The sequence below is a fragment of the Kitasatospora sp. NPDC059648 genome, assembly GCF_042734825.1.
In the GTDB taxonomy this organism is placed as follows: Bacteria; Actinomycetota; Actinomycetes; order Streptomycetales; family Streptomycetaceae; genus Kitasatospora.
This window is the reverse complement of record NZ_JBHWDU010000070.1, coordinates 1-43168: the sequence shown is the minus strand read 5'-3', so window position 1 is coordinate 43168 and position 43168 is coordinate 1. Positions and strand designations below refer to the sequence as shown.

The window sequence follows — 43168 nt, the reverse complement described above, 5'->3', positions numbered from 1 at the left end:
ACATTCCGAACCCGGAAGCTAAGCCTCACAGCGCCGATGGTACTGCAGGGGGGACCCTGTGGGAGAGTAGGACGCCGCCGAACAATCATTCAGAAGAACCCCCATCCGGATCCCGGATGGGGGTTCTTCGCATTTCCGGGACAGGAGTTGGCCGAAAGATCACGCTACGTTCGCCGACGGACTGTGTACGTCCCGCCTGCGGCCCCTATGGTCGAGCCCCAGCGGAACCCGTGCACTCACCGACCTGGAAGGACCCCACGTGGCCTCCATCGACAGGCGCCGATTTCTCCAGCTGGGCGGTGCGTCCGTGGCCGCCGCTGGCCTCGGCGCGTTCCCGCCCGCGGTCAGCAAGGCGCTCGCCCTGCCCGCGATCAGCAGGACGCGCTCGGTCAAGGACGTCGAACACGTCGTCATCCTGATGCAGGAGAATCGTTCCTTCGACCACTACTTCGGCACCCTCCGGGGCGTCCGCGGTTTCGCGGATCCGCGCCCCACCCTGCTGCCGGACGGCCGTCCCAACTGGCACCAGCCCGCCGCCGCCGTGAAGACCGGCCGCTACCACGACCGCGGCCTGCCGGCCTCCGAGCAGGAGGTGCTGCCCTGGTACATCGATCCCCGGAACACCACCGAGCACCAGGCCGGTACGGACCACGGCTGGAGCAGCGGCCACCTCGCCTGGAACGAAGGGCGCCACGACCAGTGGGTGAACCAGAAGCAGGACGTCATGACGATGGGTCACCTCAAGCGTCAGGACCTGCAGTACCACTTCGCCCTGGCCGACGCCTTCACGGTCTGCGACTCGTACTTCTGCTCCGTCCACGCCGACACCGCTCCCAACCGCATCTACCTGTGGACCGGTACCAGCGACCCGCGCAACGTCCACGGCCGCAAGCCCAACGGGCCCGGCCTGGAGGAGCGCAACGACAGGAACGGCTACACGTGGACCACGTACCCGGAGCGGCTGGAGGACGCCGGGGTCAGCTGGAAGCTGTACCAGGGCGGTTCCGGTGAGCCGGGCACCCCAACCGACAACTACACCGACAACTCGCTGATGTTCTTCGAGCGGTACCAGGTCGCCGAGGGCGCGTCCGGTCCGCTGGTGGAGAAGGGGGCGACGGACCACACGCTCAAGGAGTTCCGCGCCGACGTCGAGCAGGGCCGGTTGCCCCAGGTCTCCTGGATCGTCCCGCCGTACAAGTACAGCGAGCACCCCTCCGCCACGCCCACCGACGGTGCCTACTACATCAACCTGGTGCTGGACGCGCTGACCTCCAACCCCGAGGTGTGGGGCCGGACCGTCTTCCTCATCAACTACGACGAGAACGACGGCCTGTTCGACCACGTCGTCCCGCCGATGCCGCCGGTGGTCAGCCGCCCGGGCGGTCAGGGCATGGTCTCCTCCGACCTGGAGGCGAGCCTCGGCGACGAGCTGCTCGACCTCGCCAGGTACCCGGGCGAGATGAGCCCGCTGGTCCCGGGTGCGGACCGCGGCGGAGTGCAGCCGATCGGACTGGGCCCGCGCGTGCCGCTGCTGGTCATCTCCCCGTGGTCGCGCGGCGGTTGGGTCTGTTCGGAGACCTTCGACCACACCTCCGTGCTCCGCTTCCTGGAGGCACGGTTCGGCATCGAGGAGCCCAACATCAGCGCCTGGCGCCGTGCGGTCTGCGGTGACCTCACCTCGGCGCTCGACTTCTCCGGCGCCGACCCCGGGCGGGTCTCGATCCCGGTGCCGGCGCCGATCGCCTCGCGTGGAAAGCCGTACCAGGTGCCGCTGCCGCAGCAGATGCCCACCCAGGAGCCGGGCACCCGTCCGGCCCGCGCGCTCCCGTACGACCTGCGGGTCAACGAGGACGAGACCCACGACCAGACGGTGTTCCAGCTCAACCTGGACAACAGGGGCAGCGCCGGTGCCTGGCTCTACGTCTACGACCGGACGGCGCCGGCCGCGGCGCCGCGCCGCTACACCGTCTCGGCCGGCGACAGCTTCGAGGACCACTGGCCGCTGGTCGACGGCGGTTACCACCTCGTCGCCCACGGGCCGAACGGCTCGGTGCAGGAGTTCGAGGGCAAGACGGTGGGCGGCCTGGTCGCCCGCTTCGAGCCGGCCAAGAACAAGGTCCGGGTCACGGTGTCCAACCACGGGGAGACGGCCCGGACCGTCACCGCCGAGGAGGCGTACACCAAGGGCGCGAAGCAGGGCCGTGCCCTGCGCCCCGGCGACGACGCCCGGTTCACCTTCGACCTGCCCGCCGACAGCCGCTGGTACGACGTCACCGTCACGGCGGCGGACGGCCCGGCGTTCCGCCGCCGCTGGGCCGGACACGTGGAGAACGGTCGCCCCGGTACCAGCGACCCCGGCCCGCGTCGACCGGCCGGCTGACCCCGCGGGGCCGCGGGCCCGGCAACTCCGCTGACCCCGCGGCCCCGCCGTCAGTCGACCGGGTGCCCGGGCCGCCCCGGCACCCACAGCGGGACGGGCCCGCCGCGCGGCATGGCACGTGCCGCGTCCTGCTCCAGCCACCCGTCAACCCGCTCCGGATCGCCCTCGCTGAGCTCCACCAGAGCGGCCGCGGCGATCCGGGCGCAGCCGAGCAGGAGCGCGAGGGTGTCCTGGCGGCGGTGCCGCTCGCGCACGTAGGCCTCACCGCGTTCCTCGATGCGCCGGCGGTCGTCGCTGCTGCGGCGGCCCGGCCCCGCGTCCCCGGCGGTCAGCGCCTGGACGCCGTGCCACACCAGGGTGAGGGCGCAGGGCTCGGCCGGGTGTGCCAGCCCCTCCCGGTCCGCCCGCTCGCGGGCCTCGGCCGAGCGCAGTCCGAGCCGTTCCAGGGCCGTCGGGGCGTCCTCCCCGCAGGAGCGCAGGAGCAGCTCGGCGGCCAGTTCCGCCACGGCCGGCAGCACCGTCGACGCCGGCAACCGCAGCCCGGGCGCGGGTGCGTCGCCGAACGACAGCCACGCGTCCGCGAAGGACGCCGCGTGCAGCCCGTCCACCCAGCCCGGCGTCCATCCCGCTGCCCCGTCCGGAGCCCGGCCCGTGGCCCCGAGCCACTCCCGGGCCCCCAGCCGGATCACTCCCACCGCGACCAGACGCGCCGCGTCCTCGTCCAGTGCCAGCAGCCGTCCACTCCGCACCACGTACCCCCACCCGCGCTCGTGACCCCGTTGTCCACATCCCATCACGGAGGGACGCGGACGAACTAGACAGGGGCACGTCACAAATCGGAACCGATGGCGGACGCGGCCGGCCCCGTCCCGCCCGGCGAGGACGATCCGGGCGGGACGGGGCCGCGTGGGGGCGGGTGGAGGTCAGTGGCCGCCGTGGATCAGGTGGAGGGAGAAGTCGTCGTCGGTGGAGAAGGGCGCGGTCTTGACGTGGGTCACGCCCGCGGCCTGGTCGAAGTACCAGCCCGAGGCGGCGGAGTCGAGCGCGGCGGCCGAGTCCAGCCGGGGCAGCGGGCCGCCCTGGGTGACCACCGTCCGCGGAGCGGACTGGCCGTGCACCGTGAAGCGGTACGACCGGGCGTCCGGCTTTCCGCTGTAGTTCCCCTCACTGGCGCCGACCTGGATGGTGGTGACCGGGCCGTGCGCGTGGACGTCCACCTGCTGGGTGGCCGAGGAGCCCGCCGCGTACTGCCGGGTGACGCCGTCGTCCTCGTAGAGGGTGTAGGAGGAGTCGCCCCGGGGGTAGACGTCGTAGTCGAGTTCGCCGCGGTCGCGGTTCTCCCAGGACAGCGTGCCCTGGGGCCACATCGGCACGATCGAGCCGCCCTTGACGAACAGCGGCAGGGTGTCGAGCGGGGCGGAGTAGCCGTTGATCGTGGTGGGGCCCTGGTAGGTGCGTCCGGTCCAGTAGTCGGTCCAGGTGCCCTCGGGCAGGTAGATGCCGTCGCGCACCGAGGTGGCGGAGTAGACCGGGGCGACCAGGAAGTCCGGCCCCGCCAGGAACTCGTACTTGGCGTTCGGCCCGAGGGCCGCCGGGTCGTCCGGATACTCCAGGGCGAGCGGGCGCACCGCGCCGATGCCGGTGCGGGTGGCCTCGGCGGACAGGGTGTACATGTACGGCAGCAGCCGCTCCTTGAGCTGCAGGTACTTGCGGTTGATCGAGGTGTAGGGCTCGCCGTCCAGCCAGGGCTGCTGGTCGCGCTGCTGCTTGCCGGACATGTCCCTGGCCCAGCCGTCCATGGTCATGATGGTCGGCAGGAAGGCCTTCCACTGGAGGTCGCGGGTGTACATCTCGGGGTCGCGGCGGAAGATCGAGCCGACGTCGCCGGTGTCGTAGGCGATGCCGGACATGGTGGCGCCGGCGTAGGTGGGGATCTGCCAGCGGATGTAGTCCCAGGACAGGCTCTGGTCGCCGCTCCAGAGCACGCCGCAGCGCTGGGCGCCGGCCCAGGAGACGGGCAGCCAGACGAAGCCGCGGGCGTCGCTGTTGTCCTCGATGCCGGCCTTCGCCCGGTCGCAGGCGTCGAGCGCGAAGCCGTAGCCGTTGCCGACCCAGGCGACGTCGAGCTTGCGCACCCGGACTCCGGCCTTGACCTCCTCGGCCTGGTCGGGCAGGCCGTTCTGGGTCCACAGGCCGAGCTGGGCGTGGTCCTTGCGCAGGCCGTCGCCGGTCCGGGGGAGGTTCTCGTAGCCGCAGCCGTAGCCGTCGTTGACCAGCATCCAGCCGAGCGGCATCCGGTTCTGCACGTAGCCGTCGGCGACCTTGAGGGCGTCGGTGGTGTGGCGCTCGCCGCGGTTGGCGTTGTGCAGGTAGCAGTCGGAGTCGCCGGGCTCCAGGCCGTAGACCGGCGGCATGAAGGGCCTGCCGACCAGCGAGGTGTACTCGCCGATGACGGACTTGACGTCGCCGGTGAAGTAGTAGGCGTCCAGGCGGCGTTCCTGCTGGCCGGTGCGGACCGGGGAGCCGAAGTCGTAGATGCCGGGGGCGAAGGTGTTGCGGAAGACGCCGTAGCCGGCGGTGGAGACGTAGAACGGCTGGGAGTTGTTGTAGCCGCCCTCGTTCCAGTCGGTGCTGTTGGAGACGTGGACGGTCCGGTCGCGGTGGGAGAAGCTGCCGTTCTGCTCGCCGCCGCCGAAGAACTGCTCGTCGGGGCCGCGGGTCAGGCTCTGCCGCAGGCCGTTGGTGGACCAGCGCAGCGGGGCGTCCTCCTGCCAGATGGCCGTCCGGTCGTCCGCCTGGTAGAGGCCGAAGCGCAGGGGGTGCTTGTAGACCCGCAGGACCAGGTGGCCGGAGCGGATGCCGTAGTGGTCGCCGGCGTCGAACGTGGAGGTGCGGGTCTGGAGTTCGGGCTGCTTGCGGATGATGGCGCTGCCCACCGGGTCGCCGGTGTCGCCGTCCGGGGCGGCGCGCAGGCGCAGCTGGTCGTCGGCGAGGAAGTCGACCTTGGCCTTGAGGGTGCCAGCGGCGATGTCGTAGCTCCCCCCGCCGCCGCTGAAGGAGGTGAGGTCGCCCGCGTCGGTGGTCCGGGGGAGGTAGGCGCGGCCGGTGAAGGAGCCGCCCTTCACGTCGTACGGGACGACCAGGACGTGGTAGGTGCCGGAGGCCTTGGGGATCACGGTGGCCTCGGGGTCGGCCGTGCCGGCGCTCTCGGCGACCTTGTTGCCGTCGGCGTCGTAGACGTAGAGGTCGAAGTCGTCGGTGGGGTTCTGCCACTGGACCGAGATCGGGACGCCGCCCTCGGGGTTGTCGTCCCAGTAGCCCGACGGGACCTTGACCGTGAGGTCGAAGCGGCCGCAGACCGTGCCGTCCGGGTCCTGGGCGGCGGTGGGGCAGGAGGTGGCGCCGCCGAGGGTGCCCTTGGCGTAGGCGGGGCTCTGCCAGCTGACGTCCTGGTGGCCGCCGTCCAGGACGGCGGCGGGCGGGCCGGAGGCGTGGGCCGGTACGACCGGGCCGGCCATGGCGGCGATGCTGGTGAGGGCCGCCGCGAGGGCGGCCCGTCGGAGGTGGGGTCGGAGCAGGCGCACGGGGTTCTCCTGTCGACTCTTCGGGTCAATCCGGCGGTTCTGAGCGCTACTTGACCGATCCGGCGGTCAGTCCGGAGACGACGTGCCGTTCGATCAGGGCGAACAGCACCACCACCGGCACGATCGCGACGACCGAGCCGGCGAACAGGTAGTTCCACTGGACGGTGTAGTTGCCGATGAAACTGTTGATGCCGACGGTGAGCGGCTGGCTGCCCGGGTCGGTGGACAGGGTCAGGCCCATCACGAACTCGTTCCAGGCGGAGATGAAGGTGAAGATCACCGCGGTGACCACGCCCGGCAGGGCCAGCGGCAGCACCACCCGGCGCAGCGTCCCCAGCCGGCCGAGGCCGTCCAGCATCGCGGCCTCCTCCAGCTCCACCGGGATCGAGGAGATGTACGCCGTGAGGATCCAGACGGTGAAGGCCAGGTTGAAGGCGGCGTTGCAGAGGATCAGCGTCCAGACCGAGTTGAGCATGTCCAGCTGGTAGAACTCGCGGTAGAGGCCCACCAGCAGGGAGGTCGGCTGGAACATCTGGGTGACCAGGACCAGCAGCAGGAACAGCCGGCGGCCCCGGTAGCGGACCCGGGCGGTGTAGTACGCGGCGGGCAGCGCGACCAGCAGCGCCAGCAGGGTGGAGCCGCCGGCGACCAGCAGGGTGACCCGCAGGTTGCCGCCGAGGGTCGAGTCGCGCCAGACGCCGGTGAAGCCGGACCAGACGAAGTGCCGCGGCAGGTAGGTCGCGTCGCGCAGTTCGTCGGCCGGGCGCAGGGCGGTGACGACCATCTCCAGGTACGGGAGCAGGAAGACCGCCGCCAGCAGCCAGGCCGCCCCCGCGAGGGCCAGGGTGCGCGGTGGGATCCTCCGGGGCCGGCGCGTCGTCAACTCTCCTCCTGGTTCCAGCGGCTGACCTTGAGGAAGGCCAGCACCATCAGCACCACGAGGGCGAAGTTGACCACCGACATCGCCGCCGACTCCCCGATGTCGGTGTCCTTCAGCTGGTACATGAACACCGTGCTGGTCGCGGTGTCGCTGCTCGGGCCGCCCTGGGTCATCCCCCAGATGACGGGGAAGGAGTTGAAGACGTTGATCAGGTTGATCACCAGGCCGACCAGGAAGGCCGGGCGCAGCAGCGGCAGGGTGATCCGCCGGTAGGACTGCCAGGGCGAGGCGCCGTCCACCCTGGCCGCCTCGTACACCTCGGCGGGAACGGTCTGGAGGCCGGCCAGCAGGGTGTAGGTGGTGAAGGGCAGGGAGACGAAGACCGCGACGAACACCATCCAGGGCCAGGCCGTCGAGGGGTCGCCGAGCCAGTCCCGGGGGCCGTCGACCAGGCCGAGGTCGGTCAGCGCGGTGTTGAGCACGCCCGCCGTCCGGTCGAGCATCCAGCGGAAGCCGATCGCCGTCATCAGGACCGAGGCCGCCCACGGGGCGATCAGTGCCCAGCGGGCGTAACGGCGGCCGGGGAAGCGCTGGTTGAACAGCTGGGCCAGGCCGAGCGAGAGCAGCATCGTCAGGGCCACGACGGCGGCGGTCCAGGCGACGGTGGCGAGCAGCACGTGGCCGAGGTCGGCCTCGCCGAAGAGCTTGCGGTACTTGTCCAGCCCGGCGGAGCCGCGGACGAAGCCGCTGGTGCTCACCCGCAGGAACGAGGTGCGGACCATCTCGTACACCGGCCACAGCACGACGGCGAGGATCAGCAGCACGGCCGGGGCGATCCACGGCAGCGGGCCGAGCCGGCCCGGCCGACGGTCCTTGCGCACGGGGGAGTGGGAGGTCACCATCGGTTCGGCCGTCACCTGTTCGCGACGGCGTCCTGGGCCTTCTTCTGCAGGTCGCCCAGCACCTTGGCCGGGTCACCCGAGACGGCGCTGCCGACGGCCTTCTTGAGCTCGGCGGAGACCGCGTCCCAGGTGGTGTCGCCGAGCGGGTAGAACACGGCGTTCGGCAGCAGGGCGAAGAACGGTTCGAGGTCCTTGTGCTTTCCGCTGCCGGTCATCTCGTGCAGCACACTCTGGGTGACCGGCATCAGGTTGTAGGTCTCGTCGAAGGCGAGCTGGTTGTCCTTGGTGTAGGCGAAGTCGAGGAACTTCCTGATCTGGTCGCGGTGACCGTTCTTCTTGAAGGCCATCATCCAGTCGGCGACGCCGAGGGTGGAGCTGAGCGGGCCGGCCTTGCCGGGGATCGGCGCCACGCCGTAGTCGACCTTGCCGTCCCGGGCCGTCTGGATCAGCGAGGGGTGGCCGTCGAGCATGGCCGCCTTGCCGGCCGCGAAGTCGGCGAAAGCGGTCTTGCGGTCGGTGGTGGCGGGGTTGGCGTAGGTCAGCCCCGGGTCCACCAGGTCGGCCTTGAGCCAGCGGAAGGTGTCGATGTTGGCCTGGCTGTTCAGGGTGTACGCGCCGTCCTTGCCGGTGGGGCCGCCGCCGTTGCCGAGCTCCCAGATCATGCTCTCGCCCTGGGCCTCCTCCGGCCCGAGCGGCAGTGCGTACGGGGTGACGCCCGGCACCCTGGCCTTGAGCTGTTCGGCGTCCTTGCGCAACTCCTCCCAGTCGGCGGGGGGTCGGGCGATGCCGGCCTGCTGGAACAGCGCCTTGTTGTAGAACAGGGCGCGGGCCGAGGAGACGAACGGTATGCCGTACTGCACGCCCTTGACCTGTCCGGCCCTGGCGAAGCCGTCGATCAGGTCGGCCCGGGTGCCGGGCGACAGCACGTCCTGCGCCGGGTACAGCAGGTCGTCGGCGACCTTGTCGGCGTAGCCGCCGGTCTGCAGGACGTCCGGCACGTTGCCGCTCTGGATCATCGTCTTGACCTGCTTGTCGATGTCGTTCCAGTTCACCACCTGGACGTCGACCTTGATGTCCGGGTTGGCCGCGGTGAAGGCGGTGGCGACCTTGTTCCAGTAGGCCTTGGAGCTGTTGGACTCCTTGTCGCCGTAGTCCGCGGCGACCAGTTTCAGGGTCACCTTGCCGTCCGCGCCGGTCCCGCCGCCACCGCTGCCGCCGCTGCCGCAGGAGGTGAGGGCGAGCGCGCCGAGGGCGCACGCCGAGACGAGGGCCAGCACACGTTTGTCCACCGCAGTTACCGCCTTCGTGCGTGCTTGATCGGATGATCCAAGATGCTTGAAGAATGCTGGTTTTGAGCAGTTTCGAAAGAGCAGCTTGGCGCTTCGGGCGGTTCATGTCAATCGTGAGTGCAGTACTGAGCAGGAATGCGTCCGGTCCGAGGCCCGCCGGGGCGTGCTCTGCGCAGAAACGCTCAAAGCCTCCGGGGTTCCGGCCGTACGGAGGCGGCCGGCTGAGGGGCACTCAGGAGCCCTCGGGGGTGCTGCGGGTGTCCGACCCCGTAACGGTGGGTGTCGTGGGCGTCGCGGTATTGTGGCGCGCGCAGCAGGGGCGGACGTACGGGAGGGAACGGCGTGGCCGGGGACGTGACGGTGCAGACGATCGACCTGGGGGACGGCACCACGGTGCGGGCCGAGGTCATCGGCGAGGTCGGCTTCGAGACGGCCGGGGACGAGGACGACTTCGGGGACGTGGCGCTGCGGGACCGGGCCGCCCGGGTCGGCTCCGCGGTGGCGCTGTCACTGGACCAGGTGCGCGGCACGGTCCAGGGCATCGGACGCTGGGCGGCGGAGACGATCGCCCAGGGCGGGGCCGGGGCGCCGGACTCGTTCGAGGTCGAGTTCGGCCTCAAACTGGCCGTGAAGTCCGGACAGTTGCTCGGCATCATCGCGGAGGCCGGGAGCGAGGCGGGCCTGACCGTCAAGCTCTCCTGGGACCTCGCGGCCCGGCGCGAGCGTGCGAACGGTACGCACGGCGGTACTGCGACGGGCGCGGACGGCGGTGCGGCGGCCGGAGGCGGTGCCGGGGGCGGCCCGGCCATCGAGCCCGCCGCCGCGGAGTGACCGGCCCGCACCTCGGTCGGGCCAGCGCCGAGGCGCTGCACCGCTGCGCCGTGCGGATCGAGGTGGCGAGCGGCTTCCGGGGCAGCGGCTTCCTGGTCGCGCCGGGGCTGGTGGTCACCTGTGCGCACGTCGTGCTCGACCGGAGCGGCGTGGCCGAGGGACTGGTCGTCCGGCACGAGTCGAACAGCTACCCCGTGCGGCCCGGCGCGGTCCGGGCCGAGCCCGACACCGTGGGCAACGGCTCGTTCGAGGCGTTCCCCGACCTCGCGCTGCTCGACGTCCCGGCGGCGGCCGCCACCGGCCACCCCGTCGCCCCGTTCGCCGGCGGCGAGGCCGAGCCGGGCAGCTGGCTGACCGCCCTCGGCCACTCCGAGGCGACCCCTACCCCGGGCGCCAACGCCGACACGGCCGCACTCCAGGTCGTCGGCTGGTCAGGGGGGTTCGTCCGGGTGAGCGGCTTCGTGCAGCCCGGTTTCAGCGGCAGCATGCTGGTCGGCCCGGACGGGCTGGTGCGCGGCGTGCTCAAGGGCAGCCGCTCGTACAAGCAGGACCTGGGCGGCTGGTACGTCCCGCTCGCGGCCCTGCGAGCCTTCCTCGGGCCGTCGGCCCCGGCCTCCGGGTCCGACCCGGCGCCCGAACCGCCGCCCGGCGACGCCGAGTTCGTCGCCGCGCTGATGGCCGTCCGGTACACCGCGCGGGCCGACGGGCGCTTCGACCTGCTGGAGCGGATGGGCGAGCAGCTCGGCCTGCCGCACTCCTTCGAGGTCGAGGAGCGCTCCGACCGCCGCGACCACCTGTTCCGCATCGTGCGCCGCTGCCGCGACCACCGCGACGCGTCGGCGGCCCTGCGCGCGCTGTACACGGCGCTGGAGGAACTCGCCCCGGACGATGGCGCCTTGGAGCGGCTCCGGTCCCTGGTGGAATGGGCGACGGGCGGTGCGGTGGCGGGCGGAGCGGTGGCGAACGGTGCGGTGGCCGAGGGGCGGGGGAGCGGGCAGGGGTGATGAGCGCAGGGGCGTACGGCGGCTGGTCGCCGCGGGCCGCCGTCGAGCCGGGGAGCGCCGCCGCGACCCCGATCGAGGCGGCCGAGGGCCTGCTGGCCGAGATCCTCTTCGACTTCCGGGGGATCTCCCGGCGGGAGTTCCGCCAGGGCGTCCTGGAGACGATGGGCCGCAGCCCGTCCTCCCGGCTGTTCCACCTGGACGTCAAGGAGGCCGACACCGCGCGCGAGCACGTCCGGGAGATCCTGCGGAGCATCCGCTGCGCCCGCGACCCCCGGGCCGTGCTCGGCGCGCTCGGCGAGGCGCTCAGGGCCCACGACCCGTACGACGGCGCGCTGCCCTGGCTGGAGTTGGCCGTACTGGCCCTGACCACCGAGACCGGCCTGCCCGCCGCCGTCCTGCTGCGCGTCATCGGCCTGCTGCGCGCGCTGACGCCCCCGCCGGGCCCCGAGCGGCTCCTCGTCCACGTGCCGCCGCGGGCCCCCGGCCGGCACCGGATCGACGGGCGGACGACCCTGCCGGAGATCCTCGGCCGGCTGCTGGACCACTTCGGCGGCCCCGACGCCGGCTACGCGCTGACCTTCCTGGACGGCCTGGTACGGGACCCTGAGCTCGCCCTCCAGTACCCCCGACTCGCGGAGCTGGCCGCGGTGTTGAACGGCGTCGCGGTCGCCCGGCCGGCACCCGGGGAGGCGGCGGCCGGCCGCCTCATCGTGCAGATCCGGCTGGACCCGGAGACCCCGGAGCACATCGAGGCGAGCCGCTACCACCTGCGGGCCTCCTACTACCGCCAGCCGCTGGCCGGCGGCCCGATCGAACGCCTCAACGACCTGGTCGCCGGCGACTCCCTCGCCAAGGAGGACCTCGTCGCCGAAGGCAGCGCCCGACTGGCCCGCTGGCAGGCGCTGTTCACCGAGATGGCCAGGAGCAGGCGCAGCCCCGTGCGGATCGAGTTCCTGCTGCCCAAGGCACTGCTCGGCCACAGCGCCGAACTCTGGTCCCCGACCCCCGGCGGGTACCGGCTCGGACTGCTGCACCCCGTCGTGGTCCGCTCCCTGGACCGCTACATCAACCCGTGGCTGCAGACGCCCGACTGGTACGAACGGTGGGAGCACCTGTTCGCCGAGACGATGGAGTGCGAGGCCGTCGACCGGATCGGCTGGCCGCCCCTGCACCCCGAACGTGCCGCCGACCTGCCCGGCTGGCTCGACGGCCGGCCCACCCTGGCCTGCCTCGGCCTCGACACCCCGTACGACGAACTCGACCCCCGGGTGCGAACGGCCGTGCTCGACGCCATGGTGTTCGACGGTGTTCCGGCCATGCTGTGGCGCCGCGCCCCCGGTGCCCCGACGGACCTGGTCGAGGCCCTGCGCCGTGACCGCCCCCGCTCGCTGGCCCACCTGCCGGAGGCCGTCCACCGGCACCGCAAGGTGACCCGGGCGGCGGAGACCCAGGACGGCATCACCCTGTTCTGGGACGACCCGAACTGCGTGGACCCGGACCAGGACGCCGGGTTTCCGGGGATGGTGTGAGGCGAATGGTTCCCGACGAGCGCGACGACCCGGACGGGCGCGGTGACTTCGAGGCCGGCTCGGACTCGACGACCGTGACGACTTCGACGAGCGCAGTGACTTCGACGACCGTAATGACGAGGAGCAGGCGGTAACGATGCCCGAGAACTGGTGGATCTACCGGGGCACCGGCGTGCCCCACGACGGCATCGCCGCCCTCCCGCCGGCCCCGGCCTGGCGCTCCTTCGGGGACTGGGTCGACAGCGACGAGGAACTGCCGCCACCCCCGGCCGACGACGCCACCGGCCCCACCGCCCGCCGGCTCGGCCGGACCCGGCAGGCCACCGCCTACCAGGCCGACGAACGCGAGATCCACCTCGTCAACCTGGCCCTGCACCTGCGCCGCCCGCTGCTGATCACCGGCAAGCCCGGCGTAGGCAAGTCCACCCTCGCCTACGCCGTCGCCCACGAACTCGGCCTCGGGCCGGTCCTGCGCTGGTCCGTCAGCAGCCGCTCCACCCTGCGCGACGGCCTCTACACCTACGACGCCATCGGTCGCCTCCACGAGGCCGGCCTGCGCGCCCCCCGGCACGACGGCGACCCGGCCGGCGACCGGCAGCCGCCCGCCATCGGCCAGTTCCTGCGCCTCGGCCCGCTCGGCACCGCGCTGCTGCCCTGGCGCACACCCCGGGTCGTCCTCATCGACGAGATCGACAAGAGCGACATCGACCTGCCCAACGACCTCCTGAACGTCTTCGAGGAGGGCGAGTTCGAGATCCCCGAACTCCAACGCCTGGGCCCCGGCCCCCAGGAGGTCGCCATCGCCGACCCCGGCCGGCGGGCGATCGTGCGCGGCGGCCACGTGCGCTGCGCCCACTTCCCGCTGGTCGTCCTCACCAGCAACGGCGAGCGGGAGTTCCCCTCGGCACTGCTGCGCCGCTGCGTCCGCCTGGAGATCCAGCCGCCGACCGAGGAGCGGCTGGCCGCGATGGTCGCCGCCCACCTCGGCGCGGACCGGTCGGCGGACGGCCGCCGGCGCGCCGAGCTCATCACCGAGTTCCTGCGCCGCCAGCGCGAGGACGGCGCCGACCTGGCCAACGACCAGCTGCTCAACGCCCTGCTGATGGCCGAACGAGGTCTGTGGGGCAGCGAACCCGGGCGCGACGTCATCCACGACGTCCTGCTGCGCCCGCTCAACGAGAGCTGAGGCGGCGGCCGGTGGGCGCGTTCGGTACGGGCGGGGAGTCGGGAGCGGCCGGGGAGGCCGGTACGGGCGCGGACGCGGCGGCGCGCTCCGTGCTGCGCCGGGCACTGGCCGCACTCGTGGCACCCGAGGGCGAGCAGCCGGACCCGCAGGACCTCGCCGACGTGCTGTGGATCTCCCGGCTGGCTGGCCTCGCACCCGTGACCGACGGCTCGCCCGAGCCGCCCGCCGAACGGCTCCCGGTGCCGCAGCCGCCCGTGACCCCGGAACCCGACCCCGCCCTGCCGCACCAGCGCACCGAGCCGAGCCGCCCGCCCGACGCCGAACCGCCCGCCGACACGTCCCTGCAGCCCGAGCCCACGGTCGAACTGCACCCCCGCTGCGCCCCCTCGGGCACCGAGCGGCCGAAGCCCGTCGCCCGCGGCGCCGAGGTCGTCCAGGTCACCCGGCCCACCGCTCTGCCCGGCGCCCTGGCGATCGCCCGCGCCCTGCGCCCGCTGCGCCGCCCGCTGACCCAACGCCCCGGCGCCCACCGGCCGTTGCACCTCGACGAGGAGGCCACGGCGGCAGCCACCGCTGAAGCCGGTGTCCTGCTGCCGGTCTGGCACCGGGCCAAGCCCCGGTACGCGGTCGACCTGCTGGTCGACACCGGTGCCACCATGGCCGTCTGGCACGACCTCGCGGGCGAGCTCGCCACCCTGCTGGAACGCCACGGTGCCTTCGAGGAGGTGCGCACCTGGTCCCTCGACACCGACCGGGACTGCCCGCACCTGACCCCCTTCCGGCGCCGCCGCACCGCCGCACCACCGCCCGCCGCTCCCGACCGGAACTGGTCCCGCCCGCTCGCCGACCCGCACGGGCGCCGCATCCTGCTCGTCCTGACCGACGGCGTCGGACCCGCCTGGTACGGCGGCGAACTGGTGCCCTTCCTCGCCCGCGCCACCACCACCGGCCCGGCCGCCGCCCTCCAGGTGCTGCCCCGCCGTCTCTGGCACCGCACCGCCCTGCGCGCCGCCCCGGTCGAGGCCAGGGCCGCCACCCACGGCCGGCCCGCCCCCGTCCTGCGCACCGACACCGCCCTGCCCGGCATCCCCCGCGGCAGGGCTGGGGCGGCGGCCCGGGCCGCGGTGCGCTGGCTGCCGGTGCTGGAGATCGACGCCGACTGGCTCGCCCCGTGGGCCGATCTCACCGCGGGCCGTACGGCCGGCTGGACGCCCCTGCTCGCCGCGCCGCTCAGCGGCGTCCCCCGCCCACAGCGCCCGCGTGCCCGGACCTCCGCCCCGCGCACCGCCGCCGACCGGGTCGCCGCCTTCCGGGCCGGCAGCTCCCCGAACGCGTACCGGCTCGCCTGCCACCTGGCGGCGGCTCCGCTGAGCCTGCCGGTGATGCGGCTGGTCCAGCGGGCGACCGTGCCGGAGTCGGGGCAGCGGGAACTGGCGGAGCTGTTCCTGTCCGGGCTGATCGAGGTACGGGCGAAGGCCGCCGACCCGGACGAGGTGGTGTACGACTTCGTCGACGACGTACGGGAGGAACTGCTGGGGGAGCTCACCCGGACGGAGTCGGTACGCGTGCTGGACCAGGTGCTCGCCAAGGTCTCGGGGCGGGTCGCGGCGACCTTCGGCGGAACGCTCGACTTCCGCGCCCTGGCCGCCTCGCCGGGGGAGGCCCGGCACCCGCTGCCGGAGCGCAGCCGGCCCTTCGCGGAGGTCGCGGCGCGGGTGCTGGCCGGTGCGGGCGGCCAGCACGCCTCGCTGGCAAGGACATTGGGCGAGGTGGCGGGGCTTCGGTCCGCGGTCCGGCGGGAGCTGCTGACACCGGTACCGCCCGTGGTGAGTCCTCCGGACCCGCCCCGCATCATCGGCCGGGAGCGTGAACTCCGACTGCTCGCGCAGGCATGCGCGCCGAGTGGCACGCAGACCCGGTTGGTGGTGGTCGAGGCTGCCGCGGGCATGGGCAGGCGCCGCCTCGTCCAGGAGTACCTCCGGCGTCACGGCGACCGTCACTCCTTCGTCCACCGCATCGACGGGCGCACCGCCGATGCGCTGGCGAGCGGCTTCATCCGGCTGAGGACCGCCCTCGGCGCGGACCGCTCCGCCTTCCTGGGCGAACTGGTCGGAGACCATCCGAACTGGCTGATCGTCGTGGACGGTCTTCAGCCGGACGCCTTCCACTCCCGCGAACTCGCCCACCTGATCGACTTCTCCGAAGCGGGCTGCCTGATCATCACCGCAGACTCGGTCGAGGGGATGGGCTCCCTCGACTCGGCGACGACCATCACCCTCGGCTTCCTCACCGAGGCCGAGCTGCGCGAGGAGGTCCGCCACCGACTCGGCGACGCCTACCAGCGGATCGAGCACGCCCAGGAGTTCCAGCACCTGCTCGACCGGATGCCCCGTCGCCCGGACGAACTGGCGGCCTGGCAGCTCGACGCCCAACTGGCCGTCCTGACCGGGGCGGCCGGGTCGGGGGACTCCTTCTCCACCGTCCGGAGCTTCCGACTGCCCAGCCCGGCCCTGGCGATGGCGGCCGTGCGGGACCCGGGCGGCGACGGTACGGTCCTCCTCGCCGTGTACGGAGCCGACCGCCTGATCCACTACATCGACACGACGACCGGGCAGGAGGCCAAGCCGCCGCTGGCGCTCGACGATCCCCGCCCGGAAATCGTCGCCCTGACCGAGGTGAGCGGCCAGCCGGCCGCATACCTCTGCACGGCGGACGTCGACGGCGGATTCACCTTCTGGTCCATCGACGGCGGTTCCCTCGTGATGAACCAGCCGGGCCTTCCCGTACTGCCGGCGGCCCTGGCCTCCCTCGTCCACCCGGACGGAAATCAGTACATCTGGGCGGCGGATCCCCACGGCGTCATGCACCTGTGGAATCCCGGGGTCAGCCCCGGGGCCCCGGAACTGCCCGGCCTCCCCGGCGGCCACCGCTCCTGGGCGATGACCGTGCTGTCCCAGCCGGACGGGCGCTCGCTCCTGGTCGGCGTCGACCCGACGGGACGGCTGCACCGCTGGCAGCCCGACGACCCCTCGACCGTCGAGTTCTTCGCCGCCGCCGTCGTCGACCCCGGCCGGGCTCGGACGATCGTCGGGATCACCGGCGACGAGCGCCGCTGCGTGCTCGCGTCGGTCGGCGACCGGGACACCCATGTCCACATCTGGGAGTTCGAGGGCCGCTGGCGCGGCGACCGGCGGCGTGAGATCGAACAGCCGTTGCTCGCCCAGCGCTTCCGCCTGGTCGAGCGGATCGCCCAGGGGCGGCAGAGCGAGGTGTGGCGGGCCAGGGACGAGCGGGACGGCGTCGCGGTCGCGGTCAAGACCGTCGGCCGGGACCGCCTCGCCGCCCTGGACGCGGACGAGTTCCTGGCGCAGTCCGCACGGCTCGCCCAGCTCGACCACCCGGGCCTCGTCGCCTGCCACAGCGCCGGTGTCGATGCCGAACGCCTCTACCTGGTCCACGAGTTCGTCGACGGACCCGACCTGAGGAGCCTGCTCGACGCGGGCCCGCTGCCCCCGTCCGAGGCCGCGGCGATCGCCCACGGCGTGGCCGAGGCGCTGGAGTACCTCCACGGCCAGGGGCTCGCGCACGGCCGGATCGAGCCCGCCAACATCCTCATCCGCCCGGACGGCAGCCCGGCCCTCTGCGACTTCGGGATCCACCTCGGCGGGCCGGCCGTTCCGGTCGACCCGGCCGGTGACCTCTACGCCCTGGGCGGCGTGCTCCAGGAGACCGGCATGCCCGAGGCCCTGCGCGGGCTCGTCCGCGACCTGCTGCACCCGAGCCCGCGCCGACGGCCGTCCTCCGCCGCCGAGGTCGCCAGGCGGATCGCCGACTCGGGCGTCCTGCGGCAGCCCGACCGCACGCCCGAACTCCCGCTCAGGTTCACGCTGCTCGGGGAGGTGCGGGCCTGGCGGGGGGACGAGCCGGTCGACCTCGGGCCCCCGGAACGGCGGGCGGTGCTCGCCGCGCTGCTGAAGTACCGCGACCGTCCGGTCCGGGCAGAGGTCCTGATCGAGGCGGTACGGCCGCAGCACCCGGCCGCCGCCGAGCTCGACGCGGTGTGGTTCCACGTGCAGGAGCTGCAGCGCGTGCTCAACTCGCCCACGGCCTCCCGGGTGGCGCTGGAGGAGTTGTCGGACGGTCGCACCTGGCTGATGACCGTGGCCTCCGACCAGATCGACGTCGTCCTCTTCGAGCAGGCCGTGGAACGCGCCGAGTGGGCGCACTCGGCCGCCGACCCGGCCGGGGCCCGACGGCACGCCCAGGAGGCACTCGCCCTCTGGCAGGGCGCGCCGCTGGCCGACCTGCCCGGGCCGTCGGCCGAGCTGGAACGGCTCCGGATCAACGAACTGTACGAACGGGCCTGGGACCTGGTCGGACCGGTCCGCTCCCGGCTGCGCTACTCGCTGCTCGGTCCGCTGCGGGTCTGGCGGGACGAGCAGCCGGTTCTCCTGCTCGGTTCACCGCAGCAGCAGGCGGTCCTCGCCGCCCTGCTCCTGCACTCCCCCGAGCCGGTCTCCCCCGCGAGCCTGGTCAACGCCGTCTGGGGCGACCAGCCACCACCCCAGGCCGTGGCGGCGGTGCACACCTACGTCTTCCGGCTGCGTTCCGTTCTGGGCGACGGCGCCGAGCCGCGCGGCTCGGCCGACATCCTCCAGGCGGTGGCCGGCGGCTACCGGATGAACGCCTTCTCGGGCTCGATCGACGCGGCCGTCTTCGAGCAGCGGCTCGCCACGGCCGTGTCGGCGGAGAGGACCGGCGACCTCTCGACGGCGCACACGCTGGTGCGGTCCGCGCTCGACCTCTGGGAGGGCCCCGCGCTGGACGGCCTTCCGGGGCCGTACGCCGCCGGGGAGCGCACCCGGCTGAACGAGCGGCGGATGGCGGCCACCGAGGACCTGTACGCCACCGGGCTGGCGCTCGGGCGGCACCTGGAGCTCGTGACGGAACTCGAACTGCTGGTTGCCGAGGATCCTCTGCGCGAGCGGTTGTGCGCGCTGCTGATGCTCGCCCTCCACCGCTGCGGGCAGCAGGTCGAGGCACTGGAGGCCTACGGCCGCCTGCAGGCCGGGCTGCGGGAGGAGTTCGGGGCCGCGCCCGGTCCGGTGGTGGCGAGGCTGCACCGGATGATCCTGGCGGACGACCGCCAACTCCGCAGGCCCGGCTGGGCCGAGGCGCTCATCGTGCCGCCGGGCGGCTCCGCCGCGCCCGCCGTGGTCGACGCCGACCGGCTCCCGCGCGGCGACGCGCTCCGGGGCGTGGCGATCGGAGTGGACGCGGTCCAAGGGGCCCCGGTCTTCGTCGACTTCGACACCGACCCGCTGTTCGCCGTGTTCGGTGACGAGGGGGCCGGGAAGACCGCCCTTCTCCGGCTGCTGGTCAAGCAGCTCACCGAGCGCTACCCCGCGGACCGCGTCGGCTTCCTGGTCGCCGACTTCCGCCGCACGCTGATCCACGAGGTGCCACCCGAGTACCTCGTCCACTACGCGTCGAGCGCGTCGGGTGTGGACACCCTGGTGCGGATCCTGCGAGTGGCCGCCGCCGGCCGTACGCCGGACGTACCGCAGACCGTGCCCGGCCGGCGGCGGCACAAGGACGTCTTCCTCGTCGTGGACGACCTCGACCTCGTCACCGCCAACGGGCAGGACCCCCTGTCGCCCCTCGTCGAGTTCCTGCCGCAGGCCCGGGAACTGGGACTGCGGGTGATCGTCGCCCGCCGCTCCGAAGGCGCCGGCCGGGCCCGTCCGACCGAACCGTTCCTCCGCGCGGTGTGCACCCACGGGGCCCACGGCGTGCTGCTCTCCGGGGACGGGGACGAAGGCCCCCTCCTGGGACTCGCGGCGCCCCGGCTCCTCCCGCCGGGCCGGGGGGTCCGGGTGACCCAGAAGCACCTGTCCGGAACCCTGATCCAGACCGGCTGGCTGCCCCCCGGGGCCTCACGCTAGCCGAGTCGGCGCGGGCCGGTCAGTGTGCGGCGGCCGGCTGCCAGTCGGTCGGCCCGGAGGGCGGGAGGTGCCCGGGCAGCCCGGACGTCCAGCGCTTGCTCCCGTCCGGCAGTACGGCGAGCGCCTCCACGCCCGGCTGCCGGGCCGCCCAGGCCAGCGCGCGGTCGGGGCCCATCGCGAAGGCGGCGGTCGCCCAGGCGTCGGTGCGGGCGATGCCGGTGCCCGGGGCGCCGACCAGGGTGAGCGAGGCGAGGCCGTCCGCCGGGCGGCCGGTGCGGGGGTCGAGGACGTGGGCGCCGCGCTCGGCTGTGCCGGAGGTGGCCACGGCCAGGTCACTGCCGGCCAGTACGGCGGCGATCATGCCCGGCTTCCCGGGCTGGGCGACGCCGATCCGCCACGGTCCGCCGCAGGTCTGGACGTCCCCGCCGCCGTTGACGCAGTACTGCCGGGCACCGGCGTCGCGCAACAGCCGGGAGGCCTCCTCGATCGCCCAGCCCTTGACCCAGCCGCTGGGGTCGAGCCGTCCGCCGGGCCGTTCGGTGAAGTAGCCGTCGGTCTCGGCCGCCACCTCGCGGCAGGCGGCGAGCACCGTGCGCACCTCGGGGTCGCAGTCGTCCGGGGCGAGTTCGCCGCGCCCGAGCCGGCTGATGTCGCTGTCCGGCCGGTAGGTGGAGAACACCGCGTCGATCCGGTGCAGCCGCTCGACGATCCGCCGTATCGCCCCGGCGGTGTCCGGCCCGGGGTCGCGGACGGCGATCGAGAAGACGGTGCCCATCACGGGCTCGGCGTGCCGCAGCACCGGAGCCTCAGCCCTTCGCCCGGTCGAGGGCGCTCTGCAGCGAGCGGATGTAGCCGTCGCTGGTGTAGGTCGCGCCGCTGACCGCGTCGATCCGGGCGTTCTGCGCGGAGATCGCCTCCTGGTTGAGCACGGGCAGGGCGTCGGCGTTGATCTCGCGGTCCCGGCGGTCCTGGGTCGGGTACTTGACCACGTCGACGCTGGTGATCCGGCTGCCGGCGAGGGTGACCTGCACCTGGACCGGGCCGTACCGGGTGTTCACGGTGTCCCCGCTGACCTTCCGGGTGGCGCCGCCACCCGCGGCGGGCGCGGGGGAGGCGGACGGGGCCGGGGAGGTGTCGGCGGCGCCGGTGGTCCCGGACCCGGAGCCCGACCCCGAGCTGATCACCGGCGCGGACCCGGTCGCCTCGTGCGGTTTGAGCGAGAGCAACAGCACCACCCCGGCAGCGGTGGCGGCACTGGTGACGACGGCTCGGCGCATGGCAGGACAACTCCTCCGGAACGGGTACTCGAACGTGTGGTGGTGGCGGGGGCCGTGGGGACGGGCTCAGAAGACGAAGGACTCCCGGTGGATGCGCCCCGCCCGCACCCCGGCCGCCCGCAGCGCGCGCACGGCCTCCTCGGCGACGGCCTCCGGCCCGCACAGGTACACCTCGTGCTCGGCCAGGCCCGGCACCAGCCGCGCGAGCGCCGCGCCCAGGTCCCCGACCTGCTCCCGCGAGCCGAGCAGCTCGTGCACGACCGCGCCGCGCCGCCGGGCGACCTCGGCCAGCTCGGCCCGGAACAGCACGTCCTCCGCCCGTCGCGCCCGCTGCACCAGCGTGACGTCGCCCGGCAGGGTCTCGAACAGCGCCCGCAGCGGCGTGATCCCCACCCCGACCCCGAGCAGCAGCACCCGGCGCTGTCGCTGCTGCCGACCGGTGAACGCCCCGTACGGCCCCTCGGCCCGTACCCGGGTGCCCGGCCGCAGCGCGGCGACGGCGGCGCTGTGCCCGCCGAGGTCCTTGACGGTGAAGCGGAGGAAGTCCGGACGCGGCGGCGCGGACAGCGAGTACGGGTTGGCGGCCCAGCGCAGCCCGGGCGCCTGGAACTGCAGGCGGAAGAACTGGCCGGGCTCGGCGCGGAGTTCGTCCAGCCGTCGGCCGGACAGGAACAGCGACACCACGCCCGGGCCCTCCGGTCGCACCTCGGCCACCCGCAGGCCGTGCCGCCGGTCGAGCAGCCACGGCCGCAGCAGCCGGAACCAGCCGAGCAGCGCCGCCGTGCCGAAGTAGAGCGCGTACCAGGCGGCCTGGCCGGGTCCGCCGCCGAGGTCGGCACCGGTGGCCAGCTGGTGGGCGAAGGCGAGCGCCACCGCGAGGTAGGTGGCCAGGTGGAGGTAGTACCAGGTCTCGTAGGAGAGCCGGCGGCGCGCCGCCCGGGCGGAGACCAGGCCGGTGCCGAGCATCAGCAGGGTGCCCAGGGAGGCCTTGATCATCTCGGGGTAGTGGAAGACGATCTCCACGCCCTCGCCGACCAGCCCGCGCCCGTCGGTGAGCGCGTAGCCCCAGATCACGGTCAGCACGTGCACCGCGACCAGGGCGACCAGCCAGCGTCCGCCGTACGCGTGCCAGCGGGCCAGCCGGTCGGCGCCGACCCCGCGCTCCACCGGCGGCAGCCGCGCCATCAGCAGGAGCAGCACGGGCGCGGCGTACCCGGCGAGCAGGCCGGTGATCCGCCCGGCGCCGGTCAGCCACCCGGCCGCGCCGACCACCGAGGCGGTGTTCACCCACCACAGCCCGAGCACGCCGAGCGCCCCCGCGGCGATCATCGCGAGCGCCGCGTTCGGGGGCAGGGCGAGCGGCGGGTGGGCCGCCGCCCGGTGGCGCGGGCCGGCGGGTGCGGGCCGGGACTTCGGTGCGGTGGCAGTGGTCATCGGGGTCCTCCTCGACTCCCGGCGGCGGCACGGCCCCGCCGGGGTGGTCCACGATCGCACCGCAAGCTCTGAGTCACCTCTGAGGAAGGCCGGCCCCGGTACCCTCCCGGAGTTGCATCTCCGCAGGTCAGCAGTGGTGTAACGGCTCACGAACGAGCTTCGGTGATCTCACGGGTTTCTCATCGCGGCGGGCCAGAATGGGCGTCGCCCACCGCCGACCCGAGGGAGCACGATGGACGACACCGCCGACCGCCCGGACGACCGCCCGGACTGGCGCGTCCTGGTCGTCGACGACGAACCGGACCTGGTCGAGGTGGTCTGCGGCGCCGTCCGCTACGAGGGCTGGCAGGCGCGCGGCGCCACCACCGGCCTGGAGGCCGTCCGGGAGGCGGCGCAGTGGCGCCCGCACGCCGTGGTGCTGGACGTGATGCTGCCCGACCTCGACGGCCTGGAGGTGCTGCGCCGGGTGCACGCCGAGCAGCCCGAGGTACGGGTGCTCTTCCTCACCGCCCGGGACGCCGTCGAGGAGCGGATCGCGGGCATCGCGGCGGGCGGCGACGACTACGTGACCAAGCCGTTCAGCCTGGCCGAGGTGGTCGTCCGGCTGCGCGGACTGCTGCGCCGGGCCGCCCCGCCGGCCGGGCCGGGCGGCCCGCCCGCGCACGCCCTGGTGCTCGGCGACCTGGTCCTGGACGACCGGGCCCGCGAGGTGACCCGCGACGGCGAGACCATCGAGCTCAGCCCGACCGAGTACGCACTGCTCGCCCACCTGATGCGCCACCCCCGGCAGGTGCTCAGCAAGGCGCAGATCCTGGAGGCGGTCTGGTCCTACGACTTCGGCGGGCAGGCGCACATCGTGGAGCTGTACATCAGCTACCTGCGCAAGAAACTGGACGCCGGCCGCAGCCCGATGATCCACACCGTGCGCGGCGCGGGCTACCTGATCAAGGCCGCGCCGTGAGCCGTGCGGTGCGCCTCCTGAAGGGGCTGTTCCCCCGCACCCTGCGTGCCCGCCTGATCGCCGGCCTGCTGGTGCTGCTGGTGGTCACCTGCGCCGCCGTCGGCTTCGCCACCTCCGCCGCCCTGGACCACTTCCTGGTCGACCGGCTCGACCAGCAGCTCGTCGAGGCCGGTGGCCGCTACGCCGCGAGCCTGGAGTACGCGGGTACGGGCGCGGCGCCCGACACCCGGGGTCAGTCCCCCGGCACCCTGGGCGTACGGCTCCTGGACGGCCGGGTCACCGCCGCCGGGGTCGTCGATGGGGACGCCGACGACCCCGACCCCGACGACCCGGACGACCGGGTCGTCTTCTCGCCCGCCCAGCAGCGCACGCTCGCCGCCCTGCCGCCCGGCGGCCCGGCGCGCACCCTCGACCTCGGCGGCACGCTGCACCGCTACCGGGTGCGCGCGGTGGCCGGCCGGGACGGCGACGTACTGCTCTGCGGACTCCCGCTGCACCCCGTCGAGGAGACCGTGGGGCGGCTGGAGACCCTGGAGCTGACCGTCTTCGCGATCGCCGTCACCGCGGCCGGTGCCGCCGGGGCGGTCTGGGTCGGCTTCTCGCTGCGCCCGCTGCGGCGGGTGGTCGGCATGGCCGAGCGGGTCGGCGCACTGCCGCTGGCCAGCGGCGAGGTGATGCTCGCCGAACGGGTGCCGGACGACGATCCGCGCACCGAGGTCGGCCGGGTCGGCGCGGCGCTCAACCGGATGCTCGGCCACGTCGGCGACGCGCTGGCCCGCCGTCACGCGGTGGAGGAGCGGCTGCGCGGCTTCGCCGCCGACGCCAGCCATGAGCTGCGCACCCCGGTGGCGGCCGTCCGCGGCCACGCCGAGCTGGCGCTGTGTCACCCCGGCGAGGTGCCCGCCGAGGTGCGGCACTCGCTGGAGCGGATCGACGCCGAGGCGCTGCGGATGGGCGCGATCGTCGAGGACCTGCTGCTGCTCGCCCGGTTGGACGCCGGCCGCCCGCTGGCCGAGGACGAGGTGGACCTCACCCGGATCGTGCTGGGCGCGGTGGCCGACGCCCGGGCGGCCGGGCCGGACCACCGCTGGCGCCTGGTACTGCCGGAGGAACCGGTGCTGGTGCGCGGGGACGAGCACCGGCTGAGCCAGGTGGTGGCCAATCTGCTGGCCAACGCCCGCACCCACACCCCGGCCGGTACGGCGGTCGAGCTGTGCCTCGAACGCACGCCCGGCGGCGTGGGGTTGAGCGTCACCGACGAGGGCCCCGGGATTCCGGCGGAGCTGCTGGAGCGGGTCTTCGAGCGGTTCGTCCGGGGAGACCGCGCCCGCTCCCGGGCCACCGGTTCGACCGGGCTGGGCCTGTCCATCGTCCGGGCCGTGGTGCAGGCGCACGGCGGCACGGTCGAGGCGGCCAGCCGGCCCGGCCGTACCGTGTTCACCGTCCGGCTGGCGGCGGCGTGACCCGGTACTCGTTCACCGTCCGGCCGGCGGCGGCGTGACCGTGCGGAAGCGCCGGCGGTAGTCCGTCGGCGTGGTGTCCAGGCGGCGGCGGAAGGCGCGCACCAGGGTGTCCGTGGTGCCGAACCCGCAGGCGGTGGCGATGCGTTCGAGGGTGTCGTCGCCGGACTCCAGCCGGTGGCGGGCGAGTTCGACCCGGGCCGACTCGACGTAGGCGCTCGGGGTGGTGCCCAGTTCGGCCTTGAAGATCCGCACCAACTGCCTTTCGCTGACGTTCGCGTGGGCCGCGAGGGCCGGCACGGTGAGCCGGCCGGAGAGGTTGCGCAGGATGTGGTGGCGCAGCTCCTCGATCCGTCGGGTGGTGGAGACCGGCTCCAGCGGCACGCTGAACTGGCTCTGGCCGCCGGGGCGTTTGAGGTACATCACGAGCTGCCGGGCGACCCGCAGGGCGAGCTCCTCGCCGAAGTCCTCGGCGACCAGCGCGAGCGACAGGTCCAGGCAGGCGCTGATGCCCGCACCCGTCCAGACCTCGCCCTCGCGGATGAAGATCGGGTCGGCGTCCACCTCGATCCTCGGGTACTCGGTGGCGAGTTGGGCCGCGGTCGACCAGTGGGTGGTCGCCCGCTTGCCGTCCAGCAGCCCGGCGGCGGCCAGCAGGTGCGCGCCGACGCAGACGGAGGCGACCCGGCGGGTCCGGGCGGCCAGGGTGCGGACGTGGTCGACCACCGCCGGGTCGGTGAGTGCGCGGACCCGCCCGCCGTCCACCTCCACGGCCCCCGGCACCAGCAGGGTGTCGATGCCCCCCGCGGCGGCGGCCTGGTCGAAGGTCAGGTCGGGCAGGATCCGCACCCCGGCGGCCGTGGTGACCGGCTCGGTGGTCGCGGCGGCCAGCACCACCCGGTAGCCGGTCGCGTCGGCCGTCTCCCGCCGGACCAGCGAGAACACCTCCGGCGGTCCGGTGACGTCCAGCAGGTCGACGCCCTCGAACAGGACGATGACGATCAGCCGCTTCTCCACGCGCTGCCCCCTCGATGTCGGAATCTGCATGCTAGACGGCATTGCCGCCATGCCGAGCCCGCCCGTAGCGTTCCAGAGGCAGGCCGCACCCGGCGTGACCTGCGAAACCCCCTCCATGCGACGAAGGCGGTACAGCCATGCCCACCACCACTCTGCGCACCCTCAACGGCCTCGACGACAAGCCCGCCGTGCTCGGCGCGGCGACGCTGCTCCTGATCGACTACCAGAACACCTACACCCGCGGCGTCATGGAACTGACCGGCTGGCGCGCGGCCCTCGACGCGGGCGCCGACCTGCTCGCCCGGGCCCGGGCTGCCGGTGCCACCGTCATCCACGTCGTCAACGACGGCGGCCCGGGCACCCCGTACGACGTCCGTGCCGAGGTCGGGCGGATCCACCCGGACGTCGCCCCCGCCGACGGCGAGCGGGTGGTCGTCAAGCAGGCGCCGGACGCCTTCGTCGGCACCGACCTGGGTGAGCTGGTGGACGCGGCCGGACACCAGGACGTCGTGATCGCCGGATTCATGACCCACATGTGCGTCGCCTTCACCACCGCCGGGGCCTTCCTGCGCGGCAACCGCCCCACCGTCGTCGCCGACGCCTGCGCCACCCGCCCGCTGCGGTCCGGCGCCGCGGAGCTCACCGCCGCCCAGATCCACCGGGGCGCGCTCGCCACGGTCGGGGACCTCTACGGGGTGGTGGCGGAGTCGGCCGCCGACCTGGGCTGAGCCCGGTCGGTGCCGGTCGTTCACGGACGGTCCCGCCCGCGGCGGCGGGCCCGGTCCGTCATCCGCACCCCCCGCCGGTGGGGCGAGTCTCGCCGGGGGCGGCCCGTTCCGCCATGGATTCGGTTCTCGCCGAACGGTCTTGCGGACCGGGCGCCCTCGGGGTGACGATCGCATCCGTGCTGCGAATCCTCTTCGGTACGGACGACCTGGACCGCATCCGGGTCGCGGAGCGCCCCGACATGTCGATGGAGCTGTCCCTCAGTGTCCACGCCCTGGTCAGCGGCCGCTGCGACCCGCGCTTCCAGGTCTGGCGCAACCGGCTGCGGGCGTCCTGGAACCCGCGCACCGCACTGCTCTTCGACCTCTACACCCCCTCGGCGATCCCGGAGTTCCTCGCCGTACGCCGGGACCCCGGCGCCACCGAGAGCGCCACCGCCGACGCACCCGAGGAACCGCTCCGCGACCACCTGCGGTCCGTCGGCGGGGAACGGCAGTTGAGCGCCTTCGCCCGGGGCGTCGCCGCGGGGGACCGGCGGGCCAGGAAGCTGCTCGGCAACGTCACCGCCGAGTACCAGACCCGCGCGATCGACCCCTACCGGCGGCAGATCGAGACCATCGTCACCACCGAGCACGGCCGCCGCCGCCGGATCACCGAACCGGAGCAGGTGCTCAACTCGCTGCACCCGGCCGTGTCCTGGCGCCGCCCCGTCCTCAGCTTCCCGCTCGCGAACGGCTGTCGGCACGACGTCCGGCTGGACGGCCGCGGGCTCCTGCTCCAGCCCTGCGTGTTCGGCCCCCGCCGCCCCGTCATCGCCCGCTTCGAGGACCCGCACCAACAGCCCGTCCTCCTCTACCCGGCGAGGATCAGCGGCCCCTTGCAACCCGAGTCCGAACCCACACCCAGCCGCACCCTCACGGCCCTGCTCGGCCAGACCCGCGCCGCCGCCCTGGAAGCCATCGCCACCCACGGCCCCTGCTCCACCAAGGACCTGGCCGGCCTCCTCGACATCTCCACCGCCTCCGCCAGCGAACACGCCACCGTCCTCGCCGACTCCGGCCTCACCGCCAAGGACCGCACCGGCCGCACCGTCATCCACCGGCCCACCCCCCTGGGCCGAGCCCTCCTCGCCGGCCGCCTCCCCACCCCACCCACCGAGTAGCGGGCCCGCCGGCGGCGGCCGTGCCCGGGCGCCAGCAGGGTGTCCACCGAGTTCATAACACTCCCCGGGCGTGGTGGGTGCAGGAGGTGGCGCGCCGACGGCGGCCGCTCCGGCACCGGCCTCGCCCGGGGGTCAGGTGAGGGTCGGCCGGGTGGGGGTGGTGCGGGGCTGGCGGGGGAGGGGGAGGGTGAGGGCCTCGGGGGAGGTGGGTGGGAGGGCGAGGGCGGAGGCGGTTTCGGCGGGGAAGGCGTGGAGGCCGAGGAGCGCGGTGGTGAGGCGGGCGGTGGCGCGGTGCCAGTCGGGGATGCGCTGGAGCATGGCGTGGCCGCTGCCGGTGACGGTGTAGCCGCAGACGCGGGCGCCGGCGGCGCGGCTGCGGGCGGCGAAGGCGCGGGTGTCGGCGGGTGGGGTGACCGTGTCGCGGTCGCCGTGCAGGAGCAGGACGTCACGGTCGGCGAGGTGGTCGCAGGGATCCTCGGCGGGGCACCAGGGAGCGAGGGCGACCAGGCCGGTGACGGCCGGGTGGCCACCGGCCCGCAGGGCGGCGCGGCCGCCCATGGAGTGGCCGACCAGGACGGTGGGCACCGGGCCGAGGGTCGCGGCGAGTTCGTCGAGCGCGGCGTGGGCGTCCCTGGCGGCGTCGGCGCGGGCGCCGTTCCAGCCGCGGTGGCGGTAGCGGACGGTGCCGAGGGCGATGTCGGCGCCCGCCGTCGCCCTGGTCAGCGCGCGGATGAAGCCGTGCATGCGCAGCAGCGGGAGGTTCAGCGGGCGGGGCCGGGCGAGGTTGTGCTCCTCGCCACCGTGCAGGACGAGGACGGCGGCCCGGGCCGCCGGGGGGCGCACCCGCCAGCGCAGCGCGTCGTGGGCGGCCGCGCCCGTACTGCTTCCGATCACCTCTGCACCGCCCAGCTCCGCCACTCGCGACCCGTCACACGTCACCGCCCGGGCCCCGGCCCGGACCGCCACTGTACGCGGGCGTACGACCGGGGTGTTCACCCGAGGGAAGCATCCCGGCCGACCGGGCGCGCGCGGGAGGGGCGGGGTGCTGCTATCCACGAAGGGTGGGGGTCGACCGCGCCGTCCTGGCGCAGTGTCACCGGGTGGAGGACTCCGTGGCTCAGCAGCTCGCACTCTCCGTCGACTTCGGGTCGGGTTTCACCCAGGCCTGGTCCAAGATCGCCAAGGTCATTCCGCAGTTCATCGCCTTCGTGGTGATCCTGGCGATCGGCTGGATCGTGGCCAGGGCGATCGCCGGGGTCCTGGACCGGGTGCTGCGCCGGATCGGGTCGGAGCGGGTCGCCGAGCGGGCCGGGATGGCCCGCTACCTGAGCGGCTCGAAGTACGACATGACCGGCATCATCTGCAAGATCGTCTACTACGCGATCCTGCTGATGGCCCTGCAGCTGGCGTTCGGCGTCTTCGGCCCGAACCCGATCAGCGCGATGATCCACGGCATCGTCGCCTGGCTCCCCAGGGCCATCGTCGCGGTCGCGATCGTGGTGGTGGCGATGGCCCCCGCCAACGCCGTGCGCGACATCGTCGGCACCGCGCTGTCCGGCGCCTCGTACGGCCGCACCGTCTCGACGGTGACCTGGGGATTCATCGTGGCGCTCGGAGTGATCGCGGCGCTCGGCCAGGTCGGGATCGCGACCGCGATCACCGGGCCGGTGCTGATCGCCGCGCTCGCCACCATCACCGGAGTGCTGGTGGTCGGCGTCGGCGGCGGCCTGATCATGCCGATGCGCCAGCGCTGGGAGCGGTGGCTCGACAACGCCGAGCAGGAGACCGCCCGGCTGCGCGGCAGCGCCTACCAGGCCGGCCGCTCCGACGCGCTGGCCAACCAGCCGGTGCGGCCGACCACCGAGACCGGACCGGGCCACCCGCCGACCGCGGGCCTCGACCCCGGTCAGGACCGCTGAGGGCCGGCAGCCGTCACGCCCCGAGCAGGCCCTGCTCGCGCACCAGCCAGCAGATCGCGGTCAGCCGGGTGACGGCGTAGTCGTACCCGACCGGCTCCCGCCAGCCGATCTCGGTGAGCGCGTCCAGGAAGCCCAGCGCGTAGTCCGACAGTTCCTCACGGTCCAGGGGTCGGGGCGCGAGCTCCGGCCCCTGCGCGTACAGCAGTTCGCGCAGCATCGCCGCGTGCTGGTCGACCGCCGCCACGAAGCCGGGCTCGAAGGCGAACTCGGCCAGCCGGGGCGTGAAGGCGGTCACGATGCCGGGCAGCGGGCAGTCGGCCGGCCCGTCGGGGGAGGGCCGGTAGGACTCGTCGGGGGTCGCGAACATCCGTCCACGGTAGGCGAGCCGCCGAGCGGGCAGGCCGGGCCGTGACGGTTCCGTGCTGAGACCTTGGCCACCTTCGGGACGTTCCGTGGCCCGGCCTGTTCCCTGTGTTCCCGAACCGGCGGTCCGTACCAGAATGGTCCGCATGGATCTTCGCATCTTCACCGAGCCGCAGCAGGGCGCGAGCTACGACACCCTCCTGCGGGTGGCCCGCACCGCCGAGGAACTCGGGGTCTTCAGCGCCTTCTTCCGTTCCGACCACTACCTGAAGATGGGTGGCGTCGACGGCCTGCCCGGCCCCACCGACGCCTGGATCACCCTGGCCGGCCTCGCCCGCGACACCAGCACCATCCGCCTCGGCACCCTGATGACCGCCGGCACCTTCCGGCTGCCGGGCGTCACCGCGATCCAGGTCGCCCAGGTCGACGCGATGAGCGGCGGCCGGGTCGAGTTCGGCCTCGGCGCCGGCTGGTACGAGGCCGAGCACGCCGCCTACGGCATCCCCTTCCCGAAGGAGAGGTTCGGGCGGCTGGAGGAGCAGCTGGAGATCATCACCGGGCTGTGGCGGACCGGGCTCGGCGACACCTTCGACTTCGCCGGGAAGTACTACACGCTCACCGACTCGCCCGCGCTGCCCAAGCCCGTCCAGGAGCGCATCCCGGTGCTGGTCGGCGGTCTCGGCCCGAAGCGCACCCCCGCGCTGGCCGCCCGCTTCGCCGACGAGTTCAACCTGCCGTTCGCCTCGCTGGACGACACCGCCGCCCAGTTCGGCCGGGTCCGGGCCGCCGTCGAGCAGGCCGGTCGTTCGGCCGACGAGCTGGTGTACTCCAACGCCCTGGTGCTGTGCGTCGGCCGGGACGACGCCGAGATCGCCCGCCGGGCCGCCGCGATCGGCCGGGAGGTGGCCGAGCTGAAGGAGAACGGCCTGGCCGGCACCCCGGACGAGGTCGTGGAGAAGATCGGCCGGTACGCGGCGGTGGGCAGCCAGCGGGTCTACCTCCAGGTGCTGGACCTGGGCGACCTCGACCACCTGGAGCTGGTCGCCTCCCGGGTCGCCCCGCAGCTGGGCTAGCGACCCCCTGGCCGGGGTCGTCCGCACCCGCCCTGACCACGGACCTTTACTCGTTCTTGGGAATGCGCCATGCTCCAGGGACGGGAACAGCGGGGGAGGGGCCGGGTGACGGGCGTACGAACATCGCGGGCGGCGGTGCCACGGGTGCCGCCGCCCCGCACCGCCGACGGCCGGGGTACCGGCAGCCGGGTGGTCCGCACCGGCGTGCACGGGCTGCGCGGCCCCGGTCCGGCCGTCCTGCGCTACCCCGCCGGTGACCTGCTGATCGTCACCGGCCTGCCCGGCAGCGGCAAGAGCACCCTGATGCGCCGCTGCGTGCGTGCCCCGCTGGTCGACTCCCAGCTGGTCCGGGAGGAGTACGCGGCCCGGCTGCCCGGCCGACTCCCGTACGCGCTCTACCGCCCGCTCGTCCGGCTCGCCCACTACCGGCGGCTGCGCCGGGCGGTGCTGGACGGCGGTCCGCTCGCGGTGCACGACTGCGGCACGCTGCCCTTCGTCCGGGCCTGGCTGGCCCGGGCCGCCGAACGGCAGGGCCGCCGGGTGCACCTGCTGCTGCTCGACGCCGACCCGGCCGAGGCCCGGGCCGGGCAGCGGCGGCGCGGGCGACGGGTCTCCCGCTACGCCTTCGCCCGGCACCGGGGCGCCGCCGCCCGGCTGCGGCGGCTACTGCTCGGGGCGGGGCGGCCGCCGGCCGGCTGTGCGTCGGCCGTGGTACTCGACCGGGGCGCCGCGCGCGCCCTGCGGGAGATCGACTTCTCGGCGTCGTAGTCTCGTGCGGGTCCGCGCCGGGCGCCGGTCGCCGCCGGCCACCGGCGGGCGGGCCCGATGAGCGGCCGAAGCCCCGTCAACTCCCCTCAGGAGCGCTGATGCGCCGTACTGCCCGGGTGCGCTCGCGTGCCCCCCGCCTGTTCCCCTGCGCCGTCGCGCTGGTCGCCGCGGCAGGCCTGAGCCAGTTCGCGGCGCCGGCCCCGCACCGCGCGGTGGCGGCCACCGTGTGCGAGGGCGCCGACGCCGCGGCCCGCAAGCCGGCCGGCAGCCGGGCGGGCGGGGATCCGAACGTCGTGAGCGCCGACCGGGCCCGGGCGATGCAGGCGGACCTGGCGGGTCGGCTCGCCGGACTCGGCGCCACCCATGTCCCGCTGGCCGCCGCCCCGACCAGCATCCCGGTGTACGTCCACGTGATCCACGCGGGGGGCGCCGGCCGGCTGGACGGGGGCGTCGTCGCGGCCCAGATCGACCACCTGAACGCCACCTACGGTGGCCAGGGGGCGGGCAACACGCCGACCCGGTTCCACTTCGAACTGGCCGGCACCGACTGGACCGACAACGCCGGCTGGTACACCGGGATGACGCCCGGCTCCGCCGCCGAGCAGGCGATGAAGACCGCACTGCGCAAGGGCGACCAGGGCACCCTGAACCTGTACACCGCCCACCTCGGCGAGTCCCTGCTCGGCTGGTCGACCTTCCCCGACGCCTACCGCTCCCGCCCGACCGACGACGGCGTGGTCATCCTGGACGATTCGCTGCCCGGCGGCCCTGCCACGCACTACAACGAGGGCAACACCGCCACCCACGAGATCGGTCACTGGCTCGGCCTCTTCCACACCTTCCAGGGCGGCTGCCTGTTTCCGGGAGACTACGTGGACGACACCCCGCCCGAGCGCACCCCCGGTTACGGCTGCCCCGAGGGCCGCCACAGCTGCCCGGGCGGTGGGCTCGACCCGATCCACAACTTCATGGACTACGGCTACGACTCCTGCATGACCCAGTTCACCCCGGGTCAGGTCCAGCTGATGTCCAAGTCCTGGGCCGCCTACCGCAGTTGAGTCGGCCGGAAAGCGGAGAGGGCCTCGGCGGAGCCGCCGCCCGGCGGCTCCGCGGCCCGTCCGGGCAGGTCGGAGGACGTGAATCGCCGTATCCCGCGCGGCAATTGCCCACCGTTTGTCCGATTTGATCTATGTTTGGCGGGTTGGGACCGAGCAGGAGCAACCGAAGGAGACACGGCATGACTGGCAAGCCCCGGATCGTCGTCGGTGTGGACGGCTCGCCCGCCTCGGAGCAGGCGCTGCGCTGGGCGGTCGACTATGCCAAGGCCGTCGGCGGGACCGTCGACGCGGTCGCCGCCTGGGAGTACCCGGCCTTCTACGGCTGGGGCGGCACGGCCGTGCCGGCCGACGTGTACAGCCCGGAGGGGCTCGCCGGGAAGACCCTCTCGGAGAGCGTCGCCAAGGTCGTCGGCCAGGACGCGGGCGTGCCGATCAGGGAGAGCGTGGTGCCCGGCAACGCGGCGGGCGCCCTGCTGCAGGTCGCCAAGGGCGCTGCGCTGCTGGTCGTGGGCAGCCGCGGCCTCGGCGGCTTCTCCGGCGTGCTGCTGGGCTCGGTCAGCCGCCACGTCACCGAGCACGCACCGTGCCCGGTCGTCGTGGTGCGCGAGGGCTACGTCGAGGGTGGCGCCCACTCCCTGTGACCGCCGCCGGGCGGTCCCCCGCCGGACCGCCCGGCGGACCAGAATGGAGGCATGCCAGAAGGTGACTCCATCTACCGCGTGGCGGTCCGGCTGCACGAGGCCCTCGCCGGACAGCTGCTGACCAGCGCCGAACTGCGGGTGCCCGCGCACGCGACCGCCTCGCTCGCCGGGCGCCGGGTGCTGGAGGTCCGCCCGCGCGGAAAGCACCTGCTCACCCGCCTCGAAGGCGGCCTCACCCTGCACACCCACCTGCGGATGGACGGCCGCTGGGAGGTCTACCGGCCAGGCGAGCGCTGGGGCGGAGGCCCCGCCTGGCAGATCCGCGCCCTCCTCGGCACCGAGCACGGCACCGCCGTCGGCTACCGGCTCCCGGTCGTCGAACTGCTGCGCACCACCGACGAGCGGCGGGCCGTCGGCCACCTCGGCCCGGACCTGCTCGGCCCCGACTGGGACCCGGTCGAGGCCGTCCGCCGGCTCCTCTCCCGCCCGGCCCGTCCCCTCGTCGAGGCCCTGCTCGACCAGCGCAACCTGGCCGGCATCGGCAACGTCTACGCCAACGAACTCTGCTTCGTGGCCGGGGTGACGCCGTGGACCGAGGTCGGCGAAGTCCCGCACCCCGACCGGCTGGTGGAGCGCGCCCGGCAGATGCTGGAGGCCAACAAGCTGCGCCCCGGCCACATCACCACCGGCGACACCCGGCCAGGCTACCGGCACTGGGTCTACGGCAGGGCCGGGCGGCCCTGCCCGCGCTGCGTCACGCCCGTCCTGACCGGGCGCCAGGGCGACGCCCCGCGCGACCGGGCGGTGTTCTGGTGCCCGTACTGCCAGCGCGGACCGGCCCCGGCGGGCAGGGGCTGACCGGCGGGTCCCCGCCGGGACCGGCCGCCCCGGGCCTACACCCGTTCGACCAGGGCCGGGTGCCGCGGGTCGTCCACCCGGACGACGACGTCGGCGGCTTCGGCCGGCCCGGTCTCCGCCTCGTAGCGGGCGAAGGCGGGCAGCGTCCACTGCTGGTCGGCCGGGGTGCGGCGGGCCAGCGCGGCCGGGGTGAGCGCCAGATGGACGGTCAGCTCAAGTGGCAGCCACCGGCCGAGCAGTAGCGCGCCGTCCAGCAGCAGTACGCCCCCGGGCGGGAGTTGGACGTACGGCGCGCGGGTCGAGCGGTCGGTGGCCGGGTCGCGCAGCGAGGGCAGCACCCGGCCGCTGCCACCGGGCTCCAGCGGGTCCAGCACCTCGCGCAGCAGGGCGCCGTCGTCCAGCCAGAGGTCGTGGAAGGCGTCGGTGTCCCGGTGGCCGTACTCCAGCCGGATCGAGGCCGGGCGCAGGAAGCCCTCCGCCGACACCCGCAGCGAGGGGCGGCCGCGCAGCCGCAGCGGCTCCACCAGGGCGTCGGCCAGCAGCTCGGGCCGGGCGGCCGCGGCGCCGTCCACGGCGATCCGCAGCCACCGCTCGCCGGAGCCGGGCAGCGCGGTGATCCGGTCGGCGAGCAGCTCGGCCAGCTTGTCGGGGGAGATCGGGCGTACCTGCACCAGGCCATCCTGCCGTTCGTCGGGCCGTTCGGGTCAACGGGGGCGGGGCGTCAGGCCGTCGGGATCGCGTGCAGGACGTCGTCGTGGCCGGCGTAGAGGCGGGTCCCGTCGGTGGCGAGGGTCCACACGTCCCGGCCCGGGCCGGAGTCGTGGAAGGTCCAGCGCGGCCGCCCCGTCGCGGCGTCGATCGCGCAGACCCCGGCGGTCGCCGGGCCCGGTACGAACAGGGTGCCGCCGACGACCAGCGGACGGCTGCGGCTGTCCAGCGGGAACGGCAGCCTGCGGGACCACAGCACGGCGCCGGTGGCCAGGTCGTTGCAGGTGACGACGCCGCTGTCACGCGGGACGAACACCCGGGCGCCGTCCGGGACGGGCGGCAGCGCCCGCCAGGACTCGCCCCGGGCGGGGGAGTGCGTCCAGCAGGGCTCGCCGCCGGGGCCCAGCACGCGCACACCGCCCGTGCCGTCGGGGACGAGGAAGCCGTCCCCGAAGGCGACGCACCAGCGCAGTCCCTCCGGCCCGGGAGCGGTCCACAGCTCCCGCCCGGTGGCGGCGTCCCGGACCGCCAGTTCGGAGCCGTCGCCGAGCGAGCGGGCGCAGGCCAGCAGGCCCGTGCCGCCCCCGGGGGCGGGGGCGACCGGCTGCTCCTGGTGCGGGCCGGCGGCGGACCAGAGCACGGTGCGCTCGTCCAGCCCGAGGGCGAAGACCCGGGTGCCGGGGAAGACCTCCTCCTGGCGGAACGGGGCCCAGGCGTAGCCGTAGAGGACGCCGGTGGCCGCGCAGGTGAGCTGGAGCCGGGTGGACAGCTCGTCGGGCAGTGGCAGGCTCCAGTCGCCGGCCGGGTCGCTGAGGTGACGGGCGTCCAGGTGGCCCTTCGACTCGGCGCTGAAGAGGTGGTCCGGCCCGATCGCGACCTTCCCGCCGGACGGTTCGGCGTCGCTGGGCCAGTTCGGGGGCGGAGGCGGGTCGAACACCACCAGCCTGCCGGGGCCGCCGCCGACCGGGTCGAGGACCTGCAGCCCGGCCTTCGACAGGAACACCGGGCGCCGCGGCGCGGCGACCAGCCGCTCGGGGGTCATCGCCTGCGCGCCCCGGTACGTCCACAGCGGCGTCGGCCCGGACAGCGCGGTCGGCACCGGGAGGGGCGGCTGCGGCACCGGCCCGCCGTCCGAGCGGCCCAGCGCCCACACCGCTCCGCCGACCGCCAGCACCCCGGCCCCGGCCAGCAGCGCCCGCCGGCTCAACCGGGGCCCGCTCCCGCCCCCGCCGAGCACGTCCCCGGGCGCCTCGGCCCCACCGCCCGCCTCGTCCCACTGCCACGAAGCGTCCCGCGTGGCCTCCTCGGACGACGGCGACTGCATACCGCTCCCACTTCCGCCCCTGGCGGCCTCGGCGCCACCACTCGCCGGGAGGATATCGAACGGTCCCCGAACCATCCGAAGTCGTCCCGCGGCGTCACAACCGGATCGGGCGCCTTCTGGCGGACGCCTTCGGCAGGGCGCTCTCGACGCGCTGCTGATCAGAGCGGAGCAGCCGGTGGAGGCCGACCTCACCACGCTGCCGTAAGCCCGTCACCTGCCCGGGGGAGTACTCCGGCCGGCTCCCCGGGGCGTTCGCCCTCGTGCGGGCGGGGCCGGTGGGCCGTCCGGGGGGCTGGTGGCTCGCCTTGACATGGTTCGGGGCCGGACGTAGCAAGGGAGCATGCGCCATCCGAAGGCGGTCGGCGGGGCCGCCGAGCCGGTCCGCGGGGCAGGCCCGGAGACGGCTTCGGAACCGGTCCTGGAAACGGTCCTGGAAACGGCTCCGGAACCGGCGTCGGGGGCGCTCGCGGAAGGGGACGCGCTTCCGGAAAGGGGCGCGTTCCCGGAGAGAGGCGCGTTCCCGGAAGAGGACGCGCTTCGGGCAGGGGACGCACTCCCCGGGGCCGCGCACGAGCGGGACGCGCTGCTGGCGAAGGCCGTGCGGCGGGTGCTGGGGTCGACCGGGGCGTACGCGGCGATGGTGTACCTGCGGTCGCGGGACGGGCGGTCGCTGGTGCTGCGCACCGTCGCGGGGGTGCCGCTGTTCATCATCGGTCCGTTCCGCCGGGTCGCGGCCGCCGGGCCGCTGCCCGCCGCGGTGTGCTTCCGGACCGGCCGGAGCGTCACGCTCTCCGACCCCGAGGACACCATGCGGCGCTTCCCGCAGTTCGCGGTCGGGCTGCCGTACGACTTCGTCTCGGCCTTCGTGCCGGTCGGGCACGGCGGGGAGCGTTTCGGGGTGCTGAGCGTGCTGTGGCCGGCTTCGGACGACGGCGTCCCGGCCCACGAGGGCGAGCAGCTGGCGCCGATCGCCTCCCGGCTGGGTGCCGGCCTCGCCGACCTGGTGGCGGCCGGGCAGTCCGTGGAGCCGGGGGGTGACGCCGCGGTGGTGGAGCTGCCGCCGCCGTCCGTGCCCACCACCCGGGTCGGGCTGTTCGACTGGGACGTGGCCACCGGGGCGCTGGCGGCGGACGTGCGGTTCCGGGAGATCTTCGGTTTCGCGCCCGGCGAGTTCGACGGCACGGTGGGCTGTCTGACCAGGCGGATCGCCCCCGGGGACATGCCCGAGTTCAGGGCCGCCACCCGGACCGCCCTGGAACGCGGCGAGGTGCTGGCGGCCCGGGTGCGGGTGCTCGGCCCGGGAGGACGCCCGTGCCCGGTGGAGCTGTGGGCCCGGGTGCCCGGTGCGATCCACGAGGGCGGGACCCACCTGGTCGGTGCCGTCCTGGACGTGCGCGCCCTGACCGCCGCCGCGGCCGCCGTGGAGCGGCTGCGCGAGGGCGTCTTCTCGCTCGACCCGGACGGCCGGGTCGGCTACGTCAACCGGGCCGCCGAGCCGCTGCTGCGGGCGACCCGGGAGGAGCTGGTCGGCCGTCTCCCGTGGGAGGTGCTGCCCTGGCTCGCCGACCCCTTCTACGAGAACCGCTACCGCGCGGCCCTGCTCTCCCAGCAGCCGACCACCTTCCTGGCCTCCCGCCCGCCGGACGCCTGGCTCGCCTTCTCGCTGTTCCCCGACGGGCACGGCGTGACCGGCCGGGTGGTCGCCACCGAATCCCCGCCGGACGCGGCGGAACCGCCGACTGGGCCCGGTCCGGGCGCCGGCCCGGCAGACGTGGGCAGCACCCACCACCTGCTCCAGCTGGCCAGCGCGCTCACCGAGGCGGTCACCGTGCGCGACGTGTGCCGGACGGTGGCCGAGGAGATCCTCCCGGCGTTCGGCGGCCAGGAACTCGCCATCTACGGGGTGCACGGGCAGCGGCTGTACCTGGTCTCGCAGACCGGCTACCCGGACGGCTTCCTGGACGGCTTCGAGGGCACCCCGATCGACGCGCGCGTCCCCGGCGCCGAGGCGCTCAGCACCGGCACGCCGATCTTCTTCGAGTCGGTGCGCGAACTCGCCGCCGCCTACCCGGGCCTCGCCCTGGACGAGATGGGGGCCTGGGCGTTCCTGCCGCTGATCGCCTCCGGCCGCCCGGTCGGCAGCTGCATCCTCGGCTTCGACCGCGCGCACACCTTCACGCCGGAGGAGCGCGGGCTGCTCACCGGTCTCGGCGGCTTCATCGCCCAGGCGCTGGAGCGCGCCCGGCTGTACGACGCCGAGTTCGCCCTGGCCCGCGGCCTCCAGCAGGCCCTGCTGCCGCACCGGCTGCCGCAGGTGCCCGGCATCCGGACCGCCGCCCGCTACCTGCCGGGCACCCAGGGCATGGAGATCGGCGGCGACTGGTACGACGCGATCGTCACCGGCGCCGATCTCACCCTGGTGATCGGCGACGTCGAGGGTCACAGCGTGGCCGCGGCCGCCGCGATGGGCCAGCTGCGCAGCGCCGTCCGCGCCTTCGCCAGCGGCGGCGAGCCGCCCGACCAGGTGCTCGCCCGTACCAACCGGCTGCTGCTGGACCTCGATCCCGGGCTGCTCGCCAGCTGCTGCCTGGTCCGCCTCACCCCGGCGGACGGCACGGTGCGGGTCGGCCGGGCCGGGCACCTGCCGCCGGTGCTGCGCCACCCGGACGGGCGGGCCGAGGCGCTGTACGTCCCCGGCGGGCCGCTGCTGGGCGTGGACGGGCGGGCCGCGTACCCGGTCGACGAGCTGCGGCTGCGGCCCGGCTCGCTCCTCGTCCTCTACACCGACGGGCTGGTGGAGGACCCGGCGCTGGCGATCGACCAGGGGGTGGACCGGCTGCGGGCCGCGCTGGCGCACGGCCGGGCGGAGGAGGGACTGGAGGAGCTGGCCGAGCGGGTGCTGCGCGAGGTCGGCTCCACGGGGCGGGTGGACGACGTGGCGCTGCTGCTCACGGCCTTCGAAGGCTCCGGGCGGCCCGGCGGACCGGCGACTTTCGTCGGTGCCGACGGCGACGAAGGGTGACCGCGGCCGCAACGGCAGGCCGGTTAGCCTCGACGGGTGGAAGCAATCGCGCGGGCCTGGTCGAAGGCGGTACGGACGGCGCTGCCGGGGCCCTGGCGGCGCCGGCGGGTGGTGGGCGAGGCCCTGCTGGCCGTGTTCATCGGCGCGGTCGCCGGCCTGCTGGAGCTGCTCGCCCGCACCGACCTGGCGGTGCCGTTCGGCCTCGCGGTCGCCGTGCTGTGGGTGCTGCGGAAGGGCTTCCCGGCCACCGTGCTGGTGCTCACCGGGGTGATCGCGGGCTGGTCCCTCGGACCGATGGTCCTGCTGCCGTGCGCGGGCTGGGCGGCCGGGGCGCGGATCAGCCGGGTGTGGCGGCTGGTCGGCGCCTTCGTGCTCAGCTATCTGATGATCTCCACGTTCGGGATGCTCAAGGACGGCACCTCGGGCTCCTTGAAGCTGATCATCGGACTGTCGCTCGGCCTCTTCCTGGTCTTCGCCGTCCTGCCCGCGCTCTACAGCCGCTACCGGGCGCAGCGCCGCGCGCTGCTGGACGCCCTGCGGGAGCGCAACGAGCAGCTCGTGCGCGAGCGGGCGATGGTGGTCCATCAGGCGCGGCTGCGCGAGCGGCACCGGATCGCCCAGGACATGCACGACAGCCTGGGCCACCAGCTCGCGCTGATCTCCGTGCACTCGGGCGCGCTGGAGGTGGACCGCACCCTCGGCGACCGGCAGCGCGAGGCCGTCGGGGTGCTGCGGCAGGCGGCGGTCGCGGCGATGCGCGAGCTGCGCGAGGTGGTCGGGGTGCTGCACGACGAGTCGACGGCGCTGCCGTCGGCCGCCGGCGCACCGGGGGCGCCACCGGCCCGCGGCGGGGTGGACGGGGTCGAGGGGCTGGTGGACTCCTCCCGGGCGGCCGGAGCCGAGGTGGCGTTCTCCACCGAGGGCGCGCGGCGCCCGCTCCCGGCGGCGGTCGACCACGCGGCCTACCGGATCGTGCAGGAGGCGCTCACCAACGCGCACAAGCACGCCCCCGGTGCGCCGATAGCGGTCGCGCTCCGGTACGAGCCGGACGCGCTGGTGGTGGAGGTCGTCAACCCGTGCGCGCCGGCGCTCGTCGGCGCGCACCCCGGCGCGGGCTCGGTGGTCAGCGGCGGGCAGGGGCTGACCGGCTTGCGGGAGCGCGCCCGGTTGGTCGGCGGCATGGTGCACGCCGGGCCGACTCCCGACCAGGGCTTCCGGCTGGCTGCCGTCCTCCCGTACGAGGGGGCGGAGACCGAGGGCGGCGCCGCGCCGGCGGGTGAGGAGGACCGGGAGTCCGGCGGTGTGCCGTCGGAGGACGGGACGGACGGTCGGCGGCGGCGTCCGGCGCTCGGCTGCGCGGCCGGGGTGGGTACGGTCACGCTGGTGGTGGCGGGCCTGGTGGCCTGGGGTGTGACAGCTCTCGTCCGGGGCGCCGGCGATTCGACGGTGCAGCAGTCGGTCTACGACGAGATCCAGCCGGGTCAGTCGCGGGCCGAGGTGCTGCGCCGGCTGCCGCCCGGCAACGACTTCTTCACCGCCGACTACCAGGACGCCGGGCCGCCCCGGCCGGAGGGCTCGCACTGCCGCTGGTACTCGCTGGCCAAGGACGGGCCCGGCGACTCCTGGTCGGACAACCACGTGGCGCGGTTCTGCTTCAGGGACGGGACGCTGGTGGAGAAGGTCGAGTACGTCACCAAGGTCTGACCCCGTGTCCCGCCCGCAACCGCCTCGCGTCCCGCCCGCGTCCGCAACCGAACCGCCTTGCGTCCCGCGGTCCTGGCCCGGGCGGGAGGCCGGACGGCCGGGATGTGAGGATGGTGCCCCCAGTCGCATCACCGTTCGAGGGGAATGACCACCGTGATCCGAGTCCTCGTCGCCGACGACGAGCCGCTCATCCGGGCCGGGATCAGGATGATCCTCGGATCGGCCGACGACATCGAGGTGGTCGCGGAGGCCACCGACGGCCGGGAGGCGCTGGACCTGGCCCGGGCGCACCGGGTGGACGTCGTCCTGCTGGACATCCAGATGCCGGTGATGGACGGTCTGACCGCGCTCGGGGAGCTCGGGAGGGTCGCACCCGGCGCACGGGCGATCATCCTCACCACCTTCGGGGAGCGCGAGAACGTCCTGCGCGCCGTGACCGAGGGCGGCGCCGGGTTCCTGCTCAAGGACACCGCGCCGAACGAGCTGATCCAGGCCGTCCGGGCGGCGGCCGGAGGGAACGCCTTCCTCTCCCCGGCCGCGACCCGGCACATCGTCGACTCGCTGGCCTCCGGGCGCAGCGCCTCGGCGGCCGCCCGCGGCGCGGAGGCGCGCCGCCGGCTGGAGGTGCTCACCGGGCGCGAGCTGGAGGTGCTGGGGCTGCTCGGGGAGGGCCTGTCCAACGCGGACGCGGGGGCCCGGATCCACATGAGCGAGGCGACGGTGAAGACGTACGTCAGCCGGATCCTGGCGAAGCTGGGCTGCGAGAACCGGGTCCAGGCGGCGCTGCTGGCGCGGGACGCGGAGTTCGACGACTCTCACTGAGAGCTCTTGCGCCGTCACACAGTGCGTTCGCAGTGGCGGATGCCACTCAACTGCCGCCCCGAAGCGGGAACTCCGGATATCGGGGTGACGCTGCGTCAGTGACCGGCTGCGGACGGTCGATGGTGTGCGGGACTTCACGGATGGACAGATGTGAGCGCGGGCACGGAAATTGATCGTTAGATCTTGATAATTCGGTCAAATCCGGTCAAACCGGGCGCGCTTTCTTGATCGATACCGCCGGTAACAGTCAACTGACCTGCGAAGTCCAAGAATTGCTTGCTGCGCCCCGGACATGCCCCTAGCTTTCTTGGCGGCGCAACGAGCGCCACCCGGGTTCACCCCGACGCACGGCCCGCCGACTGACCCCCGGCGCGAGGGCGGTGCCCGCCGACGAGACCGGCTCGAACAGGCCGTCGGCGAGCGGAGGTGGCCGGGGCGGAACGGCACGTCCGACACGTGTCCGGCCGCCCGACGAGCGAGGTGAGCGCGACCGACCGGCCCATGTCCCGGGCCTGGTTCCGCCTGCCCGCCCGGGGCTTGTCGAGAGGACATTCATGACTTCCCGTCACGAGACCGCCGCTGCCACCGACACCACCGCCACCGGCAAGCGCAACCGCCTGCGGATGGCGGTCGTCGCAGGTGCCGCCGTCGCGGCCCTGCCGGTGGCCGGCCTCGTCACGGCCACCTCGGCCTCCGCCGCACCCTCCTCCACCTGGGACTCCGTCGCCCAGTGCGAGAGCGGCGGGAACTGGAGCATCAGCACCGGCAACGGCTTCCACGGCGGACTGCAGTTCACCCCCTCCACCTGGGCCGCGTACGGCGGGACCGCGTACGCCTCCCAGGCAAACCAGGCGACCAGGGCACAGCAGATCGCCGTCGCCGAGAAGGTGCTCGCCTCGCAGGGGCCGGACGCCTGGCCCGTCTGCTCCAAGAAGGCGGGCCTGAGCAAGGGTGGCGCCCCGGCTGCCGTCGACACCTCCGACCAGGGCTCGGCCGCCGCCGAGCCGACTGCCCAGCGCGCCGCGAAGGCGGCCCCCAAGGCCGCCCCGAAGCCGAAGCCGCAGGCTCCGAAGACCGCGCAGGGCCGTCCGTCGGCCAAGCCGGTGCAGTCGGCGCCCGCGGCGGGGAAGAACGCCTCCGGCGGCAGTTACACCGTCAGGAGCGGCGACACGCTGAGCGACATCGCCGCCAAGTTCGGCGTCGACACCGACAACCTGTACGGAAGGAACGTGCGCACCATCGGCGCCGACCCGGATCTCATCTTCCCGGGTCAGACCCTGACCGTCTGACGCCCGCCCCGCCGCGCTCCGGCACGCCCGAGCGGCCACCCCCCACGGGGGC

33 protein-coding genes and 1 rRNA gene are annotated in these 43168 nt (G+C 74.3%); 21 read left to right on the top strand and 13 right to left on the bottom strand.

Going from position 1 to position 43168, the window contains the following annotated elements; translation table 11 throughout:
- Both rrf and ACFV1W_RS30545 read left to right on the top strand, forming a co-directional pair.
- A 5S ribosomal RNA gene (rrf, locus tag ACFV1W_RS30550) occupies positions 1 to 83 on the top strand; the annotation flags it as partial.
- Between the two features lie 176 nt (positions 84 to 259).
- Positions 260 to 2380: a phosphocholine-specific phospholipase C gene (locus ACFV1W_RS30545; protein WP_380420498.1), complete on the top strand. Its 2121-nt coding sequence runs from the start codon at positions 260 to 262 to the stop codon at positions 2378 to 2380.
- 50 nt (positions 2381 to 2430) lie between these two features.
- Here ACFV1W_RS30545 and ACFV1W_RS30540 read toward each other — a convergent pair whose 3' ends face one another.
- The 5 genes from ACFV1W_RS30540 to ACFV1W_RS30520 form a co-directional block, all read right to left on the bottom strand.
- Positions 2431 to 3132, bottom strand: a complete 702-nt coding sequence (locus tag ACFV1W_RS30540) for a hypothetical protein (protein ID WP_380420497.1) — start codon at positions 3130 to 3132, stop codon at positions 2431 to 2433.
- Positions 3133 to 3303: 171 nt separating this feature from the next.
- The gene (locus tag ACFV1W_RS30535) at positions 3304 to 5964 is read right to left on the bottom strand and encodes a TIM-barrel domain-containing protein (RefSeq protein ID WP_380420496.1); all 2661 of its coding nucleotides are present in this window, start codon (positions 5962 to 5964) and stop codon (positions 3304 to 3306) included.
- 46 nt (positions 5965 to 6010) lie between these two features.
- On the bottom strand, positions 6011 to 6847 hold the full coding sequence (locus tag ACFV1W_RS30530) for a carbohydrate ABC transporter permease (protein ID WP_380420495.1): 837 nt from the start codon (positions 6845 to 6847) through the stop codon (positions 6011 to 6013).
- A complete protein-coding gene (locus ACFV1W_RS30525) occupies positions 6844 to 7746 on the bottom strand; it encodes a carbohydrate ABC transporter permease (protein WP_380420494.1) in 903 nt (300 codons plus the stop codon). The genes ACFV1W_RS30530 and ACFV1W_RS30525 overlap by 4 nt, the downstream gene beginning before the upstream one ends.
- An 11-nt stretch (positions 7747 to 7757) precedes the next feature.
- Positions 7758 to 9035, bottom strand: a complete 1278-nt coding sequence (locus tag ACFV1W_RS30520) for an extracellular solute-binding protein (RefSeq protein WP_380420493.1) — start codon at positions 9033 to 9035, stop codon at positions 7758 to 7760.
- Positions 9036 to 9377: 342 nt separating this feature from the next.
- Here ACFV1W_RS30520 and ACFV1W_RS30515 point away from each other — a divergent pair, with 342 nt between their 5' ends.
- The 5 genes from ACFV1W_RS30515 to ACFV1W_RS30495 all read left to right on the top strand — a co-directional run bounded on the left by ACFV1W_RS30515 (position 9378) and on the right by ACFV1W_RS30495 (position 19530).
- The gene (locus ACFV1W_RS30515; protein ID WP_380420492.1) at positions 9378 to 9866 is read left to right on the top strand and encodes a CU044_2847 family protein; all 489 of its coding nucleotides are present in this window, start codon (positions 9378 to 9380) and stop codon (positions 9864 to 9866) included.
- Entirely contained in the window at positions 9863 to 10870 is a 1008-nt protein-coding gene (locus tag ACFV1W_RS30510) for a trypsin-like peptidase domain-containing protein (protein ID WP_380420491.1), read from the top strand. The genes ACFV1W_RS30515 and ACFV1W_RS30510 overlap by 4 nt, the downstream gene beginning before the upstream one ends.
- Entirely contained in the window at positions 10870 to 12399 is a 1530-nt protein-coding gene (locus tag ACFV1W_RS30505; protein WP_380420490.1) for a hypothetical protein, read from the top strand. Before ACFV1W_RS30510 ends, ACFV1W_RS30505 begins: the two co-directional genes overlap by 1 nt.
- Before the next feature lie 136 nt (positions 12400 to 12535).
- On the top strand, positions 12536 to 13585 hold the full coding sequence (locus ACFV1W_RS30500) for an AAA family ATPase (RefSeq protein WP_380420489.1): 1050 nt from the start codon (positions 12536 to 12538) through the stop codon (positions 13583 to 13585).
- Positions 13586 to 13596: 11 nt separating this feature from the next.
- Positions 13597 to 19530 carry an SAV_2336 N-terminal domain-related protein gene (locus ACFV1W_RS30495; RefSeq protein ID WP_380420488.1) on the top strand — a complete coding sequence of 1978 codons (5934 nt, stop codon included), beginning with the start codon at positions 13597 to 13599 and terminating at the stop codon, positions 19528 to 19530.
- 19 nt (positions 19531 to 19549) lie between these two features.
- Here the strand turns inward: ACFV1W_RS30495 and ACFV1W_RS30490 are convergent, their stop codons facing one another.
- The 3 genes from ACFV1W_RS30490 to ACFV1W_RS30480 form a co-directional block, all read right to left on the bottom strand.
- The gene (locus tag ACFV1W_RS30490) at positions 19550 to 20305 is read right to left on the bottom strand and encodes an FAD:protein FMN transferase (protein WP_380420501.1); all 756 of its coding nucleotides are present in this window, start codon (positions 20303 to 20305) and stop codon (positions 19550 to 19552) included.
- Between the two features lie 31 nt (positions 20306 to 20336).
- Complete coding sequence (locus tag ACFV1W_RS30485; RefSeq protein ID WP_380420487.1) at positions 20337 to 20807, bottom strand: FMN-binding protein; 471 nt, start codon at positions 20805 to 20807, stop codon at positions 20337 to 20339.
- A gap of 66 nt (positions 20808 to 20873) precedes the next feature.
- Positions 20874 to 22241, bottom strand: coding sequence for a ferric reductase-like transmembrane domain-containing protein (locus ACFV1W_RS30480; protein ID WP_380420486.1), 1368 nt, complete (start codon positions 22239 to 22241; stop codon positions 20874 to 20876).
- Positions 22242 to 22473: 232 nt separating this feature from the next.
- Here ACFV1W_RS30480 and ACFV1W_RS30475 point away from each other — a divergent pair, with 232 nt between their 5' ends.
- Together ACFV1W_RS30475 and ACFV1W_RS30470 are read left to right on the top strand one after the other, a co-directional pair.
- Positions 22474 to 23202 (top strand): response regulator transcription factor, encoded by a 729-nt coding sequence (locus tag ACFV1W_RS30475; RefSeq protein ID WP_380420485.1) that lies wholly within the window; start codon positions 22474 to 22476, stop codon positions 23200 to 23202.
- A 17-nt stretch (positions 23203 to 23219) separates the two neighbouring features.
- Complete coding sequence (locus tag ACFV1W_RS30470) at positions 23220 to 24665, top strand: sensor histidine kinase (RefSeq protein ID WP_380420500.1); 1446 nt, start codon at positions 23220 to 23222, stop codon at positions 24663 to 24665.
- A 12-nt stretch (positions 24666 to 24677) separates the two neighbouring features.
- Here the strand turns inward: ACFV1W_RS30470 and ACFV1W_RS30465 are convergent, their stop codons facing one another.
- Positions 24678 to 25709 (bottom strand): GlxA family transcriptional regulator, encoded by a 1032-nt coding sequence (locus ACFV1W_RS30465; protein ID WP_380420484.1) that lies wholly within the window; start codon positions 25707 to 25709, stop codon positions 24678 to 24680.
- Between the two features lie 107 nt (positions 25710 to 25816).
- Here ACFV1W_RS30465 and ACFV1W_RS30460 point away from each other — a divergent pair, with 107 nt between their 5' ends.
- Complete coding sequence (locus ACFV1W_RS30460; RefSeq protein WP_380420483.1) at positions 25817 to 26407, top strand: isochorismatase family protein; 591 nt, start codon at positions 25817 to 25819, stop codon at positions 26405 to 26407.
- Between the two features lie 176 nt (positions 26408 to 26583).
- Positions 26584 to 27567, top strand: coding sequence for an ArsR/SmtB family transcription factor (locus tag ACFV1W_RS30455; RefSeq protein ID WP_380420482.1), 984 nt, complete (start codon positions 26584 to 26586; stop codon positions 27565 to 27567).
- A 132-nt stretch (positions 27568 to 27699) separates the two neighbouring features.
- On the opposite strand, the gene ACFV1W_RS30450 is transcribed toward ACFV1W_RS30455, so the two are convergent.
- Positions 27700 to 28461 carry an alpha/beta hydrolase gene (locus ACFV1W_RS30450; protein WP_380420481.1) on the bottom strand — a complete coding sequence of 254 codons (762 nt, stop codon included), beginning with the start codon at positions 28459 to 28461 and terminating at the stop codon, positions 27700 to 27702.
- A 218-nt stretch (positions 28462 to 28679) separates the two neighbouring features.
- Between ACFV1W_RS30450 and ACFV1W_RS30445 the strand changes: the two genes are divergently transcribed.
- Positions 28680 to 29486 (top strand): hypothetical protein, encoded by an 807-nt coding sequence (locus ACFV1W_RS30445; RefSeq protein WP_380420480.1) that lies wholly within the window; start codon positions 28680 to 28682, stop codon positions 29484 to 29486.
- A 13-nt stretch (positions 29487 to 29499) separates the two neighbouring features.
- Here the strand turns inward: ACFV1W_RS30445 and ACFV1W_RS30440 are convergent, their stop codons facing one another.
- Complete coding sequence (locus ACFV1W_RS30440) at positions 29500 to 29853, bottom strand: DUF6401 family natural product biosynthesis protein (RefSeq protein ID WP_380420479.1); 354 nt, start codon at positions 29851 to 29853, stop codon at positions 29500 to 29502.
- A gap of 142 nt (positions 29854 to 29995) precedes the next feature.
- Between ACFV1W_RS30440 and ACFV1W_RS30435 the strand changes: the two genes are divergently transcribed.
- The 5 genes from ACFV1W_RS30435 to ACFV1W_RS30415 all read left to right on the top strand — a co-directional run bounded on the left by ACFV1W_RS30435 (position 29996) and on the right by ACFV1W_RS30415 (position 34247).
- Positions 29996 to 30922, top strand: coding sequence for an LLM class F420-dependent oxidoreductase (locus tag ACFV1W_RS30435; protein ID WP_380420478.1), 927 nt, complete (start codon positions 29996 to 29998; stop codon positions 30920 to 30922).
- Between the two features lie 69 nt (positions 30923 to 30991).
- Entirely contained in the window at positions 30992 to 31690 is a 699-nt protein-coding gene (locus ACFV1W_RS30430; RefSeq protein WP_380420477.1) for an AAA family ATPase, read from the top strand.
- A gap of 98 nt (positions 31691 to 31788) precedes the next feature.
- Entirely contained in the window at positions 31789 to 32748 is a 960-nt protein-coding gene (locus tag ACFV1W_RS30425; RefSeq protein WP_380420476.1) for a zinc metalloprotease, read from the top strand.
- A gap of 179 nt (positions 32749 to 32927) precedes the next feature.
- On the top strand, positions 32928 to 33389 hold the full coding sequence (locus tag ACFV1W_RS30420; RefSeq protein WP_380420475.1) for a universal stress protein: 462 nt from the start codon (positions 32928 to 32930) through the stop codon (positions 33387 to 33389).
- A 51-nt stretch (positions 33390 to 33440) separates the two neighbouring features.
- A complete protein-coding gene (locus ACFV1W_RS30415; protein ID WP_380420474.1) occupies positions 33441 to 34247 on the top strand; it encodes a DNA-formamidopyrimidine glycosylase family protein in 807 nt (268 codons plus the stop codon).
- Positions 34248 to 34282: 35 nt separating this feature from the next.
- Here the strand turns inward: ACFV1W_RS30415 and ACFV1W_RS30410 are convergent, their stop codons facing one another.
- Both ACFV1W_RS30410 and ACFV1W_RS30405 read right to left on the bottom strand, forming a co-directional pair.
- Positions 34283 to 34918 (bottom strand): uridine kinase, encoded by a 636-nt coding sequence (locus tag ACFV1W_RS30410; RefSeq protein WP_380420473.1) that lies wholly within the window; start codon positions 34916 to 34918, stop codon positions 34283 to 34285.
- 50 nt (positions 34919 to 34968) lie between these two features.
- Positions 34969 to 36279 (bottom strand): PQQ-binding-like beta-propeller repeat protein, encoded by a 1311-nt coding sequence (locus ACFV1W_RS30405; protein WP_380420472.1) that lies wholly within the window; start codon positions 36277 to 36279, stop codon positions 34969 to 34971.
- Positions 36280 to 36619: 340 nt separating this feature from the next.
- On the opposite strand from ACFV1W_RS30405, the gene ACFV1W_RS30400 reads away from it, so the two are divergent.
- From ACFV1W_RS30400 to ACFV1W_RS30385, 4 genes are all read left to right on the top strand, one after another.
- The gene (locus tag ACFV1W_RS30400; protein WP_380420471.1) at positions 36620 to 39301 is read left to right on the top strand and encodes a SpoIIE family protein phosphatase; all 2682 of its coding nucleotides are present in this window, start codon (positions 36620 to 36622) and stop codon (positions 39299 to 39301) included.
- A gap of 36 nt (positions 39302 to 39337) precedes the next feature.
- A complete protein-coding gene (locus tag ACFV1W_RS30395) occupies positions 39338 to 41005 on the top strand; it encodes a sensor histidine kinase (RefSeq protein WP_380420470.1) in 1668 nt (555 codons plus the stop codon).
- Between the two features lie 153 nt (positions 41006 to 41158).
- Positions 41159 to 41827, top strand: a complete 669-nt coding sequence (locus ACFV1W_RS30390; RefSeq protein ID WP_380420499.1) for a response regulator — start codon at positions 41159 to 41161, stop codon at positions 41825 to 41827.
- 554 nt (positions 41828 to 42381) lie between these two features.
- Entirely contained in the window at positions 42382 to 43116 is a 735-nt protein-coding gene (locus ACFV1W_RS30385; RefSeq protein ID WP_380420469.1) for a transglycosylase family protein, read from the top strand.
- Positions 43117 to 43168 lie beyond the last annotated feature (52 nt).

What these genes read in the sequence shown, in the direction of transcription:
- ACFV1W_RS30430 (WP_380420477.1), top strand. Translation starts at nt 30,992, where the DNA reads ATGCTCCAGGGACGGGAACAGCGGGGGAGGGGCCGGGTGACGGGCGTA.
- ACFV1W_RS30490 (WP_380420501.1), bottom strand. Translation starts at nt 20,305, where the DNA reads ATGGGCACCGTCTTCTCGATCGCCGTCCGCGACCCCGGGCCGGACACC.
- ACFV1W_RS30460 (WP_380420483.1), top strand. Translation starts at nt 25,817, where the DNA reads ATGCCCACCACCACTCTGCGCACCCTCAACGGCCTCGACGACAAGCCC.
- ACFV1W_RS30415 (WP_380420474.1), top strand. Translation starts at nt 33,441, where the DNA reads ATGCCAGAAGGTGACTCCATCTACCGCGTGGCGGTCCGGCTGCACGAG.
- ACFV1W_RS30400 (WP_380420471.1), top strand. Translation starts at nt 36,620, where the DNA reads ATGCGCCATCCGAAGGCGGTCGGCGGGGCCGCCGAGCCGGTCCGCGGG.
- ACFV1W_RS30425 (WP_380420476.1), top strand. Translation starts at nt 31,789, where the DNA reads ATGCGCCGTACTGCCCGGGTGCGCTCGCGTGCCCCCCGCCTGTTCCCC.
- ACFV1W_RS30435 (WP_380420478.1), top strand. Translation starts at nt 29,996, where the DNA reads ATGGATCTTCGCATCTTCACCGAGCCGCAGCAGGGCGCGAGCTACGAC.
- ACFV1W_RS30420 (WP_380420475.1), top strand. Translation starts at nt 32,928, where the DNA reads ATGACTGGCAAGCCCCGGATCGTCGTCGGTGTGGACGGCTCGCCCGCC.
- ACFV1W_RS30485 (WP_380420487.1), bottom strand. Translation starts at nt 20,807, where the DNA reads ATGCGCCGAGCCGTCGTCACCAGTGCCGCCACCGCTGCCGGGGTGGTG.
- ACFV1W_RS30475 (WP_380420485.1), top strand. Translation starts at nt 22,474, where the DNA reads ATGGACGACACCGCCGACCGCCCGGACGACCGCCCGGACTGGCGCGTC.
- ACFV1W_RS30405 (WP_380420472.1), bottom strand. Translation starts at nt 36,279, where the DNA reads ATGCAGTCGCCGTCGTCCGAGGAGGCCACGCGGGACGCTTCGTGGCAG.
- ACFV1W_RS30465 (WP_380420484.1), bottom strand. Translation starts at nt 25,709, where the DNA reads ATGCAGATTCCGACATCGAGGGGGCAGCGCGTGGAGAAGCGGCTGATC.
- ACFV1W_RS30505 (WP_380420490.1), top strand. Translation starts at nt 10,870, where the DNA reads ATGAGCGCAGGGGCGTACGGCGGCTGGTCGCCGCGGGCCGCCGTCGAG.
- ACFV1W_RS30440 (WP_380420479.1), bottom strand. Translation starts at nt 29,853, where the DNA reads ATGTTCGCGACCCCCGACGAGTCCTACCGGCCCTCCCCCGACGGGCCG.
- ACFV1W_RS30500 (WP_380420489.1), top strand. Translation starts at nt 12,536, where the DNA reads ATGCCCGAGAACTGGTGGATCTACCGGGGCACCGGCGTGCCCCACGAC.
- ACFV1W_RS30385 (WP_380420469.1), top strand. Translation starts at nt 42,382, where the DNA reads ATGACTTCCCGTCACGAGACCGCCGCTGCCACCGACACCACCGCCACC.
- ACFV1W_RS30525 (WP_380420494.1), bottom strand. Translation starts at nt 7,746, where the DNA reads ATGGTGACCTCCCACTCCCCCGTGCGCAAGGACCGTCGGCCGGGCCGG.
- ACFV1W_RS30480 (WP_380420486.1), bottom strand. Translation starts at nt 22,241, where the DNA reads ATGACCACTGCCACCGCACCGAAGTCCCGGCCCGCACCCGCCGGCCCG.